Below are 55799 nucleotides of genomic sequence, written 5' to 3'. Positions count from 1 at the left end.
ACAAGGTGTCCGTGTGGTGTCCGATGGTCGAGGCGATTCCGGCGTTCGAAGCGCGCCATTTTGAGTACCAGTTCGAAATGGTCGATGAGCGTTGCCCGGAAGAGATCACCGAGCGAACCGCGGCGTTCCAGCTCGCCGCACGCGTGCTTCAAGGGGAAGCTTTCCGCCGTTACTTCGAGGAATACGATGTCGCTCACCGTTACGATCATAGCGAAGCTGTCGGGAGTTGAGCCGCGCACGGCCCAGCGCGCACGCGACACGGCTGCTGCATTCGACGGCGATGTGAACGCGGCCGTGCCCGAGGAATTCACTTACGGCGCGGGCGCCCGGTGCTACGCGTTGGCGACGATCGCCGAATTCCGGCCGGCGCTCTTTTGGGGCGGACTGATGGCGCTCGTGGCGGTGCCCGCCCTCATGCTGGTCAAGGTGCTGCATGGCTAGTCGGTTCGGTTCGCACATCAAGGTGTGGTTTCTGCTTGTGCCGGTGCTAGCTATCGCGGTCATGCCAGCGATCCCGGAGCGAAAGCTATTCGAGGTGCCGGAAGCGGAGACACGTTCTCTCGTTGAGTCCGTAGGGCAGGACCGGGTCGACCGCGCGATGCGCAGCGCCAACGAGGAGTTCCGCCGTGCGTTTGTCGATAACGGGCTGCTGCACCGCACGCTGAATGCCTCGGGAAAGGTAGGCGGCTTGGACGACGGCGGGTTCTCATCGTTCGCCCATACCTGGACTGAGAATTTCTGGCTGCTGGTGTACCGGATGCTATTCCGCGCAATGGTGATGAAGATGTGGATCATCGGAACGCTGCTTTTTGCCCTCGGCATGTTCATCGACGGTGCGGCACGCCGCAAGATCAAAGCGTCGGCTGCGGGCTTTGTGAGTCCCCTGTCTTTCCATCTGGCAGGGCACGGGCTGCTGTTGGTGACCGGCACGCTGTTCGCGGTGCTGGTGGTTCCGTTGCCGGTCTTGGTCGGCTACTGGGTCGCCGTTGCGGCGCTCCTCGGAGGTCTCCTGTGGAAGGCGGCCGAGTCGTTCCAGTCGTCGAGATAGGGAAATAAATCGCACGACACCTCGAAAGCTCACGAAAAACAGCTTCATTCTTCAAAAGCAACGCTATCCGGATAGCGTTGCTTTTGTTTTTTCTCGTCCGTCCGCATTGCCACCGTCCCAAACTGCCTGCCTGCGCGCGCGCCTGCCAATCGGTGAAAGGCGCTTCAAATAGTCACCGTTTCAAGCCTCCACACACTGCCCCCGCCGCAACAATGTTGAATATGGGCAACGCGCTTCGCTTGCCTTATCCCCCACGATGAAACGGGCCCGATGCGGTCCAGATAGGAGAAATGGCGAATGAGCACGGTTGTCGAACCCGGCAGTGAAGAAAAGGTCGCGCTGAGCGCGCTTGAACAAGGTACGGTCGAGCCGCCGCTCACGACCGACGGCGCGGACGACGGCGAGCTCGAGCGCGAACTGACGCAGATGGAGGCCGACGCAGACCGACTCCAAAAAGAAGGCGTGATCTCCACCGACGACGCCGACATGAAGCGGGCGGAAGTCGCCAAGACGCGAAAGCTCTTCCGCGACCTGCCTGCCGCTGAGCGTATCGCCATCATCAAGCGCCGCCGCGAAATCGGTCGTCAATTGCTGGACCGCCAGCTTTCCGGCGCAGCAGTCGTGACCGCACGCGTGCGTCTGAACCACACCCGCCTGAAGCCGCTGTTCGAACAATGGTGGCCGTACATCAACCGCATGAGCATCAACATGCAGCGTTTCGGCCGCTCGACTTTCGGCGAGAACGACAAGGAAGTGGTCAACAGTGCGCTGGAAAAGCTGCTTGCGGGCATCGAGAGCTACGTCGACGAGCAACTGCGTGTGGCCGAAGGGTTCCGTCAGCAGAAGGAAGCGGAGCTTCGTGCCAACAAAGAGTTTGTGTTCGAGCCGACGATCCCGATGCCTGCGATGGATATAGAGGTCGAGGCTTACTCGCGCTTTTCGATGCGCGTACTTAGCGCGATCATGAAGTTCGATCGGGCGATGGATCACTTCGACTTCATGGTCTGGAACGGCATTCGCGATCAGTCCGATGTCGACGACGAGGCTGTCAACTTTCTCAAACGCTTCAACCCGCTTGGCATTCGCGGGTACATGACGCACCTGAAGCTGATGACGACGGTCCGCGGCAACTAAGGAAACGCGATGCTGGACGAACTCAATCCCCAGCAACGGGAAGTCGCCCAGTTGCGCCAGCATTGCGTGGCGATCGCCTGTCCGGGCGCGGGCAAGACGAAAACGATCGCCACGAAAGCAGCCCTGCTGCTACAAGACAGCTCGGCGACGGTCGGCGCCGTCACCTTCTCGAAGGATGCCGCGCTCGAATTGCGCGAGCGCATCCTGGCCGCTGCCGGCGAGTCGGTGAAGAAGCGCCTGATCGCAGGCACCTTCCATTCGCTGGCCTTCAAGCAACTTAAGCGTCCCGGCGCGCGCTCGCTCGATATCGCCTCCGATGGCGACCGGCTCGGCCTGCTCATCCGTGTGATGCAGGAACTCGGCCGCGACGGGAAGGCAGAGGACGTCATTCCAACGATCGAGAAGATCAAGACCAATTTCGGGCGGTGCGACCCGGACACTGCCGACGGCGAGCTGTATCACGCCTATCAGGACGCGCTTGCACGGAACGGCAAGATCGATTTCCAGGACATGCTGCGGCTCGCTGTAGAGGGGATGGAGCAAGGCACCATCGCCCCATACGCGTTCACCTATCTGCTCGTTGACGAGTTTCAGGACACTGACCCGTTGCAGTACCGCTGGATTGAACTGCACGCGCAGGCAGGCTCGATCGTGACGGTCGTCGGCGACGATGACCAAAGCATTTACGCCTTCCGCGAGGCGCTGGGCTACCGAGGCATGGAGTCGTTTATCCAGTCGTTCGCCGCGAAGCCTGTTGTCCTAGGCAGCAACTACCGGTGCCGGGCAGAGATTCTGGGCGCAGCGGACCGGGTGATCCGCAACAACGCCGACCGGATCGCGAAGGTGCTGCGTGCGGAGAAGGGCTCGGGCGGTAACGTGCAAACCTCCCGCCATCCAGACGAATATGAGGAAGCAACTGCGGCGGTCGAGCTGCTCGGGCCGCTCCTCGCGCAAGGGCAGTCTTGCGCGATCCTTGCGCGTACCAATCGCATCCTCGACCCGCTCGAGTCTGTCTGCCGCTCGCATGGCGTCAAATATTACCGTGCATCGGGCGCGTCGGTGCTGAGCCGCCCGGAGGGTGCCCTAATGTGCAACCTGCTCGAAATCGTCGAGCGAATCAAGGACACGGGCCTTGATGCTGTACTCGCGCACCTAGGGCTGACCGCTCAGCAGTTACGCGCACTCCATGCCGATATGGGGGCAGAACTGACCCAAAAAGGACGGGCGGAGTTGGTTGTCCTCGGGCTGCCAGAGGACGTGGCGACCAACTATCGCGAGTTCATGAAGCGGCTCGCCGAATGGCAAAGTCTGTGCGATCGCAAGTTTTATTCGCTAACGCTCTCCGGCGTCGCCGAGTGGATGCTGAAATACGCGAAGAAGGATTCAGCGATCCGGGCGATTCAGGCGACGAACGACGTCCTGTCACGCCTTTCCGGAAGTTTCGCCGAGCGGCTGCTGTTCCTGCGCCAGGACAACAATGAGCCGACGCCGGGCGCGCTTATCCTGACGACCATGCACAGCTCGAAAGGGCTGGAATGGGACCACGTGTGGATTGCGCGCAGCGAGGAGACAATCGTGCCGGACCCGAAGTCCACCGAACCAGAAGAGCGGCGTTTGTTTTACGTCGCAATGACGCGTGCGAGAGAGTCGCTCATGATCTCCGGCACGTCGAAGAACTTCGAATCACGATTCGTCGTGGAAGCGCAACTGACGGCGGTAGCTGCAGCCGCCTGATCTGTGCGCGCCAGTTTCACGCCGATAAAGGCCTGGCGGCACCTCAAAATTTCACCTATACCATCGACTACCACTCCCGCCACGCTCGAGGAACCGGTCATGTCGACATTTCGCCACGTCCTTGGTCTATGGTTAGTGCCCGATTTCTCGGCTGTCGAGCGGGGTGAGATCCCGCCTCCACACGTCAATTACGACGCTCTTGACACGCGTGACGTGGCGGAGACGCTGTCCAAATTCAATGATTGCGGTGAAGACGTCGCCATCAGCGTTCCCAATGATGCGGTTGACCAGGTTACTGTCCAATTCCGACTGACGGGACGCGCGGCTGGAAGTCCCCAGTGCGACGATTTCGCTCTTGAACTGCTGAACATGGCCGAACGCACCGCTTATCTAGATACGCGCGGGTGTTGGGCGGAGCTCCATGCGCTGCCCAACAGGCGACAAGCCCCGCCTCCCGTCTTGCTGTTGTTCGTGGTTAGCGGAGATTTTGACGGGGTGATGGTGTGGTCGCAGCAGTTGCGGATGCGGCTGGGCATACGGGCAGCAGATATGCTGAAGCAGATAGCTGGCGACGTCGCAGACGCAGATTATCAAGGCCATCTGCCCAGCGAACTCGCGATGTACTTTGGACGCATCTTTGGAATTCCGTACCGGCGAGAGTGTCTAGTGACTGGGCTTGCTAGTTCGCCGGTGCCGTACTGATGGTCAGCGCTTCCGGATGAGCGTCCGCGCGCAAGGATAGGATTGCTGCATTAAAAAGCCCGCTATATGCGGGCTGTAGATAGCATCGCCCTGAGAGCCGGACTGGGGAGCGTCGGTTTGAGCCTTCACCGTTTCGGCTGCAGAGCGAGCTTGTAGATTGCGACGTACCGGCGAGCGGGACGGTTCCAATGCGGCGTATCGGCGGGCATGGCGTGGCTATTCACGAGTCGTCCGGTATCGAGCATGCAAAAGCAGTGACCTTCGAAAGCCGCCTCTTGGGCGGCCGCGTCCCACGTCACAGTGAGAAAGTCGAAGATAGGGTCAATCGGTTTCATGGTCGGCTGTCGCGTCCCATCCGGTGGTCGTGTCCTCATCCAACAGCGCATACTCACGCACTTGCGTCTCCTTTCCCGGGCGCCGGATGTAGGGTCGGTGCGTCGCGTGCCGGCGTCTTCTCGTCGCCGCTAGTGGATGTTTTAAAGCGAATGAAGCCCATGTTTGCGAACTGCATGCCGCTCGCGAGGGCCAGCAAGAGCGCGAAAACGAGAGACTTCCCAACAAGCTCGAGAACGTTGGGGAGATACCGAAGAGGTGAACGAGGGTTGTCATACTTGCATCAAAGAGCGTCAGGTGATCTTGGAACGAGGCGCGGGCGCGGCTTACGAGATCGTCAGCCGAAGTACCGAAAAGCTCGTCCAGTTGGGCGTCGAGGGCTTTCCGCTGCGCATCCGCCCAAACCTGTGAATCGGTGGTCGCCACCACCGACGGCGCACATCGGGCTTATAGGGGAGCTCAGGCCTTTGCGCGGGAGAGCTCTGTCACATTTGATTCCGCGCGTTCCTGGCCTTTCACGTCGTCCAGGCGCGGACCGCCGATAGGCCCTTCGTCCGGCGTCGAATCGACCTCGATCGTCAGCATTCTGGCAACGCGCTTCAGCGTGCCATTCAAAGACGCACGCGGACCAAGGCGGATCGTGCCGGAGTAAAAGATGTCGCCCGAGACTTGGCCGTTGATTTCCAGCGAGCCCCGAGCGTGCACATCTCCGTCGACGCGCCCGTCAATGCGAACGTGCTCGCCCTGCGCGGAGCCCTTTACGAGTCCGCCTTCGCCGACGTGCAGCAGACCCTGCGTCGAGATGATGCCGCCGTCGAGCAGGCCGAAGAACGAAATGCCGTGATCCACGACCATGTCGCCGGTGATCGCGCAGCCGCGCGCAATAAGCGTGATATTGAGTTCGGTTTTCATGGTGTCGTTTCCTCAGAACATCTGCACTTCGTTAGAGCCGGCGCGGTTCGCAGGTGCCGACTTCTTGCTCGTTCCCGACCCGGTATCGCCATCGCTTACCTGCTCATCGCGCGAATGCGAGCGGTGGCGGTAGCTGTGCGTGCGGGTTGGTGCCACGTTCTGTTGCGACGCATGTTCATCTGCGGCAGGCTGTGCCGGAGGTTGCGCAGGCGTCACTGAGGTCGCGGGCTTGTTGGAAGCCTGGGTAGCCGCCTCTGTCTCGCGACGCGCTTGATGAATAGGTGAGGCAGCCGCTCGTTGCTCATCGTTGGAGACTGCAGGGGGCGGCTTGGTGGCGGCCACGCTCGCTGAGGGGCCGCCCGTCGTGCCCAACGAATTCTTGAACTGGTCAGCCGTCAGGCCGATCGAGGATGCAGGAGCGACGTCCTTCCCGGTCAGCGTCGGAGCGAGCGCTACCGGATGAGGCGGTTCTGCATCGATCTGGCGCGTCGCTGCGGCGACTGGCTGTCCTTCCGTTGCAGCGCGTTGGCTCTGATCGGGTTGCGGTTGGGCAACCGTCTTCTTCGGGTTGTGCGAGGAGGGCGCGGCCACCGACTTGTACAACGACGCGGCTCCCATACCGGCCATAGCCACGACGGCGGCGATAGCGACTGCGACGACGCTACGGCGGGCAACAGGCACCACCTTCGGGAGCCGCACTTTGCGCGTGGGTGTCCTAGCGTGTGCCGTCAAATTAGCCGGCGCCGGGAGCGCAGCGAGCTGCCGCGGCAGGTCAATGGTCATTGAGTCCGGTGCGAACTGCGCATGCAGTCGTTGAATTTCGCGTAAGTCCATGCGGGGTCCTCCCGTCGTTGTGTTAAGTCGAGCATATCCAGCGCCGCCACGGGTCAAGACCGGGAGCGCAGAGAAGTTCGTTTCCAATGTCAGTGAGTTCGATCCGAGTCCGGAAGCAGCACACCTTCTGGCGCAAAGCGGTTGTTGTCCGGCATGCACAAGAAAGGGATTTGATTGATGCGTGCCTCAGCAGCCTCAAGCGCGGATTGGCGCACTTGAGCCGTCATGGTTCGCAGCATCAGCGCTTCCATCGTCTTCAGGAAAAGCTGGTCATACATCGAGAGGAGCCGCACGAGGCGGCCGGACATGGCGTGCTTGATTTCAAGCGTGACCATCTCCGGCGGCGTCGGTGCGCGTCGACCTGGAAACTTGCTTGCCCACGCGAGCGCCTTCTTCATAAAAGCCTCGGCCGTACGAAACTCCGACTCGATCGCGATGAGCTTGCCCCCGCGCGCAACGGTCATCTTTGCGGCCGCGAAGTTGAAGTCGGCGCGCAGGAATTCGCGTGCGTACAACGAGTAGTAGGGCAGTTCCGTCTTCGCCAGCGTGTCGCCATTGATACGTGCGAGGCGGCTGTCGTTGGTGAGCCGGTTCAACGGACGAAGACCGCTTTGCGCTGCGCTTTCGTTGCCGAGCGCTGCAGCCAGTTTGGGGTCTTCGTCGGGCGCTTCTAGGTCAGTAACAGCCATGATGTTCTCGGTATGTCTGTGTTCTCTCTCACATAGAATTTTCGTTGATCAGGCAAGTGTTCAAGCGGGCGAAAGCTATATGAATTTCGTGAGCTTTTCACCTCACGCGAGCGTCGATAACCCGGATACTCAACTCCATTCCCCGCGTCACCGACGCATCGACCTCGACTCCAAGCCCGGAGTCCATCTTTTTTCTGCAAGTCGTGCCCGCCTCGTGCGTTAGGCATGCGCCGACCGGATAGCTACCGGTGTGGAAATCTTCCTTGTGCTGAGTGTGCTCGCTACACGCTCCCCAATTTCAGCCGTAATACTCGTACCCTGTGCTGCATTCATATGCGCCGGTACATCGTTCGAACCCGGGTTTTCGGGTGTTCTCTCTCCAGAGCCTGATCTGGGTAGAACGATCGAAGTTGGCTGATCCGTGATTCCTGCGGCGGAAGCAATTCCGAAAAGGGCTGTTGCGCGGCGTGACCATGCTGCGCGAGAACGACTTTACGTTCTCTGACCGAGCGACACCGGCTTATGCCGGCCGCTCCCTGCACGCCACGTCCCCGGAAGGGACGTGGCGCGTAGGTCTCTATATCGATTTCACGAAGCTCGCTCCCTCACCGGAGCGGGCTTTTTTTTCGTCCGTCGCTTCCTGCGGCCGGACCTTTCTCAACGGAGGTGCTGTTCTATGTTGTTGCCCGACCGCCTCAATCAACGTATCGCCGAGGCCATCACGCATCAAATCAATACCGAGCGGGAGCAGGCGGACACCACGTCCCCCGTTTGGCGAAAGCGGTGCGAAGTAGCTCGAGTCGCGATGTTCAGCGACGCCGAGCGCTCTGTCTTCATTTCCCATGTCAGCGAACGTCGCGGCAGTGCGGCAGCCCGAGAGATGCAATCTCAGGCCGAATCACTGCGGACCAACGCCATCTTCTTTCTCGCAAGGAAACCGTCATGAACGCTGTTGTTCAGATGTTCGATCACGCGCCGCGTAGCCTCGTTGAAGAACGAGCTGTTCGCCCGCCCACGATCGGCAAAATTCGACCCGGTATCAAAGTGCTCACGCGGGCGCACCAGTCCAACGAAAAAGCGGTCAAGCTCTACAACGACATGGTGGCTGCGGGCGAGTCGTTCGAAGCCATCGGCAAGCTGCTCGAAACGTCGCTGAAGCTCCGGAACGCGCTGATTCCCAGAAACGTCGATTACTTCGTCTGTAGACGGTCCGACTTCTCCAATCCGGACACAGCCGACGAAATCCTGCGGCTGTATGGCGAGGATCGCGGGCAAGGGTTGCGGCTCTACCGTTTCCCGATCATGTTCGCGTTCGACGACTGGCTGCGCAATGTGCCAAATCAGATGGCCGCGTACACGACAACCGGGCGACAGTACTTCTCGGAGTACGACCGCGACGGCAAGCGCTACTGCAAGACGTACGCGCCGGTTGAACGCAATGCACGCGCACAGCGGGCGCGGCGCTCCTTCGGTGGACGACTGGTCGTTCACCGGCAAGACGACGACATTCCCGATGGCGTCTGCGATCCTCACGTGTGTCCGCAGTACCAGGACCGCAAGTGCAACCTGACGGCGAACTTCGTGTTCGCTGTTCCGGACGTGAAGGGACTCGGTCTGATCGAGCTGCCGACCAACTCGATCTACGTGCTGCAGAAGGCGTATTCGGCGATGCAGACGGTGGCGTTGGCACGCGGCCGGCTCACCGGCACTCGCTTCTGGCTCTCGAAAAAGGAGTTCGACATCACGCGCATCGACGACAGCGGCCAAGCCGTGCGTCAGAAGCAGATGTTGACGGTGCTGGATGCCGACATTGACCTGGGCGCGCTGCTGGATGGCGCGGACGAAGCTCAACCGGCGCTCGATGCTGCCAGCCGCGCAGTCGCGCTGCTGGAGTCGGACGGGACAGTACAGTCAATCGGCGATCCGCTTCATCAGCCCGAGCAGCGGCAGTCGGAGGACGAACGGGCAGGCGATGGCTCATCATCGGTCGTTCACAACGAAGATAACCGCGATGGCAGCAGTGACGACGACTTGCCCGATCCCAACGAGACGCTGGAGGACAAGCGTCACCGCATGTCGGACCTGCTGCATCGTCTGGGCCTGAGTCAGCCGGAGCGACAGAACGGCTTTCGCAAATACGCGCACCAGACGTACGGTCGCGGCTGGATCGAACGGATCGCTGATGTCGATGCGATGAACGCGCGCCTTAAAACCGCGCTCGACGATCCCGCTGCGCTTGACGTCGAGATTCAGGACGCGATTGCGCAAGCTGCTTACGTCTAACCTTGGCCAGTCCCCCTTTCGGGGGGCTGGCGTCCTTTCTTTCGAGACTGGCACCTTCTTCCTCGCTCGCGCATGAGAGCATTTCAGCAAGAACCGCTTGCTCAAATGTTTTCGACCGCGCTGTACCTGCGCATCGAATCCCGTCCGCTTCGGCGGCCCATCTACTTGTTCACGCGAAGGAGCTTCCGATGCGTAGAGTCGGCAACTTCACGCTGTTCTTCGGCACGGAGGATGCTTTTAGCAACTGGCACCCTTGCCGCTTTTCCTATCACGACGTCAATTTCCGCTCGGTAGAACAGTTCATGATGTTCTCCAAAGCCAAGCTGTTCGGCGACGAGGACATTGCTGAAGCTGTGCTAGCCACCCATCTGCCGAAGGAACAAAAAGCACTCGGCCGCAAGGTCAGGGGCTTCGACCTCGACACGTGGAAAGTAAAGCGCGAGTCGATCGTCTACGTCGGATGCCGCGAGAAGTTCGCGCAGCATCCCGGCCTGCGCACGCTGTTGCTCGCGACGGCACCGACGGAGCTTGTCGAAGCCAGTCCCTACGATGTGATATGGGGCGTGGGGCTCGGCGCGCACCATCCTGACATCACGGACAAATCGAAGTGGCGTGGCCAAAACCTCCTGGGCCAAGCACTGATGAAAGTCCGCGACACGCTTAGTTTCTAACCTTTTATCGAGCGCGCGATACCGGCGCATCGACACTCACTGGCTACCTTCGGGTGGCCTTTTTCATTTTTAGGAGGCGACTTTGAAAATCGCTCATTTTTCTGACTTGCATTACGCCCCAGGCAACGTCGAAGAGTCGGACCGGTGTTTTGGCTTTGCCATCGACCACGCCGTTCTCTCGCACGCCAATGTCGCGGTGATCTCGGGTGACGCGACGGACCATCGCCTCGACGCCCATGCGCCTTCGTTGAACCGCCTCGCACGGCGCATCAATGGGCTGAGCGGCAGTATGCCGGTCCTGATGCTGCAGGGCACGTTCTCACATGAGCCGCCTGGCACGCTACGCAACTTTGAACTGATGGCGACAACGCATCAGATCTATGTGGCGGAACGTGTTCAGCAGGTAAGCCTGCATGAAGGACGGTTCTATCCCTCGAGCGGTCCGGTGTACTCCGACGAGGAGCTACGGGAAGTGCTCGCTATCGGCGCCGATGTCGTGTTCACCTGTTTGCCCACGGTCAACAAGGGGCAACTGGCGGCCGCCGTTGGTGCCAAGGAAGCCGGGACGGGTCTTGAAGCCGTGCTAGGTGACTATCTGGCCGCTGCCGGGCGCGTCAACCAGCAGCTTCGCGCCGCAGGCATTCGAACTGTCGGGGTCTCCCATGGCACGGTCAACGGTTGTATGACCGAACACGGCGTGACGATGGCGGGGTTCGACCATGAGTTTTCGCTTGGCAGCCTGTTCGAGGCTGAATGCGATGCTTTCATGCTTGGACACATCCACAAGGCGCAGCAGTGGGAGCGAGCGGGCCGCGTCGTGGCCTATCCCGGTTCCATCGGGCGATTCCACTACGGTGAGGAAGGTGACAAAGGCTTTCTCATGTGGAATGTTGAGGTGGGAAGCGCACAAGCCGATCTGGTCGTTACGCCTTCGCGACAGACGATCTGCGTCGACTTTGACGGACCGCCCGACATGCAACGCCTGACGGCAATCGCGCTCGATGCGACCGACAAGTTCGTGCGAGTTCGTTGGCAGGTCGACGAAGAGCACAAACAGTCAGTGGACCGTGACGCGATCGCGGCGCTGTTCGCCAATGCGGCAGAGCTGAAGGTCGAAGGTCGCATTCTTCCCGTTGTCCGCTCACGCGCCCAAGGCATCAGCCTCGAAACGTCGATTGATCGAAAGCTCGAGCGCTGGTGCGAGCACACGGACGTCGCTCCGGCGCCGTTGCTGGAGCGGCTGCAGTTGCTTGAAACCGGGGACGCAGAAGCGATCGCCGCTGGCGTTTTGGCTCGACTAACCGAAGCAGACCTGGCGCAACCGTTCGCAGATGATCCGCTGCCTGCGTTGTCAACCATCGCGGAGCCTGCGCTGAAGACTCTTCACGAAGCGCGTGACGACGCTGGGGAAGCGGCATTGCCAATGCCCGATGCGACGGGTGAAATCGTCGAGTCGGCCTCAGCAAGTCAGCTTTCATGGCTTAACGATGATTTGTTCGCGGCGTAGGTAGCCACGCATGCGGGGGAGGCCAGTACGGCTCCTTTGCCCGAACACGCAAGCCGTGTTCCGATAGCCGACTGTCATCGTCGCTATCGAAACAGAAATTTCACCGCGTCTTTGACGCATCGATTCGTAGTAGCAGGACCTTTCTCTAGCAGTTCATTTTTTCCACCCTGGCGGGGAGCGATCCCTACCGGGGCCGCACTCCGCCCACCATACGGAGTGCATCATGTTTGGTCTTTATCCCGCTGGCCCGAACTGGGTCCGCACTTTTGCGTTGGGCGACCGCTCATCGCGTGATCTTCAAAAGTCGTTAGTCGATTTGGCTGGGTTTACCGCTGCCATTCAGCACCAGCCGTTCGGCCAGTACCGCGGCGCAGTGCTGGCGCAGTTCGGTCAGACGCTGTTGCTGCTCGCCACAACGCCCGGCGCGTGCGAGGTTGCAGTGACGCCGACCGTTGAAATGCAGCACCTTCTATGGTCGTATCAGGAAGGCTATGCAAGCCAGTGGTCTGCTGCCGAGATCCGTAGCCTCACCGGGCATAGCGGTTGGTCTGTGCTTCTGACGAGCGCGCGTCGCGAGTTCGGCAGAGTCTGTGACAACGTGGCGGCCGCACTAGACGGAACGCTTCAAGCGCCCAAAGCAGCGGTGCACGCGGTGCCGTCGATCGTCATGAACGAGCCGTTTCCCAACGAGGACGACGACGCGTTCTACTCGAAGATGGCCGCGATGTCCGTGTCGATGAGCGTGTCGGAGGATCTGTCATGCGGCCTCTGAAACTGACACTGGAAGGCTTCGTGGGCGTGCGCGATGGCATGAAGCGCGAGAGCGTGACGCTCGATCTGGAAGCGTTGCCGGATGGCCTAATCGCCTTGACCGGCCCTAACGGGGCGGGCAAGACCACGATCATGGACAACTTACATCCGTATCCGATCATGCCGTCGCGTGCCTCGAAGCTGTCGGTCGACGCCTTTTCGTACTGGGATCACATCTGTGGCACCAGTGCGCTGAAAGAACTCGAATGGGAGCACGACGGCATCCGCTATCGCTCGTCCTTCACGTTCCGCAAGCCCGGCAAGACAGGCAAGGCGGAGTATTACCTTGCTTATCGCGGCGTCGACGGTACGTGGCGTCCGGTGTCGCTGCCTGACGGAACGGTGTCGGACGGCAAGGCGGAGTCGTATAACCGCTGTGTCGAAGCGATCAACGGTTCGTTGGAGACGTTCTTCACGAGCGTGTTCTCGGCTCAGAACCGGCGGCCGCTCGCGTCCTACGGTGCGGGCGAAATCAAGACGCTGCTGGCCGAACTCCTTGGCATCGACCACCTGAAGGCATTGTCGGCGAAAGCCGGTGACGTCGCGAAGGTGCTCGGCAAGTCGCTCGAAGGCATCCAGTCAGAGCTTGGTGCGCTCGCCGGAAAGCGGCAACGCAAAGCGGACGCTGAGCAGTCGATCGTCGCGCAGGGCAGCACCTTGCGTGCCGCTCGGGAGCAACGCGATGCCGCGCTTGAGCAGGCGAGCAAGCTGACTCAGGAGCGGGCAACGCTTGCGGCGAAGCAGAGTGAATCGGCCACGACCGAGGCGCGCCTGCGAGAGCTGGGCGTTCGCCGCGACGAGTTGGGCCGTGCCGTGGAAAGCGCGGCCGACGACGAGCAAGCAGCAGCGGTTCGCTGCCAGCAACGCGTCGCCGCGCTGAGTCGTACGGTGGCCACGCACCAAGCAACGCTGGCTCGCCGTGAAGCGATCCTGGGTGCGGCAGCGAAGCGCGAGGAGGCCGAGTTGGCGATTGCGCGTGAGGAAGCGAGGTTTGCTCCTCTGCAGCGCGACCTTGCCGATTTGGAGGTCAAACGCGCGACGTTGACCACACTCGATGCGACGCTTACCGGTTTGATGAGCCAGGGCACGACGAAAGCCGCCCACTTCGACACGTTGAGCAAGCAGGCAGCGGTGGTGGATCAGGTGCCGTGCGTCGGTCATTCGATGCACGCGCAATGTCCGCTCCTCACTCAAGCATTGCAGGCGAAAGCACAAGCGGAGGTTCAGCGGGTGTCGGTCGCCAATCTTCGCGCGGAGTATCGCGAGAAGAAAGCGCAAGCCGATGCCTTGGCTCTCGTGCCGGCCGAGTTGGCAGCGAAGCGTGTCGAGATGCTCGCCATCACGGACGCGGCCGCGCAACTTCGCCGTGCCTTGCAGGCGGCGGCAGAGCTTGCTGCCACTAAGCCATTGCTGGATGCCGCCGTATCGGGACTCGAGGCGGCGCAAGCCGAACTGCGCTCGATCACTGAGGAAAGTACGGCACGAACCGCGAAGTACCAGTCTGAGAAGACGCGTATGGAAGCGGAGCTTGTCCGCATTACCGAGGAGGTCGGGCGACTGGCCGCCGTCGATGTGACCGCCGCGATTGCGAAGCTGGACCGTGACATCGCAGCGAATCGGGAGACCGTCGCGGCACTTGATGGCCGGATCGAGCAATCGATCCGCTCACAAAGTGTCCTGCAGGCCGAAGCCGAAGCGCTGGCGTTGGAGTTGGAGAAGTTTTCGGCTACGCAGTCGCGTGCCGATCGCCTCTCCGACGAGATCGCGCGGTGGAAGCTGCTCGCTAAGGGCCTGGGCAACGACGGCGTGATCGCGCTGACCATCGATGACGCAGGCCCGGCGCTCACGCATACCGTCAACGAGCTACTGCTGGCTTGTTATGGCATGCGCTTCACGGTGGAGATCCGAACGCAGCGCACGCTCGCGAGCGGTGAACTGCGGGAGGGCTTCGAGATCCTCGTTCACGACGCCGAGTCCGACAGCAGCAAGTCGGTCTCCGTTATGTCCGGCGGTCAGAAGGTCTGGATCAACGAGTGCCTCACGCGGGGCATCGCGCTGTATCTCGCGCAGAACACTGGTCAGCCTTATCAGACCTTGTTCAGCGACGAGTCAGACGGCCCGCTCGATCCGGAGCGCAAAGTGCAGTTCATGCGAATGAAGCGTGAGGTTTTGCGCCAAGGCGGGTATCAGCGAGAGTTTTTCATCTCGCAGACGCCCGACCTTGTCGCGGAAGCCGACGCGGTCATCGACGTACAGGCGCTTGCCGCCTGAGTTCTTCATCAACCCTTGTGGGGAGTTGCCCCGCAAGGGGCGCTTTCCCGTTTCCCTCCTTTCTCGCGCCCTACGGCGCTATCTCATATGGCAAACCTTTTGATGCTGCTGCTTGCGGCAGCCGGTAGTCCGTCTCACTCGAACGCGGTGCCTCACCAGCCACAATCGCAGCAAGCCGCACCGGCTACTGCTCAATCGCAGCCGCCGCGCCCGCCGTACCTGCGTCGCACATCCGCGTTCGAAAACGGCCGTCTGCGTCGCATCTGACCCCGGCTTTTTGTCTTTCACTTCTTGACTGGAGCCTTCCATGGCCTATTCCTGCACTGATTTCGTCGACGACGTAGTCAACGACATGGTGATCCGAAGCTGGATCAAGCCCGAGCAGTACGGGCCTGACGACCCGCAAGCTCAGTGTGATGCGGTGTTGGGGGCGCTTAGCGACGCGGACGTGTCGCTGCGGCTCGCCGCTGACGCGAAGCAGTTTCATGCAGAACTGCTGGATGCCGTCGAGACGCTGACCGGCATCGCCGAACAGCACGGCGTGCTCGCCCTCGCGAATGTCGTCTATCTCCAGACCGCCATCTTGAAGGGCGGTGCGATCGAGCTCACGCGCGATGAAGCGGAGAACTTCTCTTTCGTCAGAGACCTACCTTCGGGCGGTCGCTGGTGGCAGAGCGTCAAGCTGATCGAGTAAGCGGCACAAATCGCCCCTACCTTCTTTTCTCAACCCTTGCGGGCAAGCGGCCCGCTGGGGTCGCTCCGCGTTCTTTTTGTGGAGTGTTGTTATGTTTGAAGCAGCCAAGCTGGGCGCATCGCCGGAGCAGTTCGCCAACCTCGAAGCGGCGATTGGCTATATCGCCGGCACAGAGACGCACGCGGGTGAAGTTCGCCCGTGGGTCCGGAACGTCGATACGAAAGTGTTCTTGGTCATCGGCGGGAGAGTGCAACCCCAAAACGGGGTGCGCCAATGACGCCGCCGTGGCTGGAGCAATACGCCAGTGGCCAGAAGACCGGCTACGCGCAAGCATTCATGTCCTACGCCGAGTACTACGGAGTCGACGGATCTGCTGACGATGACCCGGAAATCGAAGAGCGGATCGCCATGCATCGGCAGCCGATCGTCGGTTATGCGAGTCGCACTGGCACCCGCCGCAACCTGGACGCACTGAAGGGCGCCGACTGGCGCTTGTTGGTCTCGGCCAAGGGCGAGTTGCGTACCGAGGGCTTTCATCGCTATGCGTTGGATAACGGCGCTTGGACGGCCTACCAGCAAGGCCGGCCCTTCGATGAGTACGCGTTCTCGGTTGCTGTCGAACGGCTCGGCGAGCGGGCCGATTGGCTCGTCCTTCCGGACATCGTCATGGGCGGGATGGCCTCGCTCGACTATTCGCTGAAGTGGCTCGAGCGCTTGCGCGGAATGCCATGCCGGATGCTGATTGCCGTTCAGAACGGTATGCAGGTCGACGACCTCGCCTCGCTTCTGTCCCCGCAGTCGGCATCTTCGTCGGCGGTTCGACGGAGTGGAAGGAGCAGACGGCGCACGTGTGGGGGTCCCTCGCGCGACGGCGTCACTGCTACTTGCACGTCGGTCGCGTGAACTCGGCGCGTCGTATCCGCATTTGTGCGGCCGCCGGTGCTGACAGCTTCGACGGTACCAGCGTGAGCCGGTATGCGAAGACGCTTCCGCGGCTGGATCGTGCAACGCGGCAAGCCGACATGTTCGCCGCAGCGCACGATGGCCTCGAAGCGGCCCAACGCGCGACGGCCGACCTCTTGATTTGATTTAACCATTGACCCTTTGAACCCTTTCGGGAGCGCATCCCGAAAGGGCCGCTCCTACTTTTCTGGAGCGAAAAAAATGGAACAGGAAGTTCTCTCGAAGATGGAAGCTGCGATCAGCGTGATGCAGCGATACATCGAACTTGGGCATAGCCTGAGCTGCGCCTATTCGGGCGGCAAGGACAGCACATGTACCCTGGTGTTAATGCTTGTGGCGATTCGCCGTGCCGGCGGCACGGCGATCACCCACCATGTTCAGTCGGCCGACACGACAATCGAGAATCCTACGATCGCAAACTTCTTGCACTCAGTGCTGGACGAGCTGCAGTTGTATATCGAAGCGTCGGCGTTGCCTGTACAGGTCCACGTGACGACACCGTCGTTGGCAAGCCAGTTCGTCGTCTCAACGATGGGTCGCGGTACGTTGGCACGCACGCCCGAGAATGGCGTTCGCGACGGTAGACGTACCCGTCCGTGCGCCGATGAATGGAAGGTACGGCCGGGAGGTCGGCTTCGAACACTGCTTGAACGACGAGCGGCGGATGACGGTGCTCGCGAAGTCATTACGGTGCTCGGGCTGCGCAGGGACGAAAGTACCTCGCGTGCGGTCGCGATGGCTGAGAGACGCGATAGCGCCGATCAAGCGGTTAGAAGCAGGACCGGAGCGCTTACGATCTCTCCCCTCAGCGACTGGACGTCCGATCATGTTTGGACGATGCTCGCGCTGCTGGCCGATGCTCGGGACCTGACCTTTCCGTCGCCAATTGCACCCGCCACGATCCATCGCCTGTCCGATATCTACCGGGCAGGAAACGGAGGAACGTGCGGTGTCGTGGTGGGCGATGCTGGTGCCCGCGCCGCGTGCGGATCGAGGTTCGGCTGCGCAATTTGTCTTGTCTCTGGCGACCGTGACAAGTCGCTCGAGGCGATGATCGAAGATGAGCACTACGGACATCTTCGTCCGCTCAACGACTATCGGAACTATCTGCTGGCAATCCAGTGGGACATGTCGCGCCGGGAGTTAATAGGGCGTTCGCTGAGCGATGCGGGATACACGCGCATCCAGGCCGACACCTATAGCTACGCGACGCGCATCGATTTGCTGCGCAAGCTGCTGAGTATCGACGCCGCCGAGCGAGATCGTGCAGAAGCGCACTCTGGCGCACTGACTACCGGTTCGATTCCCGACACTGAAGAGAACCGGGTGCTGTGCGAGCCGCAGTTCGAGTTCGTGACACCGCAGCAGTTGGTGGCCATCGACTTTTTCCTATCCATGCATCACTACGCGCCGCATGCGTTTCCTGCGCTTGCGGTCTGGCACGACGTAAATGTGTTGGGGCGTCGCTATCCGATCCCGACGCTCGAATCCCTGCCGAAGAAGGAAATCGTGCTGCACGGTTGGTATCCGGTGGGTCAGTACGACAAGGAAGCTCCGGTGACAGGGTTGCGCTCGTTCGATGCAGAGCAGTGGAACCCGTACCGGCATCCCGGTCGGCCCGGGCGATACGCGAGGACGACAGGCGGTGAGCAGACGGTGTATTTCGAGGAGACGTCGCAGTTCGACGTCGATGCGGAAGCAGCGTGTTTGTTCGTCACCTGCACGTACGACACGGCATTCATGCTGGACACGCAGCATCGCGACGCGATCGATTCAGCGCATTTCTGGCTGAACGAGGGCATCGTGAAGTTGCCGACCGGCATGGCCCAGCGGTATCAGGACATGGCCAAGCGGGGGCAGTACTTCTCACGACTCGCTCAGCGTCTGAACCTGACGCCGGCCGAGCTGGATGCGCATCTGATCGCGAACGCCATTGGCGGCGACGCACACGACGCGCTGTTGGGATTCGACCCGACGCAATTAAGCCTTTTTGCTGAAGCGGCCTAGCCTCCCATTGCTTTGTGAACACGTCCCGGGGCTAAAACCCTGGGACGTTTTTTTTTCCGAGATCGTAATCGTCGAGATTTGGCGCTGGCAGCGTCTCCCCCGGGTTCACGCCCAGCAATTGCATGGCGCGCAGGATCGCCGCGGTCTCCCGGGAAAAGTTCAGGGTGACTGGCTCGCTGTCGTCCAATAGGACCATCGCCCCCGAATGAACGCTGAGTGCGTGCAACGCCATGTTTAACGCACGGGCGATTTCGCCGTCGCGCGTCTTTTCGTTGAAGACGGGGTTCATTGCTTCCTCCGTGGAGCGAATCGCATCTTCTGTCGAGCACGCGGCGTTCCGCTGTCGGCTTGCATTGGCGGACCACCGCCCGGACGCAACACCACGGCTCGAAATGACGGAGAAACAGGAACAAATTGCGTAGAAGACTCCGATATGAGCGATTTATGACCCAGCACGATCGTTGCTCCGGGGTCGTAGATAGCGCTCGAAGGCTTTGATAGTATGAAAGTGACCATTGTTTCCCACGAGAATCCTTCGCCGGGGTCGGCGGGCGAGATTCACCGGTTCCGTTTTGAAACGAGCGGCGGCAAAGGCTTGCACAAAACCCACTCAATCTCGCTGCGCACTGCCCGCGTGATCGTGGAAAGCAAGCCTCCCGACGATGCACTCACCCGGATGCTGCGGGCGATTGTTAGTGCTGCGAGCACCGACTACGACAATCTAATTGGAAAAAACTACACGGATGACAATGACGCTCCCAATGCCGGACAAGCCGCAGGCCGTAGACGATTCAGCGCTGAAGATAGAGTACGGTGACTGGACGATCGATTCTCGGCCTAAGCGAAGCGGCCACCACTGGCACTCATGGTGCGAGGTTGAGCGCAAACCGACTGAAGACGAGGCCGACGGCCAAATCTTCCACTTTTCCGATATCGGCTATTTCGACACTGAGCGCGCGGCGCATGACCGCGCCATCGCATGGGCGAAGGCGTGGATAGAAGAGAACTTCTAGGAAGGGTTGCCTAGTACGGGCGAGGACTTTGCGCACGGATTGGGCGATACGCTTTGGGTATCGCGCTATGACGGTCAGTGATGGACCGGTGGACGAGGTGGGCGTCCGGCGCAACGAACATGCTGGATGGCGCATTAAGGTTCTCGATGCCCACAGACGGGGAGGAGTCTTTGTGACGATCGTGGCTCAAAAGCAAGAGGCGCTGGACCTCGCCGCGCAGCTCTATCCGGTAGCGCAGATTCGCGTTATCGATGATGCTCCCGTCAGCACATGAAAAAGCGCTCCTCGAGCGGAGGCGGGCGAACCGCTGATGAACCATTGCCGGAGACGATTGCTCCGCAACTAGCGACGCTCGCGCGTCGGCCGCCCGCGAGCGGCGACTGGCTCTACGAAATCAAGTTCGACGGTTATCGCCTGATGTGCCGAGTTGAGCAAGGCACAGCAAAGCTCATCACGCGCGGGGGACACGACTGGACAGAGAAGATGCGCACGCTGGCGACCGCTATGGACGGATTGCCGGTCGAAAATGCATGGCTTGACGGCGAGGTGGTGGTGCTCACCGAGAGCGGCGTGCCCGACTTCAACGCACTACAGAATGCGTTTGACCGCCGCAGTACGGCGCAACTGACCTTTTTCGCGTTCGACATCCCGTTCCTCAACGGACGCGATCTGCGGGAAGTGCCGCTCTCCCAGCGCAGAGAACTACTCGGCGAGTTGATCGCACAGACATCGAGCGAGCGCATTCGCTTTAGTGAGTCATTCACGGAGGACCCGCAATCGCTGCTCGCGTCCGCGTGCCGCATGCGGCTCGAGGGCATCATCGGCAAACGCGCCGATGCGCCGTACCGCTCGGGCCGGTCGACCGATTGGATAAAACTCAAGTGCTTACAACGCCAGGAGTTTGTCGTCGGCGGCTACACGAGACTAGCCGGCGCGAAGCGCGGGATGCGATCGTTGATGCTCGGCGTGCACGAGCGAGACGGCAGTCTGCGGTTTGCGGGTACCGTAAAAGCGGAACTGAAGCCGCGCCCGCTTGCCGACCTCGAAAAGAAGGCGGCAAAGCTCCTTCGCGACAATCCGGCTTTCTACAACCCGCCCCCGCGCGAGAAAGATCGCGACTTCTTGTGGCTGCAGCCCGAACTCGTCGTTGAAGCGTCATTCCTGGAATGGACGCCTGCTGGCGAGGTGCGCCATCCCGTTTTCCAAGGCATGCGAGAGGACAAACCCGCGACGGCCGTGACCGAAGAGACGGTTGTCGACGTTGACGAACCTGAGAGCCTGCCTCAAGCGAAGGGAACCACGCGGGTATCACCCGGCCGGGCAGGAACACTCGTCATCGCGGGCGTGAAAGTGTCCAACGCCGAGCGCGTCATTGACGACGTGACACGCATGAAAAAGATCGACCTTGTTCGCTATTACGACGAGATCGCGGAGTTTGCGTTGCCGTACCTTAAGGATAGGCCGGTCTCGCTGGTGCGCGCGCCGGAAGGCATCCACGGCGAGCTATTCTTCCAGAAGCACGAGGAGCGTTCAAAGATCCCCGGCATTACCCGGCTGCCGGTCGAACTGCATCCTCGCCACCCGCCGCTGCTGGTCGTCGATCGTCACGAAGCGCTCATCGGCCTTGCCCAGATGAACGTCGTCGAACTGCATAGCTGGAACGCCGTGCAGCCGGACCTCGATCATCCTGACCGCTTCATCCTCGACCTTGACCCGGACCCCGAGCTCTCATGGCAGATGATGCTCGATGCGGCGACGCTATCCAAGGTGTTGCTCGACGAGATCGGACTCAAAAGCTTCATCAAGACAAGCGGCGGCAAGGGCTTTCACATCGTCGTGCCGCTCACGCGCCGGCAGGGCTGGGAGGAGGTCAAGTCGTTCTCGCAAGCAGTTGCGCGCTACATGGCAAAGCTAATGCCAGAGCGTTTCTCCGCAGTGCTTGGTCCCAAGAATCGCGTGGGGAAGATTTTTATCGACTATCTGCGCAATGGAAACGGCGCAAGTACGGCGGCTGCGTTTTCTGCGCGCGCTCGCGCAGGCATGGGCGTCTCAATGCCGATTCACTGGGACGAACTGAAGGATGTGCGTGGTGCGGACCAGTGGACGATAAAGAAGGCGGCGCAGCGAATGCGTTTCCTGCGTGCCGATCCGTGGGATGGCTATCACCGCACTCGGCAGGGGATTACAGCGGCGATGCGTCGCGCGGTTGGCACGAAGTAGCGACGAATCTGCTCCCGAACAGCAGTGACCACAGCATGAGAAAGACATTATTGACTGAGGAATACCGCCATCGATGGCGAATACGATCGATGTTAGTTCGGCGTTGCCTGCCCGATTTCGCTCAATTCCAAAGCACTTAATTTTGGCAATATGCGTTTTTCAGTCTATAACTGACAATGCTCAGTAATATTGGTGATAGGAAAGCGTAATACCTTGGGGGCTCTCGTGATTCCGAGGAAGATTTTGATTTTTGTGGTTGCATCGCTCAGCGCAACGGGGAATGTCGCTGCGGTTGATTGCTTGGGCGACATTAAAACCGGTCTCGGTGTTCAAGGTATGTCTCGGGCACTTGATGACGGCGGGCTTATCGCCTTTGCGAAAATGAATATAAATGTGGACGGCTCAGGGAAGGGGTACCACCGACTTAACAAAGGCGGCGGTGCATTAATTCATCTTTGTAATGCAGGGCGCGTGTATTTGCCTTCGGGCGAAAGTTACAATCCAGCGGTGAGCCAATACTGTACGGGCCGGTTTATGGATGATCTAACGCGGATTGAGTCAGCAGGCTGGAACGACCCTTCGGTAGGCGCTATCCACTGGTATGGAATAGTGGGCGAGGGGCGTGCTGAGATTAATCATCATGCAGTCATCGACGTTAAGCCCATAAAGAGTGCGTCCGGTTTTTTCGTCTCGCCCACGACGTTATTTGATCCTTCAATAACCGATCGTGGTGACCAAAAGCGCTACGTTGACCCGCTTATCGTTCAAGCCGCAGTAGCGCCGAAATCGATCGCGTCGTTTGCACCCATGGGTAGCTACGGTGTTGCCATTGATCGAAAGAAAGGGATCGCGGTTCCCTTCATTGTTGGGGATGTAGGGCCACGAATTGGCGAAGGAAGTGTCGCGCTTGCTAGAGCGGTGGCCGGTCTCCCTAAGAAGACTGATATTGCTTATTCGGAGCGCTATGCGGGTGCGCAAGACCAACCAAACGTTCTTTGGGTTTTTTTCGGACGGAGACACGGTGTTGGCAGCTACGATAGTTCAGATCCTGAAAAGTCGAACGCCGCTGCTGAAAGCGCATACAAGCAATGGGGTGGAAAATCCCGTCTAGATGCTTGCCTAGTACGCGCCCCGCGTAACTGACGAATCATCGACGCGACTACACGGACCCAGAGAATCGCCCTGAAAGGACTCGCGATGCGTATGTTATTTCGACCGAGCACGATTGCGTGGTTGGTGACAATGCTGTCCGGCCAGAATCTGGCCCTCGCCCAGAGCTGTCCCGGGCTTTCGATGGTGGAATGTCGCGCAACGGGCGAAAACGGCGGGAAGTTATTAAATAGGCTTAATAGCAAGGGCAAGCCAGTATGGCTGTCGCCCTGCGGGATGAAGGTCAATACCAGCCCGGAGCGCCTAGACAAATTATGCGAGCAGATTGCCACTTGCCCAGGGTCGGGAGCGTTCGGCGGCTTTCTTTCCGCCGTCACGGAACATTGCAGACGAAAGCAATTCGACGGCTATTTCGGGCTCGACGGAATCACCTTCGGAATTCTTGACTGGACACAGGATAATTTGCCTAGCGTACTCGGAGCGTATCAGAAAAGAAACCGGGAACGATTCAACGAAGTCTTTGGCAAGCTTGGAATGCCGATGAAGAACGGTTGCATCGATGCACGTTGGGTATGTAACGCAAATCGACAAGGGACACTGACGTGCGACCAAGAATTTAACGCGGCATTAAGGAAGGGTCTGCAAGATCCGGATTTCAAGAAGGCAGAGCTGGACGTCGCGCTGAGGACGTACCGGACACGTTTAAAAAAATACGCGCCACTCGGCCTAAAGTCCGAGTATGGTAATGTCGCGATGTTCACAGTGGGCAACAATCTCCGACCAGTGTCACAATGCGAGCCCACAGCGTGGAAAGCCGCCTGCATAGGGAAGGATCGCGGGGAGCCTGCGGTGGTTGATTGTATGCTGAAGATTTACGCTGACAACGGCTGCCGGGGAACGGGCACCCGTGAGGAGGCTAACGCCCGTGTGAAGGCGATCCAGGAGCGATATAAGGACCGGCGCGACGTTCCGCTAGCGTCTATCTCAACGGACGCTATCTACGAATGTGCTAGCAAATAATTCGGGTTCAAGCAGCGTGATCGCGCCGTTTTGCGTCGCTTTAACATTCGCTTGGAGCGAAGTTCCGGAAGCTCTAACTAAGCGGCGTCAGGCTATCGGACCGGACCGGATACTGTTTCTCCATTTCTTCTTCCAACTGCGAAAGTAGCGCTGATACTTCCTTTGCCGGGGTACCTTCTATTTCGAGCTGGCGCAGCAGCGCTTGATAACGGACCTTGTAGACAGCATTCCAGTCTGACCTCGCTCTTAACCGAAAACGATTATCAAACGCTATAAAAAGCCCGGGAATCGCGGCGGCAACAGCTACCGCGATTTTGGGAACTGCAAATTCTTCCGTGGAGAGCGCTCCCATGATCGTCGCAGCTGAGCTAGAAATAATGGCGATAAAATAAAACACCTCTGAGGTGTACAAAAAAACATTTTCGAGTCGCGCGCATTCCTTCGACTTTTGAGAAAGGTACTCTCCTATGTCCACGTCTGTCTCTCCCTCGTTGTCTGACTGACTTGCACGCGGTTCTGCGGAATGACTGGCTCCGTCGGACCGAAACGGCCGGTCACCGAATTTCAGGACCCGCTTTTGCGGTTATCGGAGGTGTCCCTCGTGACTTGCGCACGTCTCACGTCCACCCGGCCGTTGGAGAACTGGGGATGTTCGGTCCAATCAACAACCTCGGCGTCGATCTGCAACTTGAATTCGACTGCGCGTTCGACGGATGCGACTGTGTCGACTTGCTCAGCGATGTCTGTCGGGATATCGCCGCCCGCGACGAGCACCGCCTTGCCGGTGACTTGCCACTCTTTCCTCGTGCCGTGGCATGTGAAAAATAGGCTGAAGCCGGTTTCCGACAGCGGTTCATCCAAGGTGGCCTCGTCCGCCGAAACCAGATTGACCGACGAATGCGGGTCAAAAGAGGCGGTCCATAGCGTGGCGACGTCGTGCCGATCGGTGCCGAGAAGTTGTTCGGCACGGTCGAAACCTTCTCGCACCTTCGTAACGGTGCGCGAGAGAGGATCAATGAGGTACGACCGGAACATGGCGCCTCCTCGCCAGCGACGGATGCTGGGGGTTGTTGGCCGGCGTCGGCTCCGACTGCCGGTCGCGGCCAGACATTTCACGTCCTACTTGTCGCCGCTGCCGAGCTCGCTGTGCTTGTGCGAATGGGTCGCTGCGTGAACCAGCTCGTAGTGTGCTCCTTTGCCGCTTCGGGTCGGCGGAAAATGCTCGCCCTCGACGCACGTCACCTCAAACTCCGACTCGCCGTCGCCTTCCTTCACTACCTTGTAGATACCCGAGGTCTGCACCTTCTCGCCGGGCTTGTGCTGGTCTGCCATCTCATTCTCCGGAGGTCACTTTTGCCAACCGCCCAGCAAGTCTTGTTCCTGGCCGAATACCGTTTGCTCAGGTACCGGTCGAGCAATATCGTCGCGCTGCTACCGTGTAGAAAGACGGAAAGGACAATCGCCGCAAGGATGACGGGCAGCAGGTTGGCGACGGTCGCGCTGCCTGCCTTTTCCGACGAGAACAGCAGGTAATAAAAGGCACTGACGCCGCGTAAGCCGAGCCACCCTGAAAGCGCGCGCTGGTGCCGATCCATCGACGAGCCAACAAGCGAGAGGCTGCTGCCCAGCGGGCGCGCGACGAAGAACAGAAACAGGACTGGCCAGATGGCGGACCAGTGGAGAAGCTCCTGCCAGTGCGCGGAGACGACGCTGCCGACGATGACCATCAAGCCGAGTTCGACGAAGCGCTCCATTTCGACCGAGAATCCCATCATGTTCTCAGCAATGTAGGCGTGAGCCAGTTCGGGGTCCTTGGCCGCCTCTTCTCGCTGGCCACGCTCAACCGATTCCAATACCTCGTTCGGCGGCTTTTCGCCAGTCGCCTTCATTTCCTGGCGGCGTAGCGCGACGCCTGCGATAAACACCGCGATGAAGGCGTAGCCATCGACAATGAGCGTCGCTCCGTACGCCAACGCAACCAATCCAAGCGCCAGAAATCCTTCCAGACCGAGCGCATGGTCGTAGTGCGTTCGCAGCCTGGTCACGAGGACCACGATGCCTGTTCCCAACGCCCATCCGATGATTACGGCGCTCGCCAGTCCCCATGCGATCGCAAGCGCAAACGTCCACGGATTGCTGCTTCCGAGCGTGTGAACACCGCAAAGCGCGAGCGCGATGTAGACCATCGGCGAGGCCGCACCGTCGTTGAGGCCACCCTCTGATGACAAGGCGAAGCGCAGGGGCTCATCATCGCCCGCTTCCTCGACGCGCAATTCGTTTGCAAGGACAGGATCGGTCGGCGCCAGCACAGATGCCAAAAGCAGAGCAGGTCCTGCGGCAAGCCCCAGTCCCCAGTGCGCCGCCACGAACAACGCGCCGATGGTGATCAGCATGGCCGGGCCGGCAAGGCGCAGCGTTATGCGCCAAAGCGGATTCGAGAGATCGATCCGCAGGTACATTCCGATCGCGAACAGCGACACAACCAAACCGGCCTCGGTGAGCGTGCGCAAGAGCGTGACATCACGTTGGAGGTCGATGGTCAGCAACCCGGCGCATGCAGGGCCGAGCAAGAAGCCGACGACGAGATAGACCATCGCACCGGTCATCGGCAAGCGCTCGACAAACTTGCGGCCGATTGCCATGAGGATCATCAGGGCCCCGACGATCAGGAACCAGAGGGATTCGATGACCAACACTGCCTCCTTGCATTACGGCTTCTGCAGCTTGCGGAAACTGTTGAAATGACGGATCGCGCCTGCCTGCTCCCCGAGTTCCTCGTAGACTCGCGCGGCGTTGAAATGCGCGTCCGCGAAGTCGGGCGCGTGCTCCACGCACAGCTCGTACGACCGCAGTGCTTCGCGGAAGCGCCCAGCATCTTCCAGCGCGACGCCGATGTTGAATAGCAATACGGGATCGTTCGGTTGATAGCGAAGGGCGTTGCGGTAGACCGCTATCGCATCGTCGAACCGTTCGGTGTCGACGAGGATGCCGCCAAGGTTCAACGATGCGTCGGTATAGTCGGGGGCGCGGGCAAGCGCCTGCCGATATGCAGATTCGGCCGCGTCAATGTCCTCGTCCTCTAGCGAGCGGGCACGGTGAAAGAGGTCGGCGGCGACTTCTCGAGCCTTGTTTGCAAGCGGCGCCTGCAGCGAAGCGATGTTTGGTGCGGCGGGTTTCACGTCAAAGTCCAGCAGCAGTTGACCGGTCTCGGCATCCCACTGGCGGCTCGCCTCGTCGCTCACCGCAACGCGGTCGCCGACGGCCGCAATGCGCACACCGGTGAGCGACCCTGTATGTCCCCAGCTGTTGCGCAGGTGATCGAGTGCGCGGACGATCTTCAAAGGCGACACGCCCGCGACGCGCAAGGCGTGCGCGGTCCTGAGCATGACAATGTCCTGGAAGGTAAAACGCCAGTCGCGCCGCTCGCCGCTTGGAGAGACGAAACCGGCCGCGACCAGCTTCTCTACGACGCTCCGAGAGACGCCCAGCATGCGCTGCACTTCTCGGAGGCTGTAGCCATGATCAGGCATGTCACCTCTTCGTGCCGGTTTTGCGTGCTGGTGCGGGTTGATCTTCGGCCGCACGGCGAACTGAGCGGCGTTTTGGGGCCGGCGCTTCCTCCGCCGGTTCGGGCGTGGGCGCGGTCGCTCGGGCTGTCTGTCGCGCCGGGCGGGGTGCCGCCGCCGGTTGTTCTGAGACGGGCTTTCTCTTCAAACTGGCGCGCAGTGCTTCAACGAGGTCGATCACTTGCGCCCCAGGCTGTTCGACGGCGGGCGCGGCGGTGATTTTGTTGCCCGCGATCTTTTTATCGATCTCGGCCAGGATGCGTTCCTTCTCTTCATCCTTGTAGGCTGCCGCGTCGTAGCTATCTACGCGGTACTGCTCGATCAGTTGCTCGGCGAGCTGCAGTTCCGTGGGCTGGATGTCGGTTTCTTCGATGCCAATATCGGCTTGGGAGCGGACTTCGTCCGCGTAGAGCAAGGTTTGGAGGATCAAACCGTCGTTGCCGGCGCGCACCTGCACCATGTGCTGTTTGCCCTTCCAGGTCCAGCGGGCTACGGCGCAAGTGCCGCTGTCCTTCATGGCTTCCTGCAGTAGCCGGTACGGTTTGCCGCCGCGCTTGTCGGGGGCGAGGTAGTAGGGCTTGTCGAGGTAAATCGGGTCGATCGCCTTGGTGGGCACAAACGACACGATGTCGATCGTGTGGCTCGCGCTCGCCTCGAGCGCCTCCAGTTCCGACTTCTCGAAAATCACGTACTTTTCTTTCTCGAACTCGTAGCCCTTGACCATATCGGCGCGCTCGACGACCTTCCCGTCGTGCGGGCAGACGTACTGCTGTTTGAGCCGGGTGCCGCAGTCTTTGTGCATCAGGTTGAAGCCAACGCCGGACTTGCTTTCGGTCGCTGTATAGACCTTCACCGGCACGGAAACGAGACCGAAACTGAGCGTCATCGACGCGATCGAACGGGCAGCCATAGGAACCTCTCGCAGGTATCTGGCCGGCCACGCTCGATGCCGCTGAATAGCGGCTAGAACCTGCTGGGCGGCATGGCCAACGGGCAGTTCATGCAAAATGGGTGCCACGGCCTCGGGCGCCAGAAGCCTTCACAGGATAAAGTCAGGGCGTATGGCGAGCCGTTACCTATGAAAATCTGGCAACGAAGGGTGAGAAAAAGTGTGCACCAGCTACGAGTCTAATCCGAAAGACCGCTTCGACGTCTTCAGCCTGTTTCCCGTCCCGAACTTCGACTACAAGCCGGAAATATACAAGGACTATGCTGCGCCGATCTTCCGCCGCGTCGACGGTGAGTATTTGACTGACGCCGCGACGTTCGGCATGGTCCCGCGCAGGTTCATTCCGCAGGGCGTGAAAGCATTCGATACGATGAACGCCCGCTCCGAGTCAGTCGGCCAGAAGACGAGTTTTCGCACCGCCTGGAACAAGCTGCAATTCGCGCTGATCCCCTGTCGCCGGTTCTACGAGCCGGACTATGAGACTGGCAAGGCAGTGCGCTGGCGAATCGGCATGGCCGATGGCGCGCCGCTCGCGATCGCTGGGCTTTGGCGTGCATGGAAAGATCCGGCCGATGGCTCAACCAGCCTGTCGATGACGATGTTGACCGTCAACGCCGACGATCACCCGCTGATGAAGCGGTTCCATAGGCCGGGAGCGGAAAAGAGGTCGGTTGTCATCATCCCGCCGACGGAATATGAAGACTGGCTGTCTTGCAAGAGCACGGACGAAGCGCGCTCGTTCCTGCAGCTTTATCCGGTTGAGGCGATGCACGCGGAGCCGTTTCCTCTGCCGCCCCGAACCGCCAAGCCGAAGGCAACGCCTAACGTTGATCTGGCGCAAGCATCCCTTCTTGCGGATGACGGCGGCTGATCGAGGCAGAAGATACTTGTATCCACAACATGGAGAAAGGCGATGCCTACTTATCGAGCGGCATATGTTCCGCCGGAAGTCGGTTCGAATGGCGTCGGCGTGCTGCTGACGACGCAAGAGCATTCGACTTTGACTGACGACGAGCTGATGGCAGTCGCGCGTCAGGTGGCGGCTGCCAATGACGTGGAAGGCGAGATTGTCATCGGCGAGTGGAGAGAGTGATGTGACATAGACGTCGCGTCGTCGATGGCACCAAACACGGGGGCGAAGAGCTCGAACTTTGACGCTGAACGGTCACAGCATCGTTTCTTCGTCGAAATGCGGGTCGACGACGTAGCAACCAGCGCGGCCGGCAACGGCCACTGGGCGTTCGCGAAGTGAGTACTTGAACGTCTGCCACGTAATCCGTCGTCTCAACAGAAGCCGTCCAGCGTTGAATTCGTAGCGCATCATCGTACCTATCTAACAGTAGGGCCGACGCGAAGCTCCTGCCCGGCGGCGGCCATAAGAGATGCTTTAGGCGCGGCTACCGAGCGCGCGCTCGATCTTGCGATCTGTCTTGTACTGGCCGAGTGCGAAAACGGACCAGATAGCGGCGGGAATCCAGCCGATCAGGGTGATCTGCAACAGAAAGCAGATGATTCCGGCGATCGGACGGCCGATTGTGAAGAACTGGAGCCACGGGATGATGATGGCGAGAAAGAGGCGCATGTGAGCTTCCTTTGATGGTTCGATGAGACAGGTATAACGGCCAACCTAAACGGGTCCTTAACTGGGCGGAACGATGTGCTGCCTTCCGCCCTTAAGCTCGATCAGTTGACGACCAGAGCGCCACCGTTGCCGAGGCCGCCCTTGACGTTCTGCGCGCGGTACTGGCGAACCGCACCAACGAGGTTGTTGAGCGAGTCGGTGAATGCCGCGACCACGACCTTGCCTTGCGCCGTGCGTGCATAAGCACCGCCGCCCGCACCGCCTGCGCCGCCGAAGCCGCCGGCGAACACGCCGGAGAGCATGCCGTAGTCGACATTGCGCGCCGACCCTTCAGCGGCCGCGAGTTGGACGCTGGACCGGTTATCGACGAGCGTCAGCATGGTCGACGCTTCCTGTGCCTTCATCGTGCCGGCGGCACCGGCGAGCACACCGCCAACCACGGGCACGAATGCGAGCAGGCCCGCTGCCCCACCGCCCGCGTCGCGGTTGCTGAATGTCACAGTCGGGCTGATCGTGTAGTCGGCTGCGACCATCTGGCCTTTGTGCATCTTCGAGGTCTTGCGCAGTTCGCCCGAGGAGTTCAGGGCGCGTTCGCCCATCGCCGTCCCGAGCGCGCGACCGCGATCGACGATCACGAAGCAGTTGCTTTGCTGAACGAGCAGCTTCAGGACGGGCACCGTCGAACCGAGCTGGTATTGACCAGTGAGAAGGCCGTACCACGGCGCTTCCGTATCCTCGACGATGGCGACCGTGCCGAGCGGCGCGGTGCAGTGTTGGAGGCCCGCGTTTGCGTTCTGCGACGCTTCGCCAGCAGTGGAACCGGTCGCCGTCGTCTTGGCGGATTGCGCACCCATCTGCATTTCCGAGCAGGCGGAGAGGGCAAAAACAGACAGGGCGGCGACGCCGATGATTTTGAGCTTCATGTTTCCTCGTTGTATTCGTGAGTTTTCATTTATGGCGCAACGGCCGATTGAGCCAGCAGCGGTTGCGCTTGTCGCGCAATCGCTTTCATGAGCGAAGACAAGGCTACCGGCCGTTGACGGGTGTCGGATTTGGAAAGACGCGCGTTTTTGAGCGTCTTTTCGTTTTCTGCGGTTGTCTAACGCCAGCGACGCTCGAGCGGGGTCACTCGCCACCACACGCCGTCAAGGCTCGATGCTTGTGCGCGGATGCGACGCATCGCCCCGCGCTTCACCATCAGTCCGCCGTCCTTGACGAAACCCATGGCATTCAATGCCTCCGTGGTGTAGCGCTTTCTCAGCGTTGCGTAGATGCGCGTCATGACGACTTACCGGCCGGAGCGGCAGCCAACGTGGGCGCGCAGCTAAAGCCTGTACGGTCGCCCCGCAGTATTTCCACATCCGCGCGGTTCGCCCGCACGAGGACGTTTCGCGACCCGGTTGTCTCGTCGAAGAGCCGAACGTATGAACTGCCACCCACGCCATGCCAGACCGCGCGAGCGTCGCGCGTGCCCCATTTGTCGGTCGTCGGCAACTTGCAGAATTGGACCTTCATACCGCTGGCCGCTGCGATCGCGGCGAGTTGCGTGTGCTCAGCGTCGGAAAAAATAACCACTTGGCCGGGGGCTGAGCGCACCCCGAGGTTGGCCATCGCCAGATTCAGAATGGCGGGCCGCGTCGCGACAAGAATGCTGAAGACGGCCATTGCGAGCACGCTCACGGTGAGCCGATGGTTGCTCCGCTGCGCCTTCGCGGGAACGATGAGCAGGAGGATCGCGGTGATCGCGCCCACTGCGGCGAAGAACATCAACGTCTCGTGCATGCGCGCGTCCGGTGCCTGATCCCTGACGAAAATGAGGAGATAGGCGAGAGGGAGCGCAACGAGGAACGACATGAACACTGTCGACCGGTTATCGACAGCCGGATGCAGCGAGGAGCCGGGCGGCTGGCCGCGACGCTTGAGCCGGAAATTGTTGGCGAGGACGAGGAGCTTAAGCGCCCATAAGGCTGCGAAAACACCGAAGCTGACCCCGATGACGGCGATGCATGTGAACGAAAAAGCAGCCGACGCGAGGAAGAAGGCGTCACCGAGGGACAAACCCTCGGGCACGATGCTTTCGAAGTAACAGTAGGCGACCAAGATAACGCCGCCGAGGATCAGGACCGCTTTCCATGCGGTCGCAAACGATGCTTGAATGACGTCGATGAGCGACTTGACCAGCTTGATCGCGTCGACGGGTTCTTTCTTGTTGGGTTCCATGGGACCTCGCTTAGGTGACGATAGCGACGCGGATTCATTCGCGTCATGAACCAGCCTATCGACCCCTTTGCGAAGTCAAGGAGCGAACGCAACAACGGCTACTCCCTCAAGAAAATGGTTCTGAGGCCGTTAAACGTGCTGAGTCAAGGCATCTACATCGTCGAAACCATCACGAGGTACACGGCAAAAAATGACCGAGAAGACAGAGAACTACCGGGGATATGTTCTCGTAGCGCGGGCCAGCGATTACGGCGCGCGTTGCTGGGCGTGGAAGGACAACTCGCCGGTTCACAAGATGTTAGGCGGGACCGTGAAGGATGCGATTGCTGTCGCACGTCGAGCTATCGATGACGAACTCGGTACACCGCGGCGACAAGGAACGGAGGCTGATGTTGGATACACGGCTGCACTCGCGGCGGTGCTTCCTAACTTGTCGGCCGCGCAAGTTCGGATGCTTCAGGCGCATTATCACGCGCCAGATCGCACAATCACTGCGACCCAACTTGCTGCTGCAGCGGGCTATGCGTCTTACACTGGCGCGAACTTGCAATACGGAATGATAGGGAAGGCAATCCTCGAACAGCATCCACTGAAGGTGGCGGAGAAAAAGGACGGTACGCCGATATATACGTTCGCTCTCGCTGACGAAGCCGTGCGCGACCAGCCGGGCGATATCGACGCGCCCGAGTGGAAATGGAGGATGCTTCCCGCGCTCGCGCACGCGCTCCGCGTATCTGGAACGGTGTCGAACGAATAGGGAAATAGGTGCGTATAAGAACGCTAGGCGGATTACCAGAAAAAAGAGTGAACTATGAGCCTAAAGGATGAACTAGGCGTTGCCTCCGTTAATGAGCTGCGCCATGTGCGCTCGCGCACGAAAGGCACGATGGGGCAGACGGAAATCGACGAATACGAAGAAGTGACTCCCGAGGGATGGGTGGTTGCCACATACACCATCACTGAACATACAAACCTGCGCGGCCTCGAATCAACGCGGTCTATCGCAAAGCAGGTAGTCACCCCGACTGCGTGCACGCCCTCGGAAAAGCGATGAGCGAACGCACTCGCACAAGGATTGGATTTGCCGTCGCGCTTCTCGCCATGGCCTCCCTGGGAGCGTGCTCGCGTGCAGACGGCGACCCAAACGCGACGGCGGACGCGACGAACAGAAACGCGAACGCGCAGTCCGACCAGGCTCGAGCGGCTGCCGAGGGAAAGAAGATTGGTCACGTCCTGCCATTCCGAATCTGTAGGCTGGCAGTCAATGACAACTTCACCAATGGATACACGCTTGAGCAGGCAGAAATTCGCGTGTCAGCATCCGCAAAGCCCGAAGATTGGTTCGCTACGACGGCATCTGCCGCTCAATACTTGGCAGATGCTGGCGTTGCTGAAGCCATCGAACTTGATGTCACACGCGACGACTTGCCGACCGAGGGCGTGGCCGGTATGTACGCGTGGCTCGGCAAAGTCAACATTGGCCGTGACGCTAGCCAATCGAACGCGCGAAAACTCCCATACGATTGGACGGCATTCACGCCAATCCTAACGAGCGCGGAGCGGGCAGCCCCGTTGGACAGCGCAGCTATAAGAGATGCATTCGATGAATTGCCGCAGCGCCTTCAAGAGGACGACAAAGTGAATGAGGCAGCGGCTCGGATCAAGAAGCGATTGGGGCTGAAGTATGTGCCCGATCTTTCGTTCGCGGGGCCGGTTTTCAGCGGAAATGCGATGGCAGACCGAAAGCTCAGCGATTACTACATCGAGGCCGGGGCCGATAGCATTAAGCAGCTCGAACATCTGAAGGACTTGGCGCGCGGAGCACCGGCTCACAATCTGGAATGCCCCGACTGGCACTTGTGAGTGTCTAGACTGACGGATGGCGAGCGCAACTAGAAGTGACAGCTCGCGTCGCTCGGCTGCGCTCGGCTGGCGTCGCCGCGTGGGTCCACAAGAAATTCGTCGCCTCCCTACCGCTTTCGCCGGAACTCTTTCGGGTTATAGACTGCTTTCTGCCACGCCGTGGCTTGCTTCCGCCGGCGGCTTCCGCGAACGGCGCGGATAAGCGCCAAGGCTAATACAACGCAGGCAAATGCGAAGAGGCGAGTTCGTTCCTGGTGTACCAACTCCACGATGTGCGAAACCGCGAAGGCCAATTGACCGTTTCGCTCGGCAGATCGGAAAAGCAGGAACAGCCCGCCTAATATGAGCAGCCAGACCAGAGCGATCTTCCCGCGAGATGCGCTTGGCCGAGATTGCAGCTGTCTCAGATTGGGATGGACATATCCGCTTCGATTCGGACTTCCGCTACCCGAATTTCGTCGGCGCATTTCTTTGCGATACCAGTCTCTGTCGTCGAGGCTCATCAAACTTCTCCTAGTCGATTGTCGTTCTTCGAGCACGGATGCCAGACCGCCCGATGCCGCTCGGGCCTCGCTAAAAGCCGTGCTTACCCGAGGCGGCGCTTACAGAACGGCGGGCGGACGAACACCGCCACCGTTCAACTTTTGAGCCTTCGTTGTGCTCGCGGCCTTGGTGGTGAACGACCATGTGAGATCTAGCGAACTGTTCTGCGTCCCATTCGCCCCGAATGTGGTCAGAACGCCGACGACATGCACCGTGTACGTGGCGTTTGAGTTGAGCGGCTTGAAGGGAACGCACATCGCAGCGTTCGTGAGTTGCGTATCGTTGGCAGACGTCTGAAGCTGACACGCCACCGCATTCCCGCCGCTGTCGGTGACCGTATAACTCACGGAACTCAACTTGGACATCATGTTGCCCTGAATGGTGATGGGGTAACCGGTGTACGTCTGGTTGTACTGAGGCGCGGACGCGAACGGGCTCGGGATTTCATTGACGTACCAATCCGTCGGAATGTCCGTCTCGTTCGGGTACGGATATGCGATGACTTGCGTAATGCTCAGGGTGGACGTCTGGTTGCCGAAGTCGATGTTGAACGCCCCCCACGTCGAGCTGGAGGCGCTGCCCACTCCCATGCTTGCGAAGTTGTCGAGCATGAGAACTCGATGATAGGGAGCGTCGAAGAGCCCCCGGACGCCCACGAGAGAGTCAGTGAATGCGCGCACATCACCGGCAGACGTTACCTCGCCCCAAGTCGAATAGCTGCCTTGCTTGTCGATGCGGTCGCCGGGGTACGCGCCGGTAAATCCTGGCAAGCCAGCAGTCTCCCCATGGCTCAAGATGGAGTTGTCGGCAAGATAGACAGCATGGTTTTGCGACGACGTCGTCAGCCCTTTATCGACCGAGAGTGCGGTCGTGTAACCGACGTTGTGCCGCATGGCATTGAGGTAAGCGACGCTGTCGGCGATGGGGTCTCCGGTGGCCGCAACGCTCTGTACCGTCGATGCCGGGGGCAGGAAGTTCGCTTTCTGCGACGCGGCTGGCGAGCCGCTCTGGCTCCCTGTGTTGTTCGAGCTTCCCGCACTGTTCGAGTCGGAGGAGCCCGAACCACCGCCGCATGCGGCGAGCACGGCGACGGTCAAGGCCGTCAAAGCGGAAAGTCGGATGGACGGCAATGCAGCAGACGACTGTTTCAAACCAAGCCTCATTAAGTTCGTTGGACGCCCTGAGCTGGCGTTCCGATCGTTTCTCGTATTCACCGACCCGTCGCTAGCGAGTGGATCGTTGACGAAACCAGTCTTGTGTGAAAAGGGTCTTGTCAAGGCAGCGAAGCCGCGCCTACTACGCCGGCGCGCTATGAATCGCTGCAAATCGGGCACGCCTGCCCGGACCGGCAGGAGCATATTGAGCAGAAAGCTGGTTCTTGCGCGGGCGAAAGACGCGGCATTTCGGGCGTCTTTCGTCTGGACAAAACAGAATGCTGGGTCGGCAGGGTTACGAGTCGATTCCCGCTTGGAAATCGGTAACGCTTGTTTTAAACGTACCGGCGATATATGATATGTATATCATACACGGAGGTGTGGCAATGAGCAGGATCTTGGTTGACCTACCGGATTCACAGGTCGATGACTTGGCTGCGATTGTGGAAGCAGAGCAACGTCCGCGCGCGGCAGTGATTCGTGACGCCATCGAGGCCTACATCGCACAACGCAAACGTACCCTTGGCACGGACGTGTTCGGCCTGTGGAAAACCAAAAAGGTCGATGGTCTGACGTACCAGCAGGAGCTTCGCTCCGAATGGTGAAAGCGCTGTTTGACACGAATATCCTCATCGACTATCTCGGCGGCATAAGCGCCGCGAAGAAGGAGTTGGGGCGGTATGAGTACCGTGCCATCAGCACGATCACGTGGATGGAGGTCCTTGTAGGCGCGTCTTCCGAGGACGAGGGATCGATTCGGGGGTGGCTAGGCACATTCGACGTTATTACGCTTGACAGTGCCATAGCCAACCGCGCGGTCGAAATCCGCAAAGCAAGGCGGGTTCGTCTTCCTGACGCGATCATTTGGGCAACGGCGCAGGTGCATTCGATGTTGCTCGTTTCGCGCAATACGAAGGACTTTCCGGCGGACGAACCGGGTATTCGCGTCCCATACAAAGTGTAGGAAGCACGCGCTGGAGCGCATTTACGAACAACACAAAAATACTTCGCGAGCTATCCGGGCGTTAAGCTCGAGAATTGGCTGAGCGACTGATCAAGAAAGCGAGTCACCGAGGCAGGAAACAAACCACCATCTTCAACCCGACCCCGGCACTCGCTCTGCTGGCAGCGATCAATGTCTTGCGTGATTCTTCCGAGTCGAGAAAAATGCCCAGTGGCGATCCGCTGACTGATGCCGTTGTGCAGCTTCATTTCGACGCGGCCGACATGTTGGAACAGTCGTCGAGGAGCTAGGACAGCTTTTGGTTGACCATATCGAGCGGCATCAACCAGAGGCTTCGCGGTTTGCCGCCATCAAAGCGTTGGGCGCGGCAGCGAAGGCGCTCGCCATGATCTATGGGCCGTCCATCGTGCCGCCCAAGAGTCACGAGGAGCAACTGGAGTGGGCGTACAGGATCTTGCAGGCTGGCTTCGCCGAAAACGTCGATGTGACGGCGAAGCGTCCCCCGAAGCGATAGGACCGCACATGCGCAAAGAGTACGAGCTACAGACGGACGTATTGGACACGGTCGTCGCAGCGACACCGGTCAAGAAGAAGCACACCGAGTTGCTGACGGCGTTCGCGACACGCACCGACTACCGGTCTCTGTGTTACGTCATGACCCGCGATATATACGGCACCTCACCGGCTCGGATCATTGATGCCGACGGCCGCGAAATTTCGCCTGACTCACTTTAATCACGCAATTTCGGCGATATCGGCAACCATTTCGAAAACGCCGCTCACTGGTTCAATTATCGTCGTGATCGTCGCCGTTACGACGTTCTCGTTCCCAGTGAATTCCCGGCGGGGGTTGGGACGTGTAGTACCCTCGACCGGCACTTGACGGAACGCGCATGGTCTGTCGTACAGTGTGATCGATTTTCTCTCCCGCCAGCTCTATTCCATGCGCTTCCGCTTGCATGCGTACATAACCTCGCAGCATTTTTTCGCGATAGGTGTACAGCCCCGGGTTCGATGGGTCATTGACTAGAATGGCGCCGTAGCTCAAGTCGCGGAGCTTTCTGATTCGAGCGCAGAACTTCTCGTAGCTCAAAACTATGCTGTTTCGCCTTTGCTTCATGATGTACTCATACGAGCTGTACATCTGTTTCATGAAACGCTCGAGATATTCGGAGTCCGCTGTTGCCCACAGAACTTCCTCATATTCGCCGCTACGTTTGTTAACGGCGTCTTGATATGGACGCTTTAGCTCGGCGCTGATGCTGTCAATAGCGTGTCGAAGACCGGCATGATAGTGATCCCATTTGATTTCTGTGAGTGGAGTGGGATCGTCGAAGGCGCACCACAACATCTTTTCAGTAATGAAATGCGCGTAGTAGGGGTAACCGTCGCATACGGCTGCAATGCGGATGTATATTTCCTTGTCGACGCTGATGCCGAAAGCGTCAGCAGCGGCGAGTACTATGTCCCATCGCGCGGTCCAGCTTAGCTTGGGGAGTTCAATGCCTTCGAGTTGGCGAATCGCTGACTGATGTGCACCCAACAGCTCGTCAAGGGACTTGCCCACTCCCGTGAAAATCAGTTTCAGAGGCACCTTCTTGTCACCCATCTGCTTGATCAGGTCTGCAAACGCAGCGCGCTCCCTAGGTTCGGAAATTCGATCAAATTCGTCCAGAACGACGATAGGGCGCTCGGAGTGCAGGTTTGCGGCTTCACGGAGCACTTCGACGGCATCTGCGAGAGAGACGATCTCTTCGTGGAGGTTTGCCTGCGTAGTTTCGCTCGCGAGCGCGGCTTTAAGAAATCTTAGCTCGATACCCACGGACGTATTTCGCTTGGTCTTGCGAAGGCGGCTAGCGTGAATTGCTTGATACGCGATGTTAGCTACGATGCTCCGAAGCGTCGCGTCGGGGCTGCAACCCACGTCTATATATTCTGAATCGACACTTTGATATTGATTGGCAGCGGTTGCCGCGAGAGATGACTTTCCGACGCCACGGTCGCCGTAGATGAAGATGTGACGCCCGGCAGCGAAGAGCGCTTTCTCTATTCGATCGAGCTCTTGTTGGCGGCCGAAGAGATGCTCGACGCTTTGTATTGGCTGAGACGCAAAGAGCACCTCGTTCAAGCGTGTGCCAAAGTGCTGTTTGTCGAAATTTTCGATTGCCATATTCTCGTTGTTCTGTCGCTAGAGGATTTTCGGAGCGGTTGTGCGAGCAGCGTGTTCAGAGGCCATGCTGAGAGACGAGATAACATTCTGACAGGTTTGGGCACCACCAAGGAGGACTGTCAAATGGCGGCGACCGCAAAGCAGGCAGGGTACACGGACAAGAGACCAACATCGCCGAATACCGGGTAAAAGCTAGATAGGCTAGTTGATTTGTAAACTAAAGATTTTCACGAAGGAGTACACGTGCGGCAATCCCGGTGGCATTTTTCGCCGCGCGACCGGGCGAGCTAGCACCGAAACTAGTCATGCGAGGCGACTCAAAAGGCGGCACCCCGAGGTACCTGGTCCTATTAATACGATTCGCCCGAGGCGTCGTAGTGATTGCATGGTGCTTTGTGCCTCGGAAGCGGTCATTGCCGTCCCCATGCTCAACGACTGAAACGGGGTCGGTTTCCGTCAGCGGTCTGACGTCAGTGAAAGTTGCGGCTCGACGTGGCCAAGTTGCCAAGGAGCGTCGTCATGTCGACGAGTCGATTCGCGACAAGGTGCTTGACCTCGCCTTCCTTCTGCCAGACGCCATAGACGCCGAGCAGCGAGGCTCCCAGCGCTTCCTTCCTGAACTTCTCGACCAACGACGGCCAGACGATAACGTTGATCTGGCCGGTCTCGTCTTCCAGGGTAATAAAGAGGACCCCGTTCGCTGTGCCCGGACGCTGACGCACGGTGACGATCCCGCACGCCTTGGCAAGCCGCCCGTTGGGATAGGTGGCGAGCTTCGAGGCCGCAAAGATCTTCTTCTCGTTGAGCCGTTCGCGCAGCAACGCGAGAGGGTGCCGGTTCAACGTCAGGCCCGTCGAGCGATAGTCGCTCACGATCTCCTGCGCCTCGTTAGGTGCGGCAAGCAGCGGCAGTTCTTCCTCGCGCGTCGTGGCGCGTAACAGGTCCTTGTCGGGCACGGCCGCGACCGCTTGCCAGAGCGCCTCGCGCCGATTGCCAGATAGCGCCGATAGGGCGTTCGCGTCCGCGAGCAACTGGAGGTCGCGACGATCGAGCTGCGCACGGTTCGCAAGGTCGTTGACCGACTCAAAAGGGCGCACCGCGCGTGCGGCCTCGATGCGAGCAGCCGATTCGTCACGCATGCCGCGAATCAGCGACAGGCCGAGCCGCACCGGCGCCATTGAGCCCTCGCCTTCCAAGAACGAATCCCAGTTGCTTATCGTGACGTCGATCGGCAACACCCGCACCTTATGGCGCTTTGCGTCCTGCACGAGTTGCGACGGTGAGTAGAAGCCCATCGGCTGACTGTTGAGCATCGCGCAGAGAAACGCCGCCGGCTCATGGCGCTTCAGCCAGCTGCTTGCATATACGAGGAGCGCGAAGCTGGCTGCGTGGCTTTCCGGAAAACCATACTCACCGAAGCCTTGGATCTGCGCGAAGATGGATTCAGCGAACTCGCGGTCGTAGCCGCGCTCGAGCATGCCGTTCACGATGCGATCGTAATAGTGCTGCAGTCCGCCTTTTCGCTTCCACGCGGCCATTGCGCGGCGGAGCTGGTCGGCCTCGCCGGCGGTGAAGCCTGCTGCGAGCATGGCAACCTGCATCACCTGCTCCTGAAAGATCGGCACGCCGAGCGTGCGAGCGAGCGCCGTTTCCATCTCGGGTGAGGGGAACGACACTGCTTCCAGTCCTTGCCGCCGGCGCAGGTACGGATGGACCATGCCGCCCTGAACCGGGCCCGGCCGCACGATCGCGACTTCAATCACGAGGTCATAGAACTGGCGCGGTTGCAGCCGCGGCAACATGCTCATCTGCGCACGTGATTCGATCTGGAACACGCCGACGGTATCGGCGCGGCAAATCATCTCGTACGTCTTCGCGTCTTCAGCCGGAATGTCCTGCAATTCAAACGGCTCGCCCCGTTGCTTGGCGATCAGGTCGAGCGTGCGCCGAATCGCCGACAGCATGCCGAGCGCGAGCACGTCGATCTTGAGCAGCCCGAGCGCTTCGAGGTCGTCCTTGTCCCACTGGATCACGCTGCGATCGACCATCGCGGCGTTCTCGATCGGCACGAGCCGCGAGAGCTTGCCGCGCGCAATGACGAAGCCGCCTGTGTGTTGCGATAGATGGCGGGGAAAGTTCAGCAATTGCGAGGCGAGGCTCGCCCACTGCTGGATGATCGGCGTCGACGTGTCGAGTCCCGATTCAACGAAGCGATTGAGTAGGTCGGCGCTCGAATCGAACCAGTGATGCGACTTCGCGACCTTGTCGACGATGATCGGATCGACGCCCAGCGCTTTTCCCGAGTCACGCAGCGCGCTCTTGGGCCGGTACGTCGTGACGGCGGCCGCGAGCGCCGCCCGCGTGCGCGTGTACTTGCGATAGATGTACTGGATGACTTCTTCGCGCCGTTGGTGCTCAAAGTCCACGTCGATGTCCGGCGGCTCGCCGCGTTCCTTCGATATAAAGCGCTCGAAGAGCATCGAGCTGCGCGCGGGATCGACTTCGGTCACGCCCAGGCAGTAGCAGACCGCAGAGTTGGCCGCCGACCCGCGACCCTGACACAGGATTCCCTCGTTGCGCGCGAAGCGAACAAGGTCATACACGGTCAGGAAGTACGGCTCGTACCGAAGCTCGGCGATGAGCGCCAGTTCGTGCTCGATCTGCGTCTGCACCTTGTGCGGGATGCCTGCCGGGAAACGGCGATGCGCGCCGATATACGTCTCCTGCCGGAGATACGCCGTCGGCGTGGTGCCTTCCGGGATCAGTTCGTCAGGGTATTCGTAACGCAGTTCGTCCAACGAGAAGGTGCAGCTGCTCGCAATCGTCAGCGTCTCGGCCAGCGCCCGCTCGGGATAGAGATTCGCAAGCCGTAGGCGGGCGCGAAGGTGTTGCTCGGCGTTCTGCGCCAGTTCGAACCCGCACTCGGCAATCGACCGGTTCAAGCGCACGGCCGTCAGCGTATCCTGCAGCGGCTTGCGGGAGCGCACGTGCATGGTGACGCCACCGGTGGCCACGATCGGGACCCCGTGCTGGTCGGCGACATACTCGACGATGCCGCGATGGATGTCGTCCATCGCGCGAGCGTGGAGCGTCAGCGCCGCCCAGCAACGGCCCTCGAACGTGCGCGCGAGCCATTCCATCTGTGCATCCAGTCGCTCCTCCTTCGCCGGGTATCCCGGCGAAAGGATGATGAGGCAGTCCGGCAGACCTTTCAGGTGTTCATACGGCGCTTCTGGCCGTGCGAGGTCGTTTGGCGTCAGCAGGTACGTGCCTTTCGACGTGCGGGTGCGCGCAAGGGTAATGAGTTCCGACAGGTTCCCATAGCCGTTGCGATTCATGGCAAGGGCCGTGAAGGCGAGGGCGGGCGTGCCGTCGGCGTTGGTCAACTGGAAGTGCGCGCCAACGATAAGCCGGATATTCGCTTCCTTGGCGGCTACGTGCGCGCGGACGATGCCGGCGAGCGAACACTCGTCGGTGATGGCAATCGCAAGGTAGCCAAGCTGCTCCGCGCGCAGAATCAATTCTTCCGAGTGCGAGGCGCCGCGCAGGAACGTGAAGTTGGAGAAGCACTGCAACTCGGCATAGCCGGGCAGCATGGAGGCGTACACGTCCATCGCGCTACCCGAACAGACCGTGCAGGAACCACCGAGGATCTTCTTCGTCGCGGCTTCCAACCCGCTCCCGGTAGATCCAGTAGCAGGTGTGGTCGTCGGCTTCGGCGACGAAGTAATCGCGTGTCAGGAGCTCGCCTCCCCACCATCCGGCTTCAACACGCTCACCGGGCGATACGGTGCGCAACGGACTGCCGTAAAACGGGCGGTGCTGGCGCGTCATTAACTGCACCGGGGTCTCAAGCAGCCACGATGGGCGCGGTTGATCGCCGGGCAGCGGACAGCCCTTGGCGTCGCTGGTCACCGGGACCCAGTTCGCTACGATCTCGGGGCGGTGATCGGCGACGGGCGCGGCGCGCAGCACGTTCTCATGACCCAGACGCGCAACGAGCAGCTCCATCAGCCGGTTATGGTCGGCGGCGCTGCCGCCCGGCTCGGGAAATAGTGTGTCGGAGGGCGGTTCGGCCGCTTCGACGTCGTTCACTTCCAGGCGCACGGCGATGACCGCGGCCGCCAATTCGACTCGACCAAGACGCTCTTTCAGCAAGCGCGTCAGATGTTCCTCGTGCCAAGTCGGTTCCGCGAGCGCCACTTCAATCGTCGTTGGCGGCAACGCCGCGCGCCCGCGCTCATGTTCAAGTTCGATCGAGAAGCGCGTGAGCGCCAGTTGCTTGCTCGCGAGCCAACCGGTCAACTGCACGATGAGCCGACGAGCGACGAACAGCACGGCTTCCGCATGCTCGACGCGATCCGGCAGTTCGATACGTGAATCGAACGACGGCGGCGTCTGGACCCATTCGTAGAGTTCCGGCGCTTCGCCGACCGCGCGATCAAGCGTATCGAGCAGCGCGGTCCCGCAGCGCTTTTTGAGACCCGCGCGTGGCAAGCGCCGCAGATCCGCGACGCTCGTGCACCCGAGGCCTTCAAACCAGTCGGCGTACCGCCGGGCTTCAAGAACAAGAAGGGCGGGCAGGCGCGGCAACTGACGCATGAGGGAGCGGATGGACAGACGCAGGCCGCCGCGATAGCGGGCCATCAGCCACGCGCTCTGGCCGGTGGGGGCAACGCTCGTCCGGACCGTGAAGCCGAATGCGGCCAGCGAGGATCGGATCGCACGTCTGAGCGCGCGCACGCCACCGAATAGCCGCAAGCTCGCCGACACGTCGACGAGCACCGTCTGCTCCTCGGCGATCACGACCTGCGGACTGAATTGCATGAGGGCTGTAGCGACGTCCGCGACCGCCTGCTGCTCTTTCAGTTCGTCCTTGTCGTGGATGCGCGCATCCGGCGCGAGCGTCAGAACGCCGCCTTTGCGCATGCCCATGCGAACGCCAGCCTCGTGCGCCGCCTGATCGAGCGCGACGACACGCTCGTGGTCGAGCACGACCAAGCCCATACCCGAGGCCGCCTCATTCGTGGACGACCAGTTCGGCTGGAAGACTTCTCGGCTGAGGTGCGGCAGATACACGCCGATCCACACTTGCATGGCGATTCAACAGGATAGGCGAATGGGTCAGTCCAACGACAAGCGGCTCATCACGCGCCGGGCCGCGCCGCTTCACGAACTCCAACGAGACGCTGTCGCGCGCCGGACGTACTGCGATGCGAAGCGGGGCAGGCGACGTATCGCTTGCGGCAGCGAGCGGCCGGACCATGAAGAACAGCGAGTCGCTCGTCTGCGCGGCGAGGTGCAGGCGGCGCAGCGCTTCCGGTCGCACATGGGTCTGCCAAAAGAGCAGCGCGCCAAACGTACCGGCACGAAGGATCTGCTCACCGGCCCACAGCGCGTCAGCCGTCTTGCTGGCGCGGACGACGTTAATCGAGGTTTCAGGCAGGCCCCAGTACGCCGCCGCTTCGGGCTGGAAGCGGTGCGGCGGCTGCAGCAGCGCCATGCGCCGCTGCGCGACCGACCTAAGCGCGGGCAGCAACAACCGCAATTCGCCGACGCCCGGCTGCTGCACCAAGAGCTCGGTCAGCGCGCTTTTTGGCCAACCGCCGCCCGGCAGTTCGGCTGCGAGAGGCTCGAACCCACACGGCACGACGTTCACGCGAGCGGAGCCCAGCTGCGAACCCCGCCAAATCGATGGATGAATGTCTTCGAGGGCTAACGCTCCCATGTCGGACCTCGTACTGTATGTTTGTACAGTAGTCTACACCATGAGGGGTTCGAATGATCTCGGCCTTCCTAGCGGTGAGCGGGCTCAAATGGCCGACAGCCAGTAACTCTGTCGTTTTCTCGCATCAGTCGGGTAATGCCTCATCGAGTAGAACTTACCGATTTAAGCGTTCCGGCATTCGATGCGTTTGGAGAACAAACAGAGCAAATCCCGCACCGGTCAGCAATGAAAACGAGGCTTGATGTCGATACCACAAGTCGTTTGTCGGAAAACCAGCGAATAAAAGAAGAATATCCTTCCTTAGTAAACGATTGCGCGAGCCATTTTTCCTGTAGCAAACGATTACCGGGTGTAACGAAATGTTGCAAAGCGGCCGGTGTAGTCAGACAATTCGCTCGCGCCCTGACGAAAGGCGCAACGAGCAAACTGAATCCACTTATTTGGTCCGCCGCCATGATCCATGCTTCTTCCGACCTCGGCTCCATCCGCGACTTGAACATGTCGTACCTCATGCTCGCGCGACGCGTCCTGGCGTCGGATCGCGAGGCTGCACAGTCACATTTGGGTCTATCGGCGGAAATGGCGGATACGCTAATGAAGCTCTCGCCGGTGCAAACCGAGAAGCTGGCATCGTCGTCGCAGGTGCTGTGCTTCTTCCGGATGCGCGCAGATGCGATCCTGGCTGGCCTCGCCGGTCGTGGCAACAAAGCGACGGTCTCGGCCGTAACCAACGACGCTTTGCTGACGGCCTGATCATGACCACGACCACCGCCTCGAAAAGCCTCGCTGACGAAGCTGCACAGGTCATGCGCGCGATCACGCTCATTAAACTGGGCGCTCGCATTCAGGTGCTGGAGTCGGAGATTCCGAAGCTGTCGCGTGAGCGACTGATTCGCCTGTACCGGGAAGTGAAGGGCGCATCGCCGCCCAAGGGCATGCTACCGTTCTCGGAGGACTGGTATCTGACGTGGGCGCCGAACATCCATACGTCGCTGTTTGCTAATGTCCACGCCTTCCTCGAAGCAAACAGCGAAGGGCTGGATCGGGTCGACCTGCTATCGCGCGCCTACGTGCTCTATGCGGAGCACTTCGAGATGAACGGCGAGGCCTTGCAGATGGACCTGACGCGCGCCTGGACGTTTATCCGCTTCAAGGACGCCGGGATCCTTCGTCTTGCGGGCTGCACGCGCTGCCACGGCAAGTTCGTCGCGCACGCTCACGAGCCGTCGCATTCGATGGTCTGCGGTATTTGCCAGCCGCCGTCCCGCGCAGGTAAGACCAAGGCGGCCGCCAAAGCAGCGCTCGAGCGCAGTGTGGCATTGGCACAGGCGGCCTGACCGCCGCTTATCCGCGTGCCGCCTTTGGCACGTTAAAGAGCCGCAGCAACTCATCGCGCACATCCGAGATGTCGAGCACGTGCTGAGCGCGCGTGAGCGCCACGTACAGCAGCCGCATCTCGTCTTCATCTAACGTCAGCCGACCGTCGACCATCTTGAAGCGGAAGTCATTGACGATCCGCACGCGCTTCCATTCGAGTCCCTTCGCCCGGTGGATGGTCGAAATGACGTAGTCGGCTTGGCCCTCGGGCGTCTGACGCTGAGCGAGCGCCCGCAAGTAGTCGGTGCCGCGATCGTCGACGATCTCGACCACCGGCAGCAGGTCGCGGCCAACTGCGCTGCGCGCGAAGGCTTGCGCTTCTTTCCAGTTTTCGAACAGCGACAGCGCGGTTGGTCGGAAAGCCCGCCTTCCGTTGCGCAACTGATCCGCGCCGTCCGCAAAGGCGATGATCTCGCTGGGGTTCATGCGAAGCGCTGGTCGATGGCCCATTTCTAAGCCCGCCGCGAACTGCCAGATCGCAGTGGCGTTCTTGCGGCACAGCACCGCGTCCACGGACGGCTGCACTGAGGGATCTTCGACCATGATCGAGCCGATGCTTGGCTGGCCTCGGATCGGCGTCGCCTCTCCAAGCAATGCGAGCACGCAGCTCGCCAGTCCAGCGAAGGTCGGCCCGAACCGGAAGGATTCAGTCAGCGGCCGCTCGGGCGCATCGATCTGCGCCATCGCGTTGACCGCACCGCGCCATTCGTAGATTTGCTGATAGGCGTCTCCCACGTAGATCGTCTGCGCGTGCTTTTGCCGGGCGAGAACGGACAGCATGATGCCGTCGCTGTCCTGCGCCTCGTCGAACAAGATGAAGTCGGCGTTAATACGCGGATTCGATTGCGCCCATACTTTCAAGTACACGTCCGGCTGTATCGCCTTAAGCCCGCGCGGGTTCACGCTTTCCGCCCACAGACGCGCAATGCTGGGCGCGAGCTGCTCGCGCAGCCAGTCGGCGGCATCATCGCGAATCTTTTCGTCGACCGGGATGTGGAACGGCTGCGGCGTGTCGTCGGCGGACCGGCAGAAGCGGCCGAGACCGTCTGCGATCATCCGGCCGATCTCGAAGGGCGCGACCTCCGCGTTCTTCCCTGTGATAGTCGGCACTTCGATGGGGCCGAAGCCATATCGGGCGGCCAATTCGTGGGGTGGCTCGGACGGGAAATTGATGCGCGCGGTAAGCCATGCGGGGGTGCTAGCGTAAGCCAGGGAATGGACGGTGCGGGCTGAGACGTTGGCCGGAAAGCCGCGTCGCGCCGAGTCCGCAATCTCCTTATTGAACGCAAGATAGCTACCGCGCTGGCCAGTGAGCTGCTGAGCGACGAGCCGAAGCGTCGAAGTCTTGCCTGCGCCCGCATACGCTTTGACTTTCAGATCGCCGCCGCCTTTCGCGGCTTCGACGACGGCTTCCTGTTCTGCCGTCGGTTTATATGCATTGGCCACCGATCGCCCTTCAACGAAAAGAAGCAGTGTGCCGCAAGTCGGACTGACGGGCAGCGCAGTGGTCGCGGCGGCTACTTCCGTCCGTCCGCGACGAAGCGGGGTGGAAAGACAAGACGGCCCAAGTCATCGCGCTGTAGCGGAACGTCAGGATTGTCCAGCATATTTTCGACGTCCTCCACCTCTGGCAACGGCGGCCACGGCCAAGCTTTAGTCGCCCATGCGGGAATCTCGGCCTGACGAACGAAGCCGAACTCCTCTGGCTCGTCCCATATCGAATCGAATGTCTCGTTGAGGATTTGCTGCATATAGGCGACGTCCTCAAGACGCATCGACCACCAGCGACGGCGAATGCGGTCTTCGCCGGCGATCACAGTGCGCGACTCCAGATCGAGCACGAACCGGTGCTTCATGTAAGGGTCGCTGCTCCACAGGGAGTCCCATTCGCCGACCGCATATCGGTGCATCATTCTTCCCAGAGGTGTCCCCATTGGTGTCGTTCCGGCGCCTCAACGGCTAGCGCCATGATCTTACCCAGACCGAACAGTGGGTTCTTTCGCTTCACAGCGACGAACCCGTCAACCAGTGACGGTGTCGCCCTCAGCAGGCACATCGCCTTGAGCTCGTGATAGTCAAACAGCCTACTCATCATCGGGCGATTCGCGACCAACCCACTGATCTCGTGGCTCAACACGGCTTCGCGAACGCCCGGCAAATTGTGCTTCGCCACTGCGTCGGCCAACACCGCTCGACGCGCAGTTTTGCGGTCGCCGTCGGTCGAAAATTCCTTGGAATCGATCTGCAGCAGCGCGAGGTTGATTTCGTCACCGGCAGCGATAAATTCCGACAGCACAGGTGGTTCGTAGGCCATTAGGGGTCGAGCGTCATATAAGTGAATCTGATTAGCGGCTCGAATCAGCCATTCTTAAGAGTTCGCCTACTAGGGCACGTCTTTAATCAGTCGCGCAACAGTTCCGTGAGCCACGCCTCAGCGGGGCGCCCGGCATCGACGTCCACGAATAGCGCAACGCGGCCGCCTACGATGTCGCGTGACCGCAGCTCGGCAGCATCCAGCCACGGCTGGATGTTTGTTCGCCGGGCCGGGATGTCTGCTGCGTTGAAATCCAGCGGATATTCGATAGACGACTGGTCGGACTCAACCACAAGGCGCATGGAATCGACGCGTACGCCGCGAAGCTCCGTGTTCACGATCCGATTAACGACGACGTCGAATTCACGCTCGCTGCCGAACTGATAGCGGGCTGCTCGATCCTCGCGACGCAGATGGATGACGGCGGAAACGCGCAGGTTCATTTCAATGAGAACGAGACGATAGCGGGCGACACGCGCCTCCCGATCGGCGCTAGGGAAGACGGCATCTTTGAAGTCGCCTTTGTAGGTCATGCAGGCTCCGGTGTACATCCACGACCCCACGTCATGGTGCACACGAGCCTACGTATCGGTTCGCGAAGTCAAGTCACGGGGGCAGAGCGACGAGCAAAGCAGCGATAATGAAAGCTGCGATAGCTCAGCACCCCTCGCACGGAACCCAACGAGATATGACAGAGACCGACCTGAAGATTGTGAAGCGCGACCCCGAAGGCACGCGGCGCCGGATCCTCGAGGCGGCGAGCGAGCAATTCGCCACGCTCGGCCTTGCCGGCGCACGCGTAGATGCGATAGCAAAGGCTGCAGCGACGAACGAGCGCATGCTGTACTACTACTTCGGCAGTAAAGAGCAGCTCTATATCGCCGTGCTGGAGTCCATGTACGCGGAGTTTGCCGAGAAGGAAAGCCACCTCGACCTTTCTGGACTTGAACCGCGCGGCGCGATCGCAGCTCTTGCGAAATCGATCTGGGCTCACCTTTGGGACAGCCCCCGTTGGCTGGGACTGATCAACGGTGAAAATTTGCATCAAGGTCGATACCTGCAGACTTCGGAAAAGCTGCGCGCGACGATCTCACCGGTAATCGACCTCATCAGGACGGTCCTCGAACGCGGGGCGGCGACGGGGCAGATTCGCAGCGGCGTCGATCCGCTCGACTTCTACGTGACGCTCGTTGGAATGGGCTACTACATTGCCTCGAACCGATTCACGATCAGCGCATTCACCGGCCGCGACTACGCGCGCCAGCCCGATCGAGAAAACATCTGCGAGATGCACCTGGTCATGCTGGATGCGTATTTGCGTCCGGCGCCGTAGCTCAGCAATCCAGGGCAGTGCCCAACCTAATTATCCGCAATCGACCCTCAACGGTCGGTCGTCACCGAGCGCTTGCTATGGCCGCTTGCAAAGTACAACAGCCGCTCGCTTCGCTGTTCCGGTGGGTCAATCGGCCTTTGCGGAAATTGAAGCCTGTTGCGTTCTACATCGGTAGCCTTGCGGATTTATTGATGTTGGCGCGATCGAGTCGGTGGAAGCAGCTTCCTGCATTGGCCAACTCGCTTCAACCCGTTGCCGTCATCCGCGCCACCCGATTTAGGCGCCGGAAGCGTGCAAGCTGTCGGCCAGCGGTGCGGCGCGGACACTCTGCCGGCGATCTCGGTCTTCATTGGAAAGTCATCTGAAACCTGCGCTGTCGACCCTCGAAATCCCGGCGACCCAACTGCGCGGCATATTTATGTGTAACGTAGACCCGCCAGTCTGGGGCGACAGGGCTTGCGATGGACTCGCGCGGGCCGGCACTATTTGCGCGACCGTCGCCTGTCAGCTTGCGTGCGATGGAAGTTTTTCCCGAAAATTCTCTGATCGGTTCGGCAATCTTTTGTTAAGACAACGTCCGTGACGCTCGTGGTGTACGCTAGATGAATCAGTCGTCACGCATTCAAATCAAAACTGCCAACAAGCGTGGTAATCAACATCGCCCGTCATGACAAGCAATAAAGCGCCTGAGCCTTCAGTTGATCCGCCCGACGTGACTCGTTCTGTCATGCCGTCGCTGGAGTTTCCGATCGTCGGCATCGGGGCATCGGCCGGCGGGATTCAAGCGCTGACGCGCCTCTTTGAGCACATGCCAAACGACGCGGGCATGGCGTTTGTGATCGTACTTCATCTGTCGCCCAAGCATGAAAGCCAGGCCGACGCCGTGCTCCAGCGACTCACTAAAATGCCGGTCGTACAAGTCTTGCAAGCGACTCAGATCGAAAAGAATCATGTCTATCTCATTTCGCCGGCCAACGACCTGTCGATGAATGATGGCTATCTGAGCGTGACGCCGTCGAATCGCGAACCAGGACGACCGGTGGCGATCGACCTGTTTTTTCGCAGCCTCGCCGAAGGACACCGCACCCGCTCGATCAGCGTGGTTTTGTCGGGCTTTGGCAGCGACGGTACGATCGGAATAGGTCGAATCAAGGAGCATGGCGGTGTCACGATCGCGCAAAGTCCCGAGGATGCCGAATGCGATGAGATGCCCCGCAATGCCATCGCGACGGGCTTGGTCGACATTGCGCTGCCGGTCGCTGAGATCCCGCAGAAACTTATCGAACTGCGCGACAACGCGCGAGCGATTCAGTTGCCTCCCGCCGGCGACGATCAGCGTCTCATAGCAACATCGGCAGGTAGCAGTGCAGCGCCGGATTCGGCGTCGCTCGCGGAAGACGCACTGCAGAAAATCCTTTCTACGCTGCGCGCCCGCACCGCGCATGACTTCCGGCACTACAAGCGCTCGACGGTTCTGCGACGCGTTGAACGCCGACTGCAAGTCAACGCGCTTCGAGACTTACCCTCGTATCAGCGGTTTCTCGACACTCACCCGGAGGAGCCCGCGGCATTGCTTAAGGACATGTTGATCGGCGTGACGAATTTTTTTCGCGATCGGGACGCTTTTGAAGCCCTTGAGCGCGAAATCGTGCCGCGCATCTGCGAAGACAAGTCCGATGACGACCCCATCCGCGTCTGGACCGCGGGCTGCTCGACCGGAGAAGAAGCGTATTCGGTCGCGATGCTGCTTAACGAATGTGTTGCGGAAGCCAATAAAGGCTGTGCGATTCAAGTGTTCGCCACAGACATCGATGAGAGCGCTATCGAGACGGCGCGCACGGGCAACTATCCATCGCCCATTGTGACCGACGTTCCGCCTGCCCGGCTTCGAAAGTTTTTTACGCTCACGCACGGGCGCTACCTCATCAACAAATCCTTACGGGAACAGGTTCTGTTTGCCGCGCACAACCTCCTGCGCGATCCGCCCTTCTCCAAGCTCGACCTGGTGTCATGCCGCAACCTCCTGATCTATCTGGACCGTACGGTACAGCGACAGGTCTTGCAGACGTTTCACTTCGCGCTTCGACCAGGCGCCTATCTTTTCTTGGGTAGTTCCGAGTCGGCTGACATTGCCGATGACCTCTTCGCCGCAATCGACAAGAAGAACCGGATTTACCGAGCGAAGAAGTCGGCGAGCGCGCGAACTGCGCCGACGTTACCGTTCGTCGGCCCACTGGCGCAGCCGACTCACTTCAGTGCAATAAAGCCAGCGATTGATCGCACGGACTCTTCATTCGCAGCCCTGCACCGAAGCGCGATGGAGCATTATGCGCCGCCAAGCGTACTGATCGATCGGGATGGGGAAATCCTGCATATGTCAGAGGATGTCGGTCGGTTCCTCCGATACGTCGGTGGTGAACCGTCTCACAATCTGCTCACCCTGATCAACCCCGAGCTGAGGCTGGAGCTTCAAACTGCGCTCTTTCAGGCGCTGCGACATGGCAAAAGCGTCGATGCAGAACGCGTGAGGTTCGCGCGGGGTACCGCTCTTTCCTACGTCAATATGACTGTGCGCCCGTTCTACGATGCGGCCGGTGGAGACGCCCTTGCAGTGTTCTTCGATGAGGCGGAGGAGACCACGTTGCCCGAAGCGACCGAAGTCGCTCCGACTGACGAGAGTCCTGTCGTCGCACACCTCGAGGCCGAAGTACGGCGATTAAAGGAGCTTTTGCAATCGACCGTCGAGCATTCTAGCGTCTCAAGCGAGGAGCTAAAGGCGTCCAACGAAGAGTTGCAGGCAATCAACGAAGAAATGCGGTCAGCGTCCGAGGAGCTCGAAACCAGCAAGGAAGAACTGCAGTCGGTCAACGAAGAGATCCTGACGGTCAATGGTGCGTTGCAGGCGAAGGTAGAAGAGACCGCGAAAGCCAACGATGACCTTCAAAACTTGATTGCCTCTACCGGCATCTCGACTATCTTTGTCGACCGTTCGATGCGCATCAAACGCTATACGCCCGCAGCCGTGGGACTGTTCAATTTAATAGTGACGGATATCGGTCGCCCCTTGCTCGATTTGACGCATCGCCTGCATTATCCGCAACTCGCCGCAGATGTAAGAAGCGCATTCGAGGACCTGAAGACGGCGGAGCGGGAAGTCAGCACTTTGGACGGCGATTGGTTCCTCGCTCGCGTGCTGCCATACCGAACCGTGGACGATCGCATCGACGGTGCTGTGCTCACCCTGATCGACATCACGCAAAGACGCCGGGCCGAGGCAGCGGCCCGATCGAGCGAAGAACGTCTGAAGCTCGCTGCCTTGACCACCGACGACTATGCAATCATTGTGCAAGATTTGGACGGCACGATCCTCAGTTGGAATCGAGGAGCGCACCGAATGTTTGGCTTTGAAGAACATGAGGTCGTGGGCAAGCCAATCGACCTCATATTCGTCCCGGAAGACCGGCCGGGCGCAGCGCTCGCGGAAAGAGAAACAGCCAAGAAGGAAGGTCGTGCCGAGGACGAACGTTGGCACCTCAGAAAGGACGGCACAAAGATCTATTGCAGCGGTGTCATGACATCGATCGACACGGTCGGCTTCAAGGGTCTTGCGAAAATAGCGCGCGATTTAACCGACCGCAAGAGCGTGGAGAGCCAGCAGCAACTGCAGTTGGCGCTCGAGCGAGCCATTCGTGCCCAAGCCGAAACGGTGAACCGCCAAAAAGATGAATTTTTTGCGGTACTGTCGCACGAGCTGAAGAATCCGCTTAACTTAATTCACGTCAAGGCTGAGTTACTGAGCCGCTCGCCCCAGGTGAAAGATATTGCGCTGGTTCAGGATGCGGCGGACGCGATTCAACGCTCGGTACTTGGGCAATCCAAGATTATTGACGACCTGTTGGATCTATCACGGGTGCGCACTGGCAAGTTGGCGTTGCATTTCTCGCCGGTCAATCTTGCATCTGTTCTTCGAGCGATCGTCGAGGCGAGTGACGCGGAAGCCGCGAACAAAGAAATTCGAATGTTAGTGTCAGGCGTTGACGCGCCGTTGACGATTCAGGCCGATCCGGTACGCCTGGAGCAGATGATTTGGAACGTGGTGCGCAATGCCTTGAAGTTCACGCCGCACGGCGGACGCGTGAATCTGTCGCTTAAGCGCGATGATCGATACGTCTGCGTCGAGGTGTGCGATACGGGACAAGGCATCGCGCCCGATTTTCTGCCCAAAGTTTTCGACATGTTTAGCCAAGCGGACGGCGGCGGCCGACTTGATCGCGGCGGCCTAGGCATCGGCTTGTCGCTCACCAAGCAACTGGCTGAAATGCACGGCGGACGCATTGAGGGTACCTCGGCTGGATTGGGACAAGGATCCTGTTTCCGCCTTTGGCTGCCACATCTTCCTCCATCTTCATCTGTATTGCCCGCGGGCAAAACCGCTGATCCCAGCATTCTGAAGGGGCTGCGCGTACTTCTTGTCGACGATTCGCTGGAGGGCCTCGAAGGCTTCCGGACTTTGCTTGAATTAGAAGGGGCGCAGGTCAGAGCGGAATCGACTCCCGAAGCAGCTCTCAAGGTCGCGAGCGAAAGCGAATTCGATCTCATTCTGTCGGATATCGGCATGCCGACAATGAGCGGCTATGAACTGATTGCGAAGTTGCGTGAGCTGCCGGCATGTAGGGCGGTTCCAGCGATCGCTTTAACCGGTTTCGGACGCGAGCAGGACGCTGCCGAGGCACTGCGTGCAGGGTTCGATGCGCATTTGGGTAAGCCCGTGTCGCTGAACGCGCTACTCGTGGCTATCGGCGGAAACTTGAGAAAAAAGTAGCGGCTATTGAGTCGATGCACGAAGCGCTTTCTAAAGTCGATGTAGCACAAAACAGCCTCAAAAGTGCCTAGTTTCGGCGCGGAGGTTCATTCTTAGCAGACCATTGCCGCTCAATTGCTGGTCCGCTTTCAAAATCAAGCCGCCGTTCAAACGTCAACCCAAAAGCACGGACGAAGGGCCGGAATTGGCCGAAGCCGGCCGCACGGGCGCCATTAAACTTGTGCGTCCGATATCTCCTTTTCATCAACTGTTTGACGCAGACGCGTAGCGGTGCGGTGGCTCGACAAGCCCATCAGGTTGCTTACCTGCTCGTTGGTCTTGCCTTCAATGATCTCGCGACGCCCGAACGTATTGCGCAGCAAGCGGGGACTCTCGTCGGCAGCGGACAAGCCCGCGCGTCGTAGAGATGCTCGAACGCATTTCACCAACGTATCCGGCTGCATCGGTTTTCCCCCTGCGGTTGCAATGAACAGCCATTGCGTCGCGCACTGGATGCGCCGGCGCGCGTCCTGATAGCTGCGCAGAACATCGGCCGCGAAGGCGTCAATCGGCACGCGGCGGGCAATGCGCGGTCCATGTTTCTCGACCAAAACGCTAGGGCGCTCGCCATGCATGTCGAGGTCGTCAACTCGCAGTTGCCTGATTTCGGCCGCCGTGACTCCTGACGCGAGAATCAGCGCAACGATCGCCGTGTTCCGCAGTTCCTTAAACCCTCCGCCTTCCGTGACAACGCAGACCGCCTGTAGCCGCGTGTCGTCTTCGGAAGATAGATAGATGGGCGTCGGTTCGTCCTCTGGCCAGATCACATTGACTAGCATCTGCGCGGCCGGATTGTCGGCACGCAGTTCGATGTTGACAAGGTGCCGCGTGAACCGGTCCACCAGCTTCAAATAGCGAAGGCGGGTGGTCGTGCCGGGAGCGCAGTCCTGCGCAAGGTCGGTGAAAAAGCGATCGAGGTGATCCGCTCCGAAGCTGGCCACAGTTGCGCCATGGGCGACAAGATATTGATTGAACCGCGAGAACATCGAACGGTGCTGAACGATCGACTGGTCGGCGAACGCGCGGCGATCGGCACCGGTAGCTTCCTCCCGTTGCCATTGCGCATAAGCGTCTTCCGGTGCGGTAAGCCAAAGATCGTCAGACATAGAAGTCGATATACTGTAAGCGCGCGATTTCGCACACCTAGCTTGCGTTGTTAAGAAGGCTCACGATTGCGTCCGCAACCTCACTTTGCGGACGCAATCCATGACAGAAGATGA

Annotated in this window: 57 protein-coding genes (1 of these 57 running past the window's edge); 33 read left to right on the top strand and 24 right to left on the bottom strand. The window is 59.9% G+C overall.

What is annotated here, in order from left to right:
- The 6 genes from QCE48_RS29550 to QCE48_RS29525 form a co-directional block, all read left to right on the top strand.
- Positions 1 to 230: the final stretch of a hypothetical protein gene (locus tag QCE48_RS29550; RefSeq protein WP_062644340.1), read on the top strand. The gene continues 289 nt to the left of window position 1, outside the view; 230 of the gene's 519 nt are visible here — the last part of the coding sequence; its start codon lies beyond the left edge, outside the window; the stop codon is at positions 228 to 230.
- The gene (locus QCE48_RS29545) at positions 187 to 441 is read left to right on the top strand and encodes a hypothetical protein (protein ID WP_235023229.1); all 255 of its coding nucleotides are present in this window, start codon (positions 187 to 189) and stop codon (positions 439 to 441) included. Before QCE48_RS29550 ends, QCE48_RS29545 begins: the two co-directional genes overlap by 44 nt.
- A complete protein-coding gene (locus QCE48_RS29540; protein ID WP_309788827.1) occupies positions 434 to 1048 on the top strand; it encodes a DUF4400 domain-containing protein in 615 nt (204 codons plus the stop codon). The genes QCE48_RS29545 and QCE48_RS29540 overlap by 8 nt, the downstream gene beginning before the upstream one ends.
- A 297-nt stretch (positions 1049 to 1345) precedes the next feature.
- Positions 1346 to 2182 carry an ATPase gene (locus QCE48_RS29535; RefSeq protein ID WP_309788826.1) on the top strand — a complete coding sequence of 279 codons (837 nt, stop codon included), beginning with the start codon at positions 1346 to 1348 and terminating at the stop codon, positions 2180 to 2182.
- Positions 2183 to 2191: 9 nt separating this feature from the next.
- Positions 2192 to 3916: an ATP-dependent helicase gene (locus tag QCE48_RS29530; protein WP_309788825.1), complete on the top strand. Its 1725-nt coding sequence runs from the start codon at positions 2192 to 2194 to the stop codon at positions 3914 to 3916.
- 99 nt (positions 3917 to 4015) lie between these two features.
- Entirely contained in the window at positions 4016 to 4618 is a 603-nt protein-coding gene (locus QCE48_RS29525) for a hypothetical protein (protein WP_309788824.1), read from the top strand.
- A gap of 792 nt (positions 4619 to 5410) precedes the next feature.
- On the opposite strand, the gene QCE48_RS29520 is transcribed toward QCE48_RS29525, so the two are convergent.
- The 3 genes from QCE48_RS29520 to QCE48_RS29510 form a co-directional block, all read right to left on the bottom strand.
- The gene (locus QCE48_RS29520) at positions 5411 to 5863 is read right to left on the bottom strand and encodes a polymer-forming cytoskeletal protein (protein WP_062644215.1); all 453 of its coding nucleotides are present in this window, start codon (positions 5861 to 5863) and stop codon (positions 5411 to 5413) included.
- Positions 5864 to 5875: 12 nt separating this feature from the next.
- Positions 5876 to 6697 carry a hypothetical protein gene (locus QCE48_RS29515; protein WP_309788823.1) on the bottom strand — a complete coding sequence of 274 codons (822 nt, stop codon included), beginning with the start codon at positions 6695 to 6697 and terminating at the stop codon, positions 5876 to 5878.
- Positions 6698 to 6786: 89 nt separating this feature from the next.
- Positions 6787 to 7386 (bottom strand): hypothetical protein, encoded by a 600-nt coding sequence (locus QCE48_RS29510; protein ID WP_062644210.1) that lies wholly within the window; start codon positions 7384 to 7386, stop codon positions 6787 to 6789.
- A 942-nt stretch (positions 7387 to 8328) separates the two neighbouring features.
- On the opposite strand from QCE48_RS29510, the gene QCE48_RS29505 reads away from it, so the two are divergent.
- From QCE48_RS29505 to QCE48_RS29465, 9 genes are all read left to right on the top strand, one after another.
- Positions 8329 to 9669 (top strand): hypothetical protein, encoded by a 1341-nt coding sequence (locus QCE48_RS29505; RefSeq protein ID WP_309788975.1) that lies wholly within the window; start codon positions 8329 to 8331, stop codon positions 9667 to 9669.
- Positions 9670 to 9857: 188 nt separating this feature from the next.
- A complete protein-coding gene (locus QCE48_RS29500) occupies positions 9858 to 10340 on the top strand; it encodes an NADAR family protein (protein ID WP_309788822.1) in 483 nt (160 codons plus the stop codon).
- An 82-nt stretch (positions 10341 to 10422) separates the two neighbouring features.
- Positions 10423 to 11847: a metallophosphatase family protein gene (locus QCE48_RS29495; RefSeq protein WP_309788821.1), complete on the top strand. Its 1425-nt coding sequence runs from the start codon at positions 10423 to 10425 to the stop codon at positions 11845 to 11847.
- A 223-nt stretch (positions 11848 to 12070) separates the two neighbouring features.
- On the top strand, positions 12071 to 12619 hold the full coding sequence (locus tag QCE48_RS29490; protein WP_309788820.1) for a hypothetical protein: 549 nt from the start codon (positions 12071 to 12073) through the stop codon (positions 12617 to 12619).
- Positions 12607 to 14928, top strand: coding sequence for an SMC family ATPase (locus tag QCE48_RS29485; protein WP_309788819.1), 2322 nt, complete (start codon positions 12607 to 12609; stop codon positions 14926 to 14928). Before QCE48_RS29490 ends, QCE48_RS29485 begins: the two co-directional genes overlap by 13 nt.
- 307 nt (positions 14929 to 15235) lie before the next feature.
- The gene (locus QCE48_RS29480) at positions 15236 to 15622 is read left to right on the top strand and encodes a hypothetical protein (protein WP_309788818.1); all 387 of its coding nucleotides are present in this window, start codon (positions 15236 to 15238) and stop codon (positions 15620 to 15622) included.
- Positions 15623 to 15713: 91 nt separating this feature from the next.
- A complete protein-coding gene (locus tag QCE48_RS29475) occupies positions 15714 to 15899 on the top strand; it encodes a hypothetical protein (protein ID WP_061167999.1) in 186 nt (61 codons plus the stop codon).
- Entirely contained in the window at positions 15896 to 16525 is a 630-nt protein-coding gene (locus tag QCE48_RS29470) for a hypothetical protein (RefSeq protein ID WP_309788817.1), read from the top strand. The genes QCE48_RS29475 and QCE48_RS29470 overlap by 4 nt, the downstream gene beginning before the upstream one ends.
- A gap of 261 nt (positions 16526 to 16786) precedes the next feature.
- Positions 16787 to 18592, top strand: a complete 1806-nt coding sequence (locus tag QCE48_RS29465; protein ID WP_309788816.1) for a phosphoadenosine phosphosulfate reductase family protein — start codon at positions 16787 to 16789, stop codon at positions 18590 to 18592.
- A 31-nt stretch (positions 18593 to 18623) separates the two neighbouring features.
- Here QCE48_RS29465 and QCE48_RS29460 read toward each other — a convergent pair whose 3' ends face one another.
- Entirely contained in the window at positions 18624 to 18881 is a 258-nt protein-coding gene (locus QCE48_RS29460; RefSeq protein WP_061168007.1) for a hypothetical protein, read from the bottom strand.
- A gap of 213 nt (positions 18882 to 19094) precedes the next feature.
- Between QCE48_RS29460 and QCE48_RS29455 the strand changes: the two genes are divergently transcribed.
- The 5 genes from QCE48_RS29455 to QCE48_RS29435 all read left to right on the top strand — a co-directional run bounded on the left by QCE48_RS29455 (position 19095) and on the right by QCE48_RS29435 (position 23955).
- A complete protein-coding gene (locus QCE48_RS29455; protein ID WP_309788815.1) occupies positions 19095 to 19409 on the top strand; it encodes a hypothetical protein in 315 nt (104 codons plus the stop codon).
- Positions 19410 to 19672: 263 nt separating this feature from the next.
- On the top strand, positions 19673 to 19879 hold the full coding sequence (locus QCE48_RS29450; RefSeq protein ID WP_309788814.1) for a hypothetical protein: 207 nt from the start codon (positions 19673 to 19675) through the stop codon (positions 19877 to 19879).
- The gene (gene ligD / locus QCE48_RS29445; protein ID WP_309788813.1) at positions 19876 to 21825 is read left to right on the top strand and encodes a DNA ligase D; all 1950 of its coding nucleotides are present in this window, start codon (positions 19876 to 19878) and stop codon (positions 21823 to 21825) included. The genes QCE48_RS29450 and ligD overlap by 4 nt, the downstream gene beginning before the upstream one ends.
- A gap of 225 nt (positions 21826 to 22050) precedes the next feature.
- Positions 22051 to 22968 carry a hypothetical protein gene (locus QCE48_RS29440; protein WP_309788812.1) on the top strand — a complete coding sequence of 306 codons (918 nt, stop codon included), beginning with the start codon at positions 22051 to 22053 and terminating at the stop codon, positions 22966 to 22968.
- Between the two features lie 54 nt (positions 22969 to 23022).
- Positions 23023 to 23955, top strand: coding sequence for a hypothetical protein (locus tag QCE48_RS29435; RefSeq protein WP_309788811.1), 933 nt, complete (start codon positions 23023 to 23025; stop codon positions 23953 to 23955).
- Between the two features lie 73 nt (positions 23956 to 24028).
- On the opposite strand, the gene QCE48_RS29430 is transcribed toward QCE48_RS29435, so the two are convergent.
- The 6 genes from QCE48_RS29430 to QCE48_RS29405 form a co-directional block, all read right to left on the bottom strand.
- Positions 24029 to 24430 carry a hypothetical protein gene (locus QCE48_RS29430; RefSeq protein ID WP_309788810.1) on the bottom strand — a complete coding sequence of 134 codons (402 nt, stop codon included), beginning with the start codon at positions 24428 to 24430 and terminating at the stop codon, positions 24029 to 24031.
- Between the two features lie 89 nt (positions 24431 to 24519).
- A complete protein-coding gene (locus QCE48_RS29425) occupies positions 24520 to 24990 on the bottom strand; it encodes a hypothetical protein (protein ID WP_309788809.1) in 471 nt (156 codons plus the stop codon).
- Between the two features lie 84 nt (positions 24991 to 25074).
- A complete protein-coding gene (locus tag QCE48_RS29420) occupies positions 25075 to 25287 on the bottom strand; it encodes a YjzC family protein (RefSeq protein ID WP_309788808.1) in 213 nt (70 codons plus the stop codon).
- Positions 25230 to 26651 (bottom strand): cation:proton antiporter, encoded by a 1422-nt coding sequence (locus QCE48_RS29415; protein ID WP_404983471.1) that lies wholly within the window; start codon positions 26649 to 26651, stop codon positions 25230 to 25232. The genes QCE48_RS29420 and QCE48_RS29415 overlap by 58 nt, the downstream gene beginning before the upstream one ends.
- Before the next feature lie 12 nt (positions 26652 to 26663).
- Complete coding sequence (locus QCE48_RS29410; RefSeq protein ID WP_309788806.1) at positions 26664 to 27485, bottom strand: tetratricopeptide repeat protein; 822 nt, start codon at positions 27483 to 27485, stop codon at positions 26664 to 26666.
- A gap of 1 nt (position 27486) precedes the next feature.
- On the bottom strand, positions 27487 to 28431 hold the full coding sequence (locus QCE48_RS29405; RefSeq protein WP_309788805.1) for a Ku protein: 945 nt from the start codon (positions 28429 to 28431) through the stop codon (positions 27487 to 27489).
- 199 nt (positions 28432 to 28630) lie between these two features.
- Here QCE48_RS29405 and QCE48_RS29400 point away from each other — a divergent pair, with 199 nt between their 5' ends.
- Complete coding sequence (locus QCE48_RS29400; protein WP_309788804.1) at positions 28631 to 29341, top strand: SOS response-associated peptidase family protein; 711 nt, start codon at positions 28631 to 28633, stop codon at positions 29339 to 29341.
- A gap of 42 nt (positions 29342 to 29383) precedes the next feature.
- On the top strand, positions 29384 to 29563 hold the full coding sequence (locus tag QCE48_RS29395; protein ID WP_309788803.1) for a hypothetical protein: 180 nt from the start codon (positions 29384 to 29386) through the stop codon (positions 29561 to 29563).
- A 294-nt stretch (positions 29564 to 29857) separates the two neighbouring features.
- Here QCE48_RS29395 and QCE48_RS29390 read toward each other — a convergent pair whose 3' ends face one another.
- The 4 genes from QCE48_RS29390 to QCE48_RS29375 form a co-directional block, all read right to left on the bottom strand.
- Complete coding sequence (locus QCE48_RS29390) at positions 29858 to 30052, bottom strand: hypothetical protein (RefSeq protein ID WP_035510755.1); 195 nt, start codon at positions 30050 to 30052, stop codon at positions 29858 to 29860.
- 101 nt (positions 30053 to 30153) lie between these two features.
- Positions 30154 to 30975, bottom strand: a complete 822-nt coding sequence (locus QCE48_RS29385) for a CsgG/HfaB family protein (protein ID WP_309788802.1) — start codon at positions 30973 to 30975, stop codon at positions 30154 to 30156.
- Positions 30976 to 31151: 176 nt separating this feature from the next.
- Positions 31152 to 31334, bottom strand: coding sequence for a hypothetical protein (locus tag QCE48_RS29380; RefSeq protein WP_309788801.1), 183 nt, complete (start codon positions 31332 to 31334; stop codon positions 31152 to 31154).
- Positions 31331 to 32272, bottom strand: a complete 942-nt coding sequence (locus QCE48_RS29375; protein ID WP_309788800.1) for a hypothetical protein — start codon at positions 32270 to 32272, stop codon at positions 31331 to 31333. Before QCE48_RS29375 ends, QCE48_RS29380 begins: the two co-directional genes overlap by 4 nt.
- A 190-nt stretch (positions 32273 to 32462) precedes the next feature.
- Between QCE48_RS29375 and QCE48_RS29370 the strand changes: the two genes are divergently transcribed.
- From QCE48_RS29370 to QCE48_RS29360, 3 genes are read left to right on the top strand one after another with little or no spacing between them, the layout of a single operon-like run.
- Positions 32463 to 33029, top strand: coding sequence for a hypothetical protein (locus QCE48_RS29370; RefSeq protein ID WP_061168020.1), 567 nt, complete (start codon positions 32463 to 32465; stop codon positions 33027 to 33029).
- Between the two features lie 54 nt (positions 33030 to 33083).
- A complete protein-coding gene (locus QCE48_RS29365) occupies positions 33084 to 33326 on the top strand; it encodes a hypothetical protein (protein ID WP_074169375.1) in 243 nt (80 codons plus the stop codon).
- A complete protein-coding gene (locus tag QCE48_RS29360) occupies positions 33323 to 34135 on the top strand; it encodes a hypothetical protein (protein ID WP_309788799.1) in 813 nt (270 codons plus the stop codon). The genes QCE48_RS29365 and QCE48_RS29360 overlap by 4 nt, the downstream gene beginning before the upstream one ends.
- Positions 34136 to 34737: 602 nt before the next feature.
- Here QCE48_RS29360 and QCE48_RS29355 read toward each other — a convergent pair.
- A complete protein-coding gene (locus QCE48_RS29355) occupies positions 34738 to 35829 on the bottom strand; it encodes a CAP domain-containing protein (RefSeq protein ID WP_309788798.1) in 1092 nt (363 codons plus the stop codon).
- A gap of 389 nt (positions 35830 to 36218) precedes the next feature.
- On the opposite strand from QCE48_RS29355, the gene QCE48_RS29350 reads away from it, so the two are divergent.
- The 4 genes from QCE48_RS29350 (at position 36219) to QCE48_RS29335 (ending at position 37531) form a co-directional block, all read left to right on the top strand.
- A complete protein-coding gene (locus QCE48_RS29350; protein WP_309788797.1) occupies positions 36219 to 36437 on the top strand; it encodes a ribbon-helix-helix protein, CopG family in 219 nt (72 codons plus the stop codon).
- Positions 36431 to 36796, top strand: a complete 366-nt coding sequence (locus QCE48_RS29345; RefSeq protein WP_309788796.1) for a type II toxin-antitoxin system VapC family toxin — start codon at positions 36431 to 36433, stop codon at positions 36794 to 36796. Before QCE48_RS29350 ends, QCE48_RS29345 begins: the two co-directional genes overlap by 7 nt.
- A 298-nt stretch (positions 36797 to 37094) precedes the next feature.
- Positions 37095 to 37310, top strand: coding sequence for a hypothetical protein (locus QCE48_RS29340; RefSeq protein ID WP_309788795.1), 216 nt, complete (start codon positions 37095 to 37097; stop codon positions 37308 to 37310).
- Positions 37311 to 37318: 8 nt separating this feature from the next.
- Positions 37319 to 37531: a hypothetical protein gene (locus tag QCE48_RS29335; protein WP_309788794.1), complete on the top strand. Its 213-nt coding sequence runs from the start codon at positions 37319 to 37321 to the stop codon at positions 37529 to 37531.
- Positions 37532 to 37583: 52 nt separating this feature from the next.
- On the opposite strand, the gene QCE48_RS29330 is transcribed toward QCE48_RS29335, so the two are convergent.
- The 4 genes from QCE48_RS29330 to imuA form a co-directional block, all read right to left on the bottom strand.
- A complete protein-coding gene (locus tag QCE48_RS29330) occupies positions 37584 to 38966 on the bottom strand; it encodes an ATP-binding protein (protein ID WP_309788793.1) in 1383 nt (460 codons plus the stop codon).
- Between the two features lie 470 nt (positions 38967 to 39436).
- On the bottom strand, positions 39437 to 42580 hold the full coding sequence (locus QCE48_RS29325) for an error-prone DNA polymerase (RefSeq protein WP_309788974.1): 3144 nt from the start codon (positions 42578 to 42580) through the stop codon (positions 39437 to 39439).
- Positions 42581 to 42584: 4 nt separating this feature from the next.
- Positions 42585 to 44063 carry a DNA polymerase Y family protein gene (locus QCE48_RS29320; protein WP_309788792.1) on the bottom strand — a complete coding sequence of 493 codons (1479 nt, stop codon included), beginning with the start codon at positions 44061 to 44063 and terminating at the stop codon, positions 42585 to 42587.
- Positions 43987 to 44694 (bottom strand): translesion DNA synthesis-associated protein ImuA, encoded by a 708-nt coding sequence (imuA, locus tag QCE48_RS29315; protein WP_309788791.1) that lies wholly within the window; start codon positions 44692 to 44694, stop codon positions 43987 to 43989. The genes QCE48_RS29320 and imuA overlap by 77 nt, the downstream gene beginning before the upstream one ends.
- Positions 44695 to 45147: 453 nt before the next feature.
- Here imuA and QCE48_RS29310 point away from each other — a divergent pair, with 453 nt between their 5' ends.
- Both QCE48_RS29310 and flhC read left to right on the top strand, forming a co-directional pair.
- A complete protein-coding gene (locus tag QCE48_RS29310; RefSeq protein ID WP_309788789.1) occupies positions 45148 to 45447 on the top strand; it encodes a flagellar transcriptional regulator FlhD in 300 nt (99 codons plus the stop codon).
- Between the two features lie 2 nt (positions 45448 to 45449).
- Positions 45450 to 46031, top strand: coding sequence for a flagellar transcriptional regulator FlhC (flhC, locus tag QCE48_RS29305; RefSeq protein ID WP_309788787.1), 582 nt, complete (start codon positions 45450 to 45452; stop codon positions 46029 to 46031).
- A 7-nt stretch (positions 46032 to 46038) separates the two neighbouring features.
- On the opposite strand, the gene QCE48_RS29300 is transcribed toward flhC, so the two are convergent.
- The 4 genes from QCE48_RS29300 to QCE48_RS29285 all read right to left on the bottom strand — a co-directional run bounded on the left by QCE48_RS29300 (position 46039) and on the right by QCE48_RS29285 (position 48918).
- On the bottom strand, positions 46039 to 47517 hold the full coding sequence (locus QCE48_RS29300; RefSeq protein ID WP_061168037.1) for a 3'-5' exonuclease: 1479 nt from the start codon (positions 47515 to 47517) through the stop codon (positions 46039 to 46041).
- 71 nt (positions 47518 to 47588) lie between these two features.
- Positions 47589 to 47927 (bottom strand): hypothetical protein, encoded by a 339-nt coding sequence (locus tag QCE48_RS29295; protein ID WP_309788785.1) that lies wholly within the window; start codon positions 47925 to 47927, stop codon positions 47589 to 47591.
- Between the two features lie 53 nt (positions 47928 to 47980).
- The gene (locus tag QCE48_RS29290; protein WP_309788783.1) at positions 47981 to 48385 is read right to left on the bottom strand and encodes a hypothetical protein; all 405 of its coding nucleotides are present in this window, start codon (positions 48383 to 48385) and stop codon (positions 47981 to 47983) included.
- Positions 48386 to 48471: 86 nt separating this feature from the next.
- On the bottom strand, positions 48472 to 48918 hold the full coding sequence (locus tag QCE48_RS29285; RefSeq protein WP_309788781.1) for a hypothetical protein: 447 nt from the start codon (positions 48916 to 48918) through the stop codon (positions 48472 to 48474).
- Positions 48919 to 49073: 155 nt separating this feature from the next.
- Here QCE48_RS29285 and QCE48_RS29280 point away from each other — a divergent pair, with 155 nt between their 5' ends.
- Positions 49074 to 49718 carry a TetR/AcrR family transcriptional regulator gene (locus QCE48_RS29280; RefSeq protein WP_309788780.1) on the top strand — a complete coding sequence of 215 codons (645 nt, stop codon included), beginning with the start codon at positions 49074 to 49076 and terminating at the stop codon, positions 49716 to 49718.
- 667 nt (positions 49719 to 50385) lie between these two features.
- A complete protein-coding gene (locus tag QCE48_RS29275; protein WP_309788778.1) occupies positions 50386 to 54540 on the top strand; it encodes a CheR family methyltransferase in 4155 nt (1384 codons plus the stop codon).
- Positions 54541 to 54752: 212 nt separating this feature from the next.
- On the opposite strand, the gene QCE48_RS29270 is transcribed toward QCE48_RS29275, so the two are convergent.
- The gene (locus QCE48_RS29270) at positions 54753 to 55685 is read right to left on the bottom strand and encodes a site-specific integrase (RefSeq protein ID WP_309788777.1); all 933 of its coding nucleotides are present in this window, start codon (positions 55683 to 55685) and stop codon (positions 54753 to 54755) included.
- Positions 55686 to 55799 lie beyond the last annotated feature (114 nt).

The organism is Caballeronia sp. LZ024, assembly GCF_031451455.1.
GTDB lineage: Bacteria > Pseudomonadota > Gammaproteobacteria > Burkholderiales > Burkholderiaceae > Caballeronia > Caballeronia telluris.
This window is presented reverse-complemented; position numbering and strand designations above follow the sequence as displayed.

What these genes read in the sequence shown, in the direction of transcription:
- QCE48_RS29470 (WP_309788817.1), top strand. Translation starts at nt 15,896, where the DNA reads ATGACGCCGCCGTGGCTGGAGCAATACGCCAGTGGCCAGAAGACCGGC.
- QCE48_RS29490 (WP_309788820.1), top strand. Translation starts at nt 12,071, where the DNA reads ATGTTTGGTCTTTATCCCGCTGGCCCGAACTGGGTCCGCACTTTTGCG.
- QCE48_RS29460 (WP_061168007.1), bottom strand. Translation starts at nt 18,881, where the DNA reads ATGAACCCCGTCTTCAACGAAAAGACGCGCGACGGCGAAATCGCCCGT.
- QCE48_RS29500 (WP_309788822.1), top strand. Translation starts at nt 9,858, where the DNA reads ATGCGTAGAGTCGGCAACTTCACGCTGTTCTTCGGCACGGAGGATGCT.
- QCE48_RS29290 (WP_309788783.1), bottom strand. Translation starts at nt 48,385, where the DNA reads ATGGCCTACGAACCACCTGTGCTGTCGGAATTTATCGCTGCCGGTGAC.
- QCE48_RS29475 (WP_061167999.1), top strand. Translation starts at nt 15,714, where the DNA reads ATGTTTGAAGCAGCCAAGCTGGGCGCATCGCCGGAGCAGTTCGCCAAC.
- QCE48_RS29485 (WP_309788819.1), top strand. Translation starts at nt 12,607, where the DNA reads ATGCGGCCTCTGAAACTGACACTGGAAGGCTTCGTGGGCGTGCGCGAT.
- QCE48_RS29465 (WP_309788816.1), top strand. Translation starts at nt 16,787, where the DNA reads ATGGAACAGGAAGTTCTCTCGAAGATGGAAGCTGCGATCAGCGTGATG.
- QCE48_RS29425 (WP_309788809.1), bottom strand. Translation starts at nt 24,990, where the DNA reads ATGTTCCGGTCGTACCTCATTGATCCTCTCTCGCGCACCGTTACGAAG.
- QCE48_RS29420 (WP_309788808.1), bottom strand. Translation starts at nt 25,287, where the DNA reads ATGGCAGACCAGCACAAGCCCGGCGAGAAGGTGCAGACCTCGGGTATC.
- QCE48_RS29345 (WP_309788796.1), top strand. Translation starts at nt 36,431, where the DNA reads ATGGTGAAAGCGCTGTTTGACACGAATATCCTCATCGACTATCTCGGC.
- QCE48_RS29270 (WP_309788777.1), bottom strand. Translation starts at nt 55,685, where the DNA reads ATGTCTGACGATCTTTGGCTTACCGCACCGGAAGACGCTTATGCGCAA.
- QCE48_RS29295 (WP_309788785.1), bottom strand. Translation starts at nt 47,927, where the DNA reads ATGAAGCACCGGTTCGTGCTCGATCTGGAGTCGCGCACTGTGATCGCC.
- QCE48_RS29370 (WP_061168020.1), top strand. Translation starts at nt 32,463, where the DNA reads ATGACCGAGAAGACAGAGAACTACCGGGGATATGTTCTCGTAGCGCGG.
- QCE48_RS29545 (WP_235023229.1), top strand. Translation starts at nt 187, where the DNA reads ATGTCGCTCACCGTTACGATCATAGCGAAGCTGTCGGGAGTTGAGCCG.
- QCE48_RS29275 (WP_309788778.1), top strand. Translation starts at nt 50,386, where the DNA reads ATGACAAGCAATAAAGCGCCTGAGCCTTCAGTTGATCCGCCCGACGTG.
- QCE48_RS29390 (WP_035510755.1), bottom strand. Translation starts at nt 30,052, where the DNA reads ATGCGCCTCTTTCTCGCCATCATCATCCCGTGGCTCCAGTTCTTCACA.
- QCE48_RS29395 (WP_309788803.1), top strand. Translation starts at nt 29,384, where the DNA reads ATGCCTACTTATCGAGCGGCATATGTTCCGCCGGAAGTCGGTTCGAAT.
- QCE48_RS29380 (WP_309788801.1), bottom strand. Translation starts at nt 31,334, where the DNA reads ATGACGCGCATCTACGCAACGCTGAGAAAGCGCTACACCACGGAGGCA.
- QCE48_RS29405 (WP_309788805.1), bottom strand. Translation starts at nt 28,431, where the DNA reads ATGGCTGCCCGTTCGATCGCGTCGATGACGCTCAGTTTCGGTCTCGTT.
- ligD (WP_309788813.1), top strand. Translation starts at nt 19,876, where the DNA reads ATGAAAAAGCGCTCCTCGAGCGGAGGCGGGCGAACCGCTGATGAACCA.
- flhC (WP_309788787.1), top strand. Translation starts at nt 45,450, where the DNA reads ATGACCACGACCACCGCCTCGAAAAGCCTCGCTGACGAAGCTGCACAG.
- QCE48_RS29505 (WP_309788975.1), top strand. Translation starts at nt 8,329, where the DNA reads ATGAACGCTGTTGTTCAGATGTTCGATCACGCGCCGCGTAGCCTCGTT.
- QCE48_RS29325 (WP_309788974.1), bottom strand. Translation starts at nt 42,580, where the DNA reads ATGGACGTGTACGCCTCCATGCTGCCCGGCTATGCCGAGTTGCAGTGC.
- QCE48_RS29330 (WP_309788793.1), bottom strand. Translation starts at nt 38,966, where the DNA reads ATGGCAATCGAAAATTTCGACAAACAGCACTTTGGCACACGCTTGAAC.
- QCE48_RS29455 (WP_309788815.1), top strand. Translation starts at nt 19,095, where the DNA reads ATGAAAGTGACCATTGTTTCCCACGAGAATCCTTCGCCGGGGTCGGCG.
- QCE48_RS29435 (WP_309788811.1), top strand. Translation starts at nt 23,023, where the DNA reads ATGCGTATGTTATTTCGACCGAGCACGATTGCGTGGTTGGTGACAATG.
- QCE48_RS29515 (WP_309788823.1), bottom strand. Translation starts at nt 6,697, where the DNA reads ATGGACTTACGCGAAATTCAACGACTGCATGCGCAGTTCGCACCGGAC.
- QCE48_RS29350 (WP_309788797.1), top strand. Translation starts at nt 36,219, where the DNA reads ATGAGCAGGATCTTGGTTGACCTACCGGATTCACAGGTCGATGACTTG.
- QCE48_RS29285 (WP_309788781.1), bottom strand. Translation starts at nt 48,918, where the DNA reads ATGACCTACAAAGGCGACTTCAAAGATGCCGTCTTCCCTAGCGCCGAT.
- QCE48_RS29375 (WP_309788800.1), bottom strand. Translation starts at nt 32,272, where the DNA reads ATGGAACCCAACAAGAAAGAACCCGTCGACGCGATCAAGCTGGTCAAG.
- QCE48_RS29525 (WP_309788824.1), top strand. Translation starts at nt 4,016, where the DNA reads ATGTCGACATTTCGCCACGTCCTTGGTCTATGGTTAGTGCCCGATTTC.
- QCE48_RS29335 (WP_309788794.1), top strand. Translation starts at nt 37,319, where the DNA reads ATGCGCAAAGAGTACGAGCTACAGACGGACGTATTGGACACGGTCGTC.
- QCE48_RS29540 (WP_309788827.1), top strand. Translation starts at nt 434, where the DNA reads ATGGCTAGTCGGTTCGGTTCGCACATCAAGGTGTGGTTTCTGCTTGTG.
- imuA (WP_309788791.1), bottom strand. Translation starts at nt 44,694, where the DNA reads ATGGGAGCGTTAGCCCTCGAAGACATTCATCCATCGATTTGGCGGGGT.
- QCE48_RS29410 (WP_309788806.1), bottom strand. Translation starts at nt 27,485, where the DNA reads ATGCCTGATCATGGCTACAGCCTCCGAGAAGTGCAGCGCATGCTGGGC.
- QCE48_RS29530 (WP_309788825.1), top strand. Translation starts at nt 2,192, where the DNA reads ATGCTGGACGAACTCAATCCCCAGCAACGGGAAGTCGCCCAGTTGCGC.
- QCE48_RS29535 (WP_309788826.1), top strand. Translation starts at nt 1,346, where the DNA reads ATGAGCACGGTTGTCGAACCCGGCAGTGAAGAAAAGGTCGCGCTGAGC.
- QCE48_RS29385 (WP_309788802.1), bottom strand. Translation starts at nt 30,975, where the DNA reads ATGAAGCTCAAAATCATCGGCGTCGCCGCCCTGTCTGTTTTTGCCCTC.
- QCE48_RS29365 (WP_074169375.1), top strand. Translation starts at nt 33,084, where the DNA reads ATGAGCCTAAAGGATGAACTAGGCGTTGCCTCCGTTAATGAGCTGCGC.
- QCE48_RS29310 (WP_309788789.1), top strand. Translation starts at nt 45,148, where the DNA reads ATGATCCATGCTTCTTCCGACCTCGGCTCCATCCGCGACTTGAACATG.
- QCE48_RS29520 (WP_062644215.1), bottom strand. Translation starts at nt 5,863, where the DNA reads ATGAAAACCGAACTCAATATCACGCTTATTGCGCGCGGCTGCGCGATC.
- QCE48_RS29320 (WP_309788792.1), bottom strand. Translation starts at nt 44,063, where the DNA reads ATGCAAGTGTGGATCGGCGTGTATCTGCCGCACCTCAGCCGAGAAGTC.
- QCE48_RS29480 (WP_309788818.1), top strand. Translation starts at nt 15,236, where the DNA reads ATGGCCTATTCCTGCACTGATTTCGTCGACGACGTAGTCAACGACATG.
- QCE48_RS29360 (WP_309788799.1), top strand. Translation starts at nt 33,323, where the DNA reads ATGAGCGAACGCACTCGCACAAGGATTGGATTTGCCGTCGCGCTTCTC.
- QCE48_RS29450 (WP_309788814.1), top strand. Translation starts at nt 19,673, where the DNA reads ATGACGGTCAGTGATGGACCGGTGGACGAGGTGGGCGTCCGGCGCAAC.
- QCE48_RS29510 (WP_062644210.1), bottom strand. Translation starts at nt 7,386, where the DNA reads ATGGCTGTTACTGACCTAGAAGCGCCCGACGAAGACCCCAAACTGGCT.
- QCE48_RS29280 (WP_309788780.1), top strand. Translation starts at nt 49,074, where the DNA reads ATGACAGAGACCGACCTGAAGATTGTGAAGCGCGACCCCGAAGGCACG.